This is a genomic window from Aquimarina penaris (assembly GCF_040786285.1).
Lineage (GTDB): Bacteria > Bacteroidota > Bacteroidia > Flavobacteriales > Flavobacteriaceae > Aquimarina.
This window is the reverse complement of sequence record NZ_JBFMKQ010000002.1, coordinates 899,302-956,972: the sequence shown is the minus strand read 5'-3', so window position 1 is coordinate 956,972 and position 57,671 is coordinate 899,302. Positions and strand designations below refer to the sequence as shown.

The window sequence follows — 57,671 nt, the reverse complement described above, 5'->3', positions numbered from 1 at the left end:
TGTATTGGATTCCAATTGGGTTCTGGGTTCGAAAGTTCCTGTTACTACAACACTTTTCAGATTAAGTAAATCATTATCTAGGGTTACAGATAACGAAAATTCTTCATTACTTACATTAATGCTATCCAAATACGTTTTAGACCCCAAATGCGTAATAGTAATATTATATTTTCCAGGAAGAACATCTTTTATTTCAAAAAAACCATTGGTATCTGTTATACCAAAATAGCCTTTTGGTTGAAGACTGATATGTGCACCTATCAATGATTCGTCATTACTTCCCTTAACTGTACCACCCACCTTAACCTGAGTGTAAGCCAGATGACAGGTGATTATTAAAAGTGTGATATGAACTATGGTATTTTTCCTCATAATAATAATGCTCTTCTAATACTACTTTCTACATAATTAGAGTAAGAATGGATAGGATTACACCTTAATATGGTTATCCGCTTATAGAATATTTGATAATTAGCCAATAGCTCATTTAATTTTACCGAAATGATCTCAGACTCTTCTGATTTTAATTCTATTCTGTTGTATGTCATAATTTTATAGTAAGATTTTCATAAAAGTATAGGGATGAAAAAGTACTTTCTAGTTCGAACCTCGAGCGGCTTCAATGATTATTTTAGCCACTTGTTTAGGTCGAGATAACATTGGGACATGACTTGTTGGTAATTCATATGTTTTAGCCCCAATTCTAGCAGCCATGTTCCGCATTACATCAGGTGCAATCATCTTATCATTTGCTGATATAATGAACCATGCTGGTTTATTTTTCCAAGCCGCTTGGGTAATTTTTTGATCTAGTGCATCTTTTTGAAGTTTACCTTGATGTGCGGCAATTAATTTTGCATCAGACTTGGGTATATCGGGAGCGAAATATTTGACAACAGTCTCTTCACTTAAACGTATAAAACCGTAATTATCAATTATAGGGTCTACAAATCCAGGAACGGTAGGTATTTTTTTTACTTTATGAGCAGTGTTAAGAATATCATGAAGATGCTCATTATCGTCTGGCGCAAATGCCGAAACATACACAAGAGATTCTACTTTTTCATGATTACCTGCTTCGGTAATAACCATTCCTCCCCAAGAATGACCAACTAAAATAACTTTCCCACTCGCTTCTTCTATTGCTCGAGTGGTAAAATCAACATCATCCCGAAGTGAGGACAATGGATTTTGAACGGCAATTGTTTTGAGTCCTTGCTTCTGAAGAATAGGCACTACTTTATTCCAAGATGATCCATCTGCAAACGCTCCATGTACCAGTACTATAGTTTTTTCTAATTCCAGTTTCTTAGTTTTACCAGCGGCAGTTTCTGACACTATGTGAAACGCCCATGCTGATAATGCAAAAACAAATAAAAATGAGATGACGATGATTTTTTTCATTATATGCTAATTTTGAGTGATATTGTTTTACTAAACATTCTTTACTTTTTTTAAAGTGAACTTATATAGTATTTGAGTATTCTTGATGAATACACAATAATGAATGCACCTTACTTAATTTTGAAAGTTTTTAAGGGCAACCACTATACTAGTGAAATAGTATTTTTTTTGTTTTTTAACGGTAGGTAGAGAGCATTACATTACTTTGAAGACAATTAAAAAGTGTTCTCATACATAATATCTAAATGATATTATTATGGTTGATATACATTAGAAATGTTTGCAATACAAATACACTACAAAGACAAAAGCTTATACCCTATTTTTTTAAGTTTTTTTTAACTTTTGTTAAAGGAATTCTGTTCGCTGATTGATCGAGTTTTATCGAAAAGAAGCAAATATACTTTAGATTTAATATCCCTTTTTGTAGATATAGTTATAGATTAAATCTCACAAAAAAATTAGTAGTAATTTCCAAAGAGAAATCATCTAAAGCGATAAATGTAGGGTTCTCAGAATTTTCCACCTGATACAATCTGTTCAATACATTTTTTCGATTATAAATATTTTGTATCCCCACACCCAATGTGCAATCTATCGGATTTTTACCTTTAGACATTTCAAAATTATATCCAGTAGAGAAATCAAGTCTGTGATAATCTGGTAAATTATCTGAATTTATAGAACCATATTCAGTTTCTAGAGCTCCTGAATCCCCTACCGGAATAACTCTAACAGGAGGAGTAAATGGAGTTCCGGTGCGATAATTCCAGGCCAGGGAAAATTGAATTTTGTTGAGTTGATAAAAATGTGACCACGTAAACGAATGTTTAATAGCATTATTTGCGGGAAAAGAGGCTCCTTGATTTAAATCTTTAAAGTTAAAATCAACATCGGTATAGTTATATCCTATCAAGGTAGTATAATTGGATATTTTCTTTTCTACTAAAAGTTCTAGGCCATTATGAGTACTATTTCCTTCAAAAAAATTAAATCTTTCTAATCCTATTACCAGTGCTTCGAACCCTTGAATTAAAGAAGTTATCCCTTTAATTTTTTTGTGGTACACATCACAATCAATATTCCATCCTTTCTTAGTATACAAAAAACCTATAGAGGCTTGACGGCTTCTGTAAAGAAAGTTATTATTTTCATCAGGAGACACCCACACAACATCATTAAGTCCTAAATTAGGAGTTGTTAGTTCAGTTATTTGACTTACGGATTGACTTCTGTATTCACCAGAGGTCTTGAGAGTGAAATCACCTAATTTTTTCTCGATATATATTCGGGGTTCTATAAGAATTCTATCTAACTTTGAATATTGATTGATTCTGAATCCTAGGTTAATATTCCATTTTTTTATATCGACCAAATTCGCCTGACCGTATATGGCATGAACAGGGTTATTTCTATCTTCTCTTCTGCTTTCGAAAGTGTCTTCAAGGAAAAAGTTAATCTTCGTACCTTGAAATTGATAACCTCCCGAAATTACAATCCTCTTATCAACATCCCATTCCCCATGTAATCTAACTCCTGTTTCTCTAACAGTGTTTTTTTTATTGGTAAGTAAATCCAAGGTTGGAAACACATATTCACCTTCATAATCAAAATCATATGAAGAGTAATATATTTCTGTTTTTGATAAAAAGTTGTCACTCCAATTTCTTCTCCAGGAGGCTACAAGACCTTCATTTTTTATTCTAAGCCGATCTTTTAAACTTACATTAATATTCGGATCAGTAACTTCAAAATCATTAGACAAACGATTTTGAGCAAAGAGATTTGATACTATCACCTTATCCTTATTCGAAATTTCTGCAATTAATTTTAAGGTTATATCTGAAAAACGAAATCTTGTATCACTAATAGAGGGAAACGAACTCAAATTTTCTTCTCTGTCTGAAATCGTAGTGGGCTGAATAATTCTTTTGGTAAAATTGTCAAAAGCTTTCGTTGACAACACATCAGATAAAGATCTTCTGAACCCTATTATCATTCCCATTTTTCTTCCAACGGGTATCTTGAGATAAGCATCTCCGAATATTGAGTTTAAACCTAATCCTCCCACTACCCTTTTACTAATTGTGGTGTCTGTTTTCATATGAATAACTCCAGCGACACTATTCCCATACTCAGGTTTAACACCGTTTTTATATATCGTAATGTCTTTTGTAATATAAGGATTGAATATAGAAGTGGATCCAAAAAAATGATCTGCATTATACATTTTGATACCATCCCATAAAATCAGGTTTTGATCAGGAGTACTACCACGAAAATATAAGCCCGAAGCAGTTTCTAAAGGACTATTTATTCCTGGCAAGGATTGAATATTTTGTAGTATGTCTGGCTCGGGAGATCCAGATAAAGAGCCCATAGAACTTGATTCTAAGGAAATGGCCCCATCGTCTTGCCATTTGGTTCTTAAAAAACCACCTTTGGTTATTACTTCATTCAATATAATTTTAGTGGGTTCAATGGCATAATTACTACAAGTTCCTGCAGTTGAATTCTTTGCCGCAACCCGTATTGTTTTATAGCCTAAAAAAGAAATGGTTAAACTATCTAATACATTCACTCTTCTAATGCTAAAAAAGCCATTTTTATTTGATGAAGTTCCTTTACGCTTAGTTTTATTTATAATATTGGCACCTTCAATTGGATTACCACTATCAATATCAATTACATAACCACAAACTTCTATTACATAGTTATTTCTTACAATGTAATAACGTTCGTCAATCTTATCAAAGAACAATTTAGTCCTCTCTTCAATTTCATAAATTATCTCGTCAATTGATGCATTTAACATATTGAGACTTATCTCTTTATTCTCAACTATATCTATTAAATAAGAAAACTTAACATCGAACAGCGTTTCCAGCTCATTCAAAACTTTAGTCAACTCGGTTTTGGTATAACTGATATCTCTTCTGTTTTCCTGTCCAAACATTTTCGAAATGGATAGTAAAAAGACAATTATAAACAGATATTTCATTTAGATGATTTTAAAGAAAATTATGAAGTATATCTCAATTATCATATTCTAAATCTATCATGTTTTTATTCTTAAGTGTATACTTTATTTTTGCAGATTTAAATACTGTTTGCAGTGCAATTTCCATGTTTTTGTGTGTAAAACTCCCACTAAACCTTACTTGGTCATCAATGTTTTGGTTATTAACTTTAATGTTATATTGATTCTCTAAAGCTTTTATTACCTGGTAAAGAGGTGCATTATTAAAATTACTTTCTCCGTTTATCCACAAAGGTTTTTGAGAAGAAAGGGTCCAATTTTCGAAAACAGAATTAATAACTCGTGTTGCCTCACCACTATTAAGAATTTTGGATTTTTTGTTTGATTCAATCTTAACCTTTCCTTTAAAACAAATCACCTCTAAAATTTTAGTGTTCGAATTTACAGTAAATTCAGTTCCAATAACAGTTACCACTCCTTCATCTAGTATAATTTTGAATGTTGATCCTGGATTCACTTTGAAATAGGCTTCTCCATCTAGATTTAACATTCGATTTTCATCCCAATTTCTTTTTCGATAACTAACTTGGGCTTTCGAGTTTAGAATTACTTCAGAACCATCGGGTAATCCTAATTCAAGTTGTTCTCCATAGTTAGATTCAAAACTTTCCTTCTGAAACGAAAAATAAAAATAACCTAAAAGAAGAACAATAGAGGCAGCTGCTATATACATCCATTTAGAGACTATTGAAGTATCTTTTATATCTTTATTTACATTTCTTTGTATAGATTCAAAGGCGGTTTCTTTATTATAAGGCTCAATTTCTATTTGCTCTGTTGCTCCAAAAATCACATTATAAATCTCAAATTCTTTAGAGTTCTCGAAGGCTTCTCTTTCATCCATAGAGAGCTCATTAGATATCCATCTAGCTAGAAGCTCTTCCTTCTTTCCTCCCAAATTTTCCATGACCTGATGTTTCGTTAGATAATGTCTTTAAATTTTTCTCTTAGAGATGTTAATGCTAGATACATTCTTCGTTCTACTGCTTTTTGAGTTATCCCAACAATTTCTGCTATTTCGGCATATGTTTTTTTGTCCTTTCTACTTAAAAGGAAGACCTCTCTTTGTCTGTAAGGAAGCTCTTCAATACTTCTTATTAAGATTTCCATAAACTCTTTCTCTTCCATTAAGAATTCAGGGCTTTTTGAAACTAGCTGTTGAAATGTTATTTGTTGACGATATTTTAATACTATTTTCTCACGGGCCTTAACATTGTAAAATTTATTTTGTGCAATCTTCATAACAAAAGATTTAGCGGTATCAAAAACAACTTTTTTACAATTCTCCCATAACTTCATAAATGCATCCTGAGTGATATCCTCGGCAAAATCCATATCCCCACATCTATAATAAATGAAGTTACGTATGGATTCGGAATAGCTCTCGAACAAAAATTGAAAATTTTCCTCCTCGCAAACTGATTTTTTATTTTTTAACATAGCAATGTCAACAATTAACCCTTTACCTTCATTAAAAATACGATTTATATTTTTTATGATTTCATTCAATTAAGAACCATTAAACAAATTATAATTTGCCACTTTTTGAGGTATTCTACACTCTTTTTTCAATCTAAAAATAGAAAATAATGAGTCCACTCAATCCTTATTTTATAAACTATTGGCAATTATGCTGTACAAGATAAATAAGAGTAATGAGCATATCCTAGCGCCTTGTATTTTTAAAAAACATTACTTCACGAAAAAGTTAGCTTTTCTAGTGTGATTTCATCGATTTATGTTAGAGTTAATCGATTATAGCTTTAAAAACAACCTCTTAAATGCTGTCATTCTAAATCATTTTGTAACTTTAAGATAAAATTACCCCAGAACTATTATAGAAATGACCGTTTTTTATGCCTTTTACTCTGGAACAATTTGAAATCTTAGCCGAGAAAACTTTACACTTTCTTTTTATTTTAAAAAAAAATGGTGAAGTCATCGCCTATAATAATAGATGCGAGACTCTGTTTACACCCTCCTATATAGGCGAAGTAAAATATATCACTGATTATATTATTGATGAAGATGTAACAATTTTTAAAGATGCTATTGCAAACTTATCCAAAGAAAATTCTATTATAAGTAAGCCTTTCAGTTTTGTTACTAAAAATAATACGGTGCTTGCATTGAAATTTAATCTAACTTATTATGATGATTTAATTTATGCCACAGGAATCGATACTACTGAAGAATATAAAGAACACAGAGCTTTAATTACACTTTCTAAACTTACCAAAACTGGAGCTTGGTATTTTAATCCCAAAAATAAAGAAATGTATTGGTCAAAGGGGTGTTACTATATAAAAGATTTAGATCCAGATGTTCCTATGACCAGGGAATTAGGAGCCTCATTCTACCCTATAGAATCCAGGGCACGATTAGAAGGTTACCTTGATAACCTTATAAAAAATAAAGAGCCCTATGAATATACCGAAAAAATAATCACTCATAAAGGGGTAGAAAAATGGGTTAAGGTAGTTGCCCAACCCGTTATTTATAAAAATGAAGTAGTTTATGTAAATGGTACTATTGCAGATGTTACAGAACGTCATAAGTATATTGAAAAACTAAAATATAATGAAGAAACCAAACATTTAGCACTTAAAGGTATACAATCCGGGTTGTTTGATCATATTATAGAAACCAATATGGTCTTCTACAGTAAAGCCTTTAAAGAAATGCTTGGATTACCATTGAGTCAAGATTTTGTACCTGAAGAAGAATTTCGAAAAATGATACACCCCGAAGATGTCGAAAATGCACTACAAAGACATCTGGATAATCTTAACAAAACGGGAAACCACTATTTTAATTATTATCGTTTAAAGCATTACAAAGGATCATATCATCATTATGAAGTTCACGGCTTTAGAAGAAAAAATAAAAAAGGTGAGACTATACGTATGATTGGTAATTTGATAGATGTACATCAAAAAAAACTAAATGAACGAACTATCATCGAAGGCAAAAGCAGACTACAAGCTATAGTGAATAATGGATTTGCATACACAGTATTGTTAGACACAAAAGGAAAAATTTTAATAGCTGATAAAAAGTCATTAAAAATAATTAAACGAGATTTTAATATAGATCCTACTCAAACCGATAGTTTTTTTGTTGATGTTATGCCCCTTAATTTTAAAAATTCGTTTTCGCATACTTTTAACGAAGCTCTAAAAGGTAATACAATAAAAAAGGAAGTTGAACGCATTACTAACGAAGGGCGTACCCAGTGGCTTGAATCAAAGTACACTCCCATTTTTGACAATGATTATAAAATAAACTCAATACTAGTAAGCTTTCATGACATTTCTGAAAGAAAACTTGCAGAACAAGCCATAACAGAGGCGCATCTAAGAGAACAAGAGCTTAGTAATCTAAAATCTAATATACTATCAAATTTTAGTCATGAAATAAGAACACCACTAAATGGTATAATGACAATAAGTAATTTGATACTTAAGGATAAATACCCCGAAGAACAAAATGAATTACTTAAATACTTAGAAGAAAGCAAAGATCGATTATTAGATACGATGAATAAGCTGTCTACATTTAGTGAAATAAACGCAATCCATGATAACCTTAATTTTGAAGAAGTAGATATCAATTATATTGTAGAAACCTCTTTTAGAGAGTACAAATATATGGCAGACAGTAAAGAATTAGATTATACTCTAGAACTCGATGCAGAGAGCCCACAAGCAAAAATAGATATGAATCTATTTCGACCAGCTCTTAATAATGTAATACATAATGCCATTAAATACACAAAAAAAGGAGCCGTCCGCATTTACATTAATTCTAAAATTTCAAAAAAAAATATTTATATTTATATTAAAGATACTGGTATAGGCATAGACAAAAAAGATTTTGATAAAATCTTTGAGCCACTAATGCAAGGAAGCGTTGGTATAAGTCGCGAATATGAAGGAACCGGTATTGGGCTAAGTCTTTCAAAAAGATATATTGAGATTTTAGGTGGGAAAATTAAATTAAAAAGTAAATTAGGGAAGGGTACAGAACTTATAATTATAATTCCAAAACACCTATGAATATTCTTTACGTAGAAGATAATAAAATAAATGCTCTGGTCATGGATAAAATGTTATCCAAACATGATTCTAATGTTATCATTGCAGAAAATGGCTCGCAAGCTCTTAAAGTAGTCAAAGAAAAAAATCTTGATCTTATCCTAGTTGATATTAATCTGGGATTAAATCAAATGGATGGTTGTGAGTTGCTTCAAAGATTTCGTAAGTTAGATATAATCAAAAACACACCGGTTTTTGCAGTTACTGCTTATGCCATGCCAGGAGACAAACAACGTTTCATTAATATTGGTTTTGATAATTACTTCTCAAAACCTGTAAATTTCGATAAACTATTATCTGTTATTTCTACAATAAGTGTAAGCTAATCAACTCTTTTATTACCTTATCTGGTTAAATCTAATGCCAAGCTGTTTTTCTAATTCTCTAAGGACTTTAATTTCTGATTTTGTTACTAAAGCCAAAGATAATCCTGTTTTACCCGCTCTAGCAGTTCTTCCACTTCTATGCGTATAATACTCTATTTGATCAGGTAATTGATAATGTATCACAAAAGCCAGGTTAGCCACATCTATACCTCTTGCAGCCACATCTGTCGATACTAACAATCGTAAAGTCTTATTTCTAAAAGCTCTCATTACTTTATCCCGTTCCTTTTGGGTCATTTCGCCCTCAAGCAAACCTACTTCATAATTCTTAGAGTTTAGTTGTTTAGAAAGAGTTCTTGCCGCTGCTTTAGTTTTCGTAAAAATAATCCCCCTACTATTCTTTTGCGTTTTCAAAAAATAGATAAGAGTATCTAATTTATTTATCTCTTCACCAATCACAAATTGATGATCAATACCTTTATTTACAGCATCATTCTTATCGATACTAATCTGTACTGCATTTTTATCTACATAGGTAGTAATAATCTCATTTAACGATGAAGGCATTGTAGCCGAAAAAAGCCACACATTTCTATGACCTTTGGTTTTACCCAAAATAGTAGTAAGGTCTTTTTTGAAACCCATACTTAACATCTCATCTGCCTCATCTAGTATTAGGGTCTTTATTTTAGAAATATCAACCACTTTTCTCTGCATTAGATCTATGAGTCTTCCAGGAGTAGCCACGATAATATGTGTGGGTCTACTTAATCTAGAAATTTGTCTTTCAATTTTTTCTCCACCGTAAACAGACTCTATAAAAATCTTATCTGTGTACTTTGTAAATTTAAAAAGTTGTTTTGCTATTTGTTGACCAAGCTCTCGTGTTGGAGCCAAAATCAAGGCTTGTACATGATTTTTTTCTGGATGTATATCAGACAATACTGGGATTCCAAAGGCTGCCGTTTTTCCTGTTCCTGTTTGAGCCTTGCCTATAAAATCAATTTGATGATTCATTAAAGCTGGTATGGCTTGTTCTTGAATCTTTGTAGGAATTGTAATACCTATTTCTTTGAGGCCTTTGCAAAGTTCTTTGGAGACTCCAAGTTCTAAAAATGTCATAGCTACCAGATTTAAGTTGCAAAAATAGCTGAATATATTTACAACCCAAGGTAATCCGTAAATAACTAATTCAATAAAATTTAAACTAGCAAGAGATTCTCATAAAATAAACGAAGAGTTGTTTTTTTATAGTTAATCCTTTTTTATGAAAATGTAATTTATTCATACAAAATCCACCAGAACAATTAAAATCAGAACTTTCATCAGAAGAAATTACATCTAACAACGAAAGGTCATCATTATGATCATGATCTAAATGAGCATCTTCGGTTTTAAAAATGTAGGAAAAAACCTTCTTGTTAGAAGTTGTATGACTATCTTCTAAATTAGATTCAACATCGGTAGAGTAAAAGATATCTGTTTTATGAGAAAAATGATTATCCGCAAATGAAGATTGCGAGCTTATAAAGTTAAAAATCAACAAGAAGACCAATAAAGTTAGAGAGTGTAAAGATTTGCTCATATGATTACATTTTAAGATTGGGGGTTAATTTTATCACATTTTTAAATTATGTATGAATTAAATATTAATGTAATAATTATAACATAATTCTCAAATACATCGGCAAAATACACATTTTTATCGATAACATGCAAGTAAAATCCGTTTTTTAACATTTTTTAATGCAAAAACCCCTTATTTATTTACTTAAAAACCATACTACACCAAGAAATACACTCAAAACAACTTTAAATCATCAGTCGAATGATCAGGTAAATTAAGTTTAGTATTTAATTGTTCATTCAGTGTATTGATAAAATACTTTGATAAAAGCGGTGATTCTTTTTCAATATTTTGATGTACAAAAAAGTGCACCTTATTAATTCCTAGTTTTTTCCAGGACTTAAATCGTATAATCCAATCATCTAGTCTACTATAATCTGTGGTGTGGTTTGCACCAACATATCTAATAAAGGCCTCGTCATTAGTTAATCGCATATGTAGTAAGTCTCTCCTACCTGCGGTATCGGTAATTATATTAGCTATATTATAATTTTCTAGAAGTGAGTACAATTCTTCGGCTACCACTTGATCATTAAACCAATCGGTATGCCTAAATTCTACCGCTAAACGTACTTCTCTAGGCCATTTTTCAATAAAACGAATTACTCTATCAAAATTTTTAGGAGCAAAATTGCCATGCATCTGCAAGAAAATAGTACCCAATTTTTCTTTAAGATGAATAACATTAGATAAATATTCATCAACATAGGGCTGAACATCTTCGTTTAACCGTTTAAGATGAGAAATATTTTGCACAAGTTTTGGAAAAAACTTAAACCCTTCTGGGGTTTTATCATACCACTTTTTAAACTGGTCTTCCGAAAATATTCTGTAAAATGTAGCATTTAACTCAATACTATTAAATTGTCTTGAGTAATATTCTAGTTCATCCTTGGTGCCTCTCGGATAAAACCCCTTTAGATCTTGTTTATTCCATTTGGCACATCCTACATACACAGATAAACCTTCGGTCGATGTTTTTTTTAAAACCCCAGCCGTGTCCTTGTGATCTTGGGGTAATTCGAAATTAATTTTCTCCGGATATTCTACTTTACCAAACTGCATATTATAAAAAGAATTAGTGAAAAAGTGTAACAAAAGTATAACTCGATTGACTAATTTTACAATAACAACATAAAAAACTACAACAATGAGTGTTTTAAAATCTATAGTAATAGCTTTAATATTAGCTGTAACCACATCATTTCATGCACAAACTGCAGATGAAATACTTGGTAATTATTTCGAGAATACTGGTGGTAAAGAAAATTGGGAAAAGTTAAAAGGTATCGAAATGGTGGGTGTAATGAAAATGCAAGGCATGGAAATTCCTTTTGAACAAGTATCAACAAAAGATGGTAAACAAGTAGTTACTATAGAACTTCAAGGTAATCGTATGGTTTGGTCTGCTTTTGATGGTGAAACCTCTTGGCAAAGAAATCAAATGACTATGGAAGCTGAGAAAAGTGATAGTGAAGCTACCGAGAACATGAAAAAACAATCTAAAGATTTTCCTGATCCATTTTTAAACTATAAAGACAAAGGGTATTCTGTAGAGCTTATTGGAAAAGAGACAGTAGATGGTACAGAGACTTTCAAAATAAAATTAACTAAAGATCCTATTACTATTAATGGTGAATCTAAGCCAAACATATCTCATTACTATTTTGATACCGAAAATTTTGTTCCAATCATCGTTGAATCTGAAATTAACGATGGCCCTATGAAAGGTCAGATAGCAAAATCTTCTATCAGTGATTATCAAGAAGTAAATGGAGTTTATTTTCCTTTTACGATAACAAATCAATTTCAGACCATGAGTTTTAAAGATATTAAACTCGATCCTGAAGTAGACACTGCAATCTTTGCTTTTCCTGAAAAAGTAGTTGAAGAAAAAAAGGAATAGTCATACTATAGTACTAATCCCCAATAAGTATATTGGGGATTTTTTATTCACATCAAATCAATCAGAATAATTATGAACAAAAAAATTATTTTTGGGGCTTTGAGCATACTCCTATCTATAAGTATGCAATCACAAGATATTGTCCTTAAAGGGAAAGAACTTTTTGGTAATTTAGAAGCTCGACAAATTGGTCCTGCCCTAATGAGTGGTAGAATAATTGACCTAGAAAATCATCCAACAAACAATAGAATATTGTATGCCGGTACTGCCGGTGGAGGCGTATGGAAATCATCTAATGGAGGGGCAAGCTTTGCTCCTGTTTTTGACAAACACGCACAATCTATTGGTGTAGTTGCTGTAGATCCTAATGATCCAGATAATACTGTTTGGGTGGGTACAGGCGAGATCTGGACTCGAAATAGTGTTTCTATAGGAGATGGGTTATACAAATCAACAGATGGGGGTGCTAACTGGAAAAAGATGGGGTTCGAAAACTCTGAACGAATAAGTAGTATAGAAATCAACCCAAAGAACTCTAATGAAATTTATGTTGCAGTCCTGGGAGCATTATGGGCAGATAGTGAAGAAAGAGGAATTTATAAAACAGTTGATGGTGGTAAAACCTGGGAAAAGATCCTCTATACCAATGAAAAAACAGGAGCCAGTGATCTCATAATGGATCCTACTAATCCCAATATCCTATATGCCTCTATGTGGGAGCATAGAAGAACTGCATGGGGTTTTAATTCGGGAGGTCCAAATAGTGCATTGTATAAATCCATTGATGCAGGAAAAACATGGAATAAAATTCATAATGGTTTTCCAAGTGGTGACTTGGGTAGGTTTGCAATTGCTGTAGCGCCTTCTAATCCAAAAATTGTGTACACTGTAGTAGAAAGTAAAAAAGACAAAGGACTCTATCGTTCTGATGATGCCGGTGCCTCATGGAAATTATTAAACTCTGATTTTGAATTAGTAGTTAGACCTTTTTACTTCTCTAGAGTTGTGGTAGACCCTAAAAATCCTGATATTTTAATTAAAGGCGGATTCTTAGGCTCTATTTCTCGTGATGGCGGAAAAACTTTCAAAGCTTTAACTCCATTAACAGGAGCCCCAAAACTTCACCCAGACATACACGATGTGGTGTTTGACATTAATAATTCTGATAGAATATATGTAGGTACAGATGGTGGTGTATATAGAAGTTGGGATGGTGCAGGAACTTTTGATATGGTAGACAACCTACCTGTTTCGCAATTCTATCATATTAGTGTTGATAATGACGAACCCTATAACATCTATGGCGGGTTACAAGATAATGGATCCTGGTGGGGTCCTTCATCTTCTCCGGGAGGTATAGAGGCTCGTGACTGGAATAGAGTTGGTGTTGGCGATGGTTTTAGAGTATTAAGACATCCAACAAAACGTATTATCTATTCTGAAATGCAAGGTGCACAAAATGTTTGGAGATATGATATGGATAAAAATTATACGAAAAACATACAGCCACTACCTATAAAAGGAGAAGCCGATTTACGTTTTAACTGGAATGCACCTATGGCGGTTAGTAATCACCAACCTGATCGATTTTATATGGGAAGTCAATTCGTACATGTAAGTGAGGATATGGGTAATAATTGGAAAAAAATATCCCCAGACCTTACTACCAACGATCCCGCTAAACAAGATAAAGAGTCTGGTGGTATTTCTACAGATAAATCAGGAGCAGAAACACATACTACTATATTTACTATTGCCGAATCTCCTCTCGATGAAAAGTTAATCTGGGTAGGAACCGATGATGGTAATGTGCAAATAACGCAAGACGGTGGTAAAACCTGGACCAATACAGTAGAGAATATACAGGGTCTTCCGAAAAACACATGGGTATACCATATAGAGGCAAGTACTCATAAAAAAGGTACAGCATATGCAGTTTTCGATGGACATGCCTCTGGAGATATGAATACATATGTATATAAAACTTCAGATTTTGGTAAAACGTGGACATCGCTTGCAACAGATGATATCGTAGGATTTGCGAGAAATATCCAAGAAGATTACATTAATGAAGATTTATTATTTTTAGGTACCGAATTTGGATTATTCATTACTATAGATGGTGGTAAAAACTGGTCACGTTTTACGAATAACATGCCAGCAGCAGCCGTGCATTTTATCGATTTACAGAAAAAAACCAATGATTTAGTAATGGGTACTCATGGTCGTGGCGTAATTATTATAGATGATATTTCTCCATTACGACAAATAACCCAGGAAGCTCTTGCTAAAGAGGTTCATTTTTTTGAAACTAAGCCTGCTATTATTAAGGAAGAAAGCGGTTTTGGTGGAGGAAGTACAGAACTTCAGTTTGTTGGAGATAATCCAAGTACCTCATCAAAGATCATTTACTACCTGAAGAAACGACATACTTTCGGAAAAATGACACTTTCAATTCAGGATCAAGACGGTAATGAAGTAGTAAATCTTACTCCTGGTAAAGCAAAAGGGATCAATATTGTAGATTGGAGCTTTAGAAAAAAAGCACCTAAGGTTGCTGCCGGAAAAACATTTACTTTTGGTGGATTTACATCTCCCAGGGCACCAGCTGGATCTTACAAAGTGGTGCTTACAAAAGGAAAAAAACAGTTTGAGAGTTCTATTATTCTTCAAAATGACCCAACCTCTTTAATTACAGATGCTGAGCGAATTGCACAACAAAAAGCGACAAAGCAATTATTTGATGAGATGGAAGATCTTGCTTATTTAGTCTATAAAATTGATCAAAACATAAAAAAAGCAGAAAACTTATCTAAAAGTGATCCTGCATCTAGTAAAGTGGCGGCTGCAGTCGTTAAAGAGTTGACTACATTAAAAGAAACCCTGGTAGTGACTACCGGAGATAACTATGTAGATGAAGCCGAACCTCAACTAAGAGAGAAGCTTTCAAAAATATATGCTGAAGTAGCAAATCAATTCGAGAAACCCTCTTTTTCTCAGTTAGAAAATATGGGAGTATTAGAAAAAAGATTGAATGACGCTAAAACAGCATATGAAAAAATAAACAGCAAGCAAATTGCTAAATTCAATAAATACATAGAAAAAGTAAGTGGAACACCTGCTGAAATTTTAGATAAAGACAAATTTTTAAGTAAATAAAAAACCTTTTAGTGATTATATAAAGCTCCCTAACGGGGGCTTTTTTTATTAAATAAATACCTTATGATTAGGGTAATACTCAAGAAAAAAAGAATACATAAATTGTAGCATAACGAGTATAATAACACTTCAATTCCGTAACAATAGTATTGTTTATAAGTAGTTAAAAACTATACTATACATCATGAATTTTGAGTCCAACAATTAACTAATTTTAGTAAACCTTCATTATTATGGAAAACAGGGAATCAAATTTATTGGCGATACGTCCGCAATTATTAAATGCCAGAGTTTCTGAAAACATGTCTAATGACGAGCAATTTCAGAACAAAACAATTCGGCCTATTATAAAATTGCAGGGGGATTTATTAATTCAGGTATTCAAAAACTATATTAAAAAAAGGAAGAATACTTTTTATGAATTATCACTTGAGAAAAGACTGGCCTTTATTGAAAATGCAATCCAAAAAGACATGAAATTTAGAAACAGTCTTAAGGGAATGATTATCGGTCAATTTACGGTAGAAGAGTATAGTATTTATACTCTAAATTCATCATCTCTAAACAAACGAATGATGAGTATTGTAAAAGAACGCTTACAAGACAATGTACAATTGTTGGAATACAAAGTTGCTTAATTAGCAATAAAAAAGAAGCGGTCGCTACATAGTAACAACCGCTTCTTTTTATTTATGTTTAACTCTTATTTCAAATACTCAAGAGTATTTTTTTCTATCCGTTTTTCTACTTCAGAAACATCAGCTTTAACAAATGCTACCCCGGTAATATTTTCATAAAGTTCAATATAACGTTCAGAAACAGAATGTATATATTCGTCTGTCATTTCTGGTATTTGTTGCCCTTCTTTGCCTTGAAAACCATTACTAATTAACCATTGCCTTACAAACTCTTTAGACAATTGCTTTTGTGGTTCATCGTTCTGTTGTCTCTCTTCATATCCTTCGGCATAAAAATAACGAGAAGAATCAGGAGTATGTATTTCATCAATTAAAACGATCTTACCTTCCTTCGTTTTTCCAAATTCATATTTAGTATCCACTAAAATCAAACCTTGTTCTGCAGCAATCTCGGTTCCTCTTTGAAAAAGCTTACGGGTATAATCTTCGAGAACCAAATAATCTTCTTCGCTAACAATTCCTTTTGCAAGAATCTCTTCGCGAGAAATATCTTCATCATGTTCGCCATTATCAGCTTTGGTAGACGGTGTGATGATAGGTTCGGGAAATTTATCATTTTCTTTCATTCCGTCGGGCATTGCCACACCACATAATATTCGTTTTCCTGCTTTGTATTCTCGAGAGGCATGACCAGAAAGATACCCTCTGATTACCATTTCTACTTTAAAAGGATCACAAAGGTGCCCCACAGCTACATTAGGATCAGGGGTGGCTATTAACCAATTAGGCACTAAATCTTCTGTTGCTTTCATCATTTTGGTAGCAATTTGATTTAGGATTTGCCCTTTAAAAGGAATCCCTCTTGGCATCACTACATCAAATGCAGATAATCGATCTGTAGCAATCATGACCAAAAGATCATCATTGATATTATATACTTCTCTTACCTTTCCTTTATACACCGATTTTTGATTAGGAAAGTTATAGTTTGTATCTACTATTGTATTCATTCTATAGGTTTCAGGTTTCAGGTTTCAGGTTTCTAATTACAACTTGGAACTAAAAACTTAAAATATGAAACTACATTATCCATTTCTATGTTCAATCTCCTTATATGCTGAAATTACTTTTCTCACCAATTTATGTCTGATAACATCTTTATCATCAAGATAGATCATACCAATTCCCTGAACGCTTTTAAGTACAAGTAGTGCTTCTTTAAGACCAGAGGTTACTCTTCTTGGTAAATCTATTTGTCCAGGATCCCCTGTAATAATAAACTTTGCATTTTTACCCATTCGGGTTAGAAACATTTTCATTTGTGCATGAGTAGTGTTCTGAGCTTCATCAAGTATCACAAATGCATTATCTAAGGTTCTTCCTCGCATAAATGCCATCGGAGCAATCTGAATGATTCCTTTTTCAATAAAACTGTCTAACTTTTCGGCTGGAATCATATCACGCAAAGCATCATATAGCGGTTGCATATATGGATCCAACTTCTCTTTAAGATCTCCTGGTAAAAACCCAAGGTTTTCTCCAGCCTCTACGGCAGGACGAGTAAGAATAATGCGTCTAACTTGTTTTTCTTTCAGCGCTTTTACCGCTAAAGCAACTCCCGTATAAGTTTTTCCTGTTCCGGCAGGGCCAACAGCAAAAACCATATCATTCTTATTAGAAGATTCAACTAATTTTCGCTGATTAGCAGTCTGCGCTTTAATAAGCTTGCCTCCTACTCCATGCAACAACGTTTCTCCACTAATTGCAGATGTTGCATAATCAGCTTCACTCTCACTGGTGAGTACCCGCTCGATTATATTTTCATCTAATTTATTGTATTTCCCGAAGTGTTCAAGAAGCATATTTAGACGCATGTCAAACTCTTCGAGCATGTCTTCGTCTCCATACACTTTCATTTTACTACCTCTTGCTACAATTTTTAACTTAGGAAAGTATTTTTTTAATAATTGAATATTACTATTCTGAAGTCCGAAAAATTCTCTCGGATTGATCTCTGTTAGTTCAATGATAAGTTCGTTCAAAAGCTATACGAATTTTAGTATGATTTTTTTCAAGGATTGACTAAGTTTGCTAAAGTTGTTTTAAGTCTTTTGCCGGGAAAACAAAATGATATTTTAAAACGGATTTGATCTCATATAAGATCTCAATGCGGTTTTATGGTATATACAACCATAAAAAAGATGGTTTTATTATCATTTTGCAACTCAAAGAAAGACTTCAAAGAACTTCAAAACAAATTTACATATTTTTAAGCGCTTACAGTTAAAAGATATTAACAATTATTGTACATGCCAATTATCACCTTAACTACAGATTTCGGAATCAAAGATCACTTTGTATCTGCGGTTAAAGGAGCTATTTATACCGAATTACCCGAGGCCAAGGTTGTTGATATTTCGCATGAGATTTCACCATTTCATATTACAGAAGCGGCCTATATCATACAAAATGCCTATAAAAGTTTCCCAAAAGGAAGTATTCATATTATAGGTATTGATAGCGAACTTAATCCCGAAAACAAACATATTGCCGTACAATTAGATGGACATTATTTTATCTGTGCTAATAATGGATTAATCTGTTTAATCACTTCAGAATTTAATCCCGAGAAGATTGTAGAGATTAATATCCATGATGCTATTGTATCTAATTTTCCTGTATTAGATGTATTTGTAACGGTAGCCTGCCATATCGCCCGAGGAGGTACTCTTGATGTTATTGGCAAAACCATTACCGAAATTAAGACCATTACAGGGGTTACTCCTATTGTAAATGTGGGGAACAAACAGATTGTAGGAAGCATTATCTATATAGATAATTACGGAAATTTAGTGACTAATATCACCCGAAAGCTTTTTGAAGAAATTGGAAAAGGCAGAAAATTTAAGATTACCGCCCGTACTGCAGTATTCGAAAATGTATACCAACGATATAGCGACGCCATTAATTTTGAAATTGAAAAAAGCAAGCGCGAAGAAGATGGTAAAAAACTAGCTATTTTTAACTCTTCGGGCTATTTAGAATTGGCTATTTATAAAAGTAACCCTAAAACGGTGGGCGGTGCCTCTAGTCTTTTTGGATTGCATTATAGGGATACGGTGAGTATTAGTTTTGAGTAAGTATTTTTTTTGTTAGTTAGTATTTGTGAGTTGAGCGTTCGGGCAGGCTATTCGCTGTATCTTTTTTTATCATATCCTTCGAGAGCCTCAGGATACAATAAAAAAAGGATGCCGCTGCTATCCTTAACGCAATCATAATAAACATTAAAACTTTGTAACTTTGCCGCTTTGATACTCTGAAAAAAATGATTGAACGAATAGTAAAAATGGGGTTTGTTCCCGATCAAATAGACGCCTTTATAGCGATTTTTGAACAAAATAAAGATAAAATTCAAAATTTTGAAGGATGTAGCCATGTCAAATTATTACAAGACATCAATCAGCCTAATCAGTTTTTTACCTATAGTCATTGGGAATCTGAAGAACATCTCAATAACTACAGAAACTCTGCGTTATTCAAAGGTGTTTGGGCCAATACCAAAAACAAGTTTAATCAAAAACCCGAAGCCTGGAGTGTACATAAAGTTTAAAGTTTCAAGAAAAACCCGAAACCAGAAACCAGAAACCAGAAACCAACTGTCACCCTGAGCTTGTCGAAGGGAAAACCTGAAACCTGAAAAAAATATATGTTCGCATTAATACGAAAAGAAATAAATACCTTTTTTTCCTCTGTAGTAGGATATCTTGTTATTGCCATTTTTTTAATCCTTAACGGACTTTTTCTATGGGTATTTAAAGGGCAATTTAATATTCCAGATAGTGGATTTGCCGATCTTTCTCCTTTCTTTCAAATTGCACCGTGGATATTATTACTCCTTATACCTGCGGTAACAATGCGAAGTATTGCCGAAGAAAAAAAACAAGGAACCTTAGAATTACTGCTTACAAAACCAATTAAAAGTTGGCAGGTGGTCTTAGGCAAATATTTGGGTAGCTTATCCCTTATTATCATTGCTTTAGTCCCCAGCTTGCTGTACGTAATTACGATCTACCAATTAGGAAACCCCGTTGGTAATCTAGATATCGGGAGTACCATAGGATCCTATATTGTGCTTTTACTACTCGGTGCTTCATATACCGCAATTGGTATCTTTTCTTCTTCTATTACCAATAATCAGATTGTAGCTTTTTTGGTGGCACTATTTATCTGTTTTATCTTTTATTTTGGATTTAGCGGTATGGCTACTTATGATTTTTTAGGTACAACAGGCAATTTTTTCGAACAATTGGGAATGCAGTTGCATTACGAACGCATGAGTCAGGGTATCGTTGATACAAGAGATGTATTCTACTTTTTAAGTATTATCCTGCTTTTTGTGGTTTTAACCAGTCTTGTTCTTCATAGAGGTTCTAAAAAACAAAAAATCAAGCCCTTCGTCTTAGTATTGGTTTTGATTATACTTATTAATCTATTCGGAAACGCTAGCTATACTCGTTTAGATCTCACCCAAGACAAAAGATTCACTTTATCTGAAGCTACCGAAAACTTAGTCTTAGAAGCCGCAGCTCCGGTAGTAATTGATGTGCTGCTAGAAGGAGATTTTCCTTCAGAATTTAAACGTTTACAAACCGAAACCAAACAGATACTAGAAGAGTTTAATGCGTTAAACTCTAATATAAAACACATTTTCACCAACCCTTTAGCCGAAGAAGAACTACGTTCGCAAACCATTGCAGAATTACAACGTTTTGGTCTTACTCCTATGGAAGTGAGAGTACAAGAAAGTGGAAAAACAGAAATTGAAACGGTGGTACCCTGGGCAATTTTGAGTTACCAAAACAGAAGCGTAAAGATCTCTTTAATTAAAAATACAATCGGGGCAACTTCAGAAGAACGCGTCAATAATTCTATTCAACAATTAGAATATGCTTTTGCAGACGGGTTAACTAAACTTCTTCACCCTAAAAAACAAAAAATCGCCGTATTAAAAGGTAATGGACAATTGCCAGACATTAAAATTGCTGATTTTATCAAAACCCTTCAGGATTACTATTTTGTTGGAGCTTTTACACTAGATTCGGTAGCTGGTAATCCTCAAAAAACACTACAGGAGCTTCAGAAATTTGATATGGTTATTAATGCCAAACCCACAACACCTTTTTCTGAAAAAGAGAAATATGTGCTGGATCAGTTTATTATGAACGGAGGAAAATCGTTATGGTTGTTAGAATCAACAGCTATGGAAATTGATAGCCTAATGAATCCCGAAGGTGCTTCGGTAGCCATTATGCAAGACCTGCGATTAGGAGATGCATTATTTTCTTATGGCGTTAGAGTTAACCCTGTTATTGTTAATGATTTGTATTCTGCTCCTTTAGTATTAGCCTCGGGAGAAGGTAATCAAACACAATTTACCCCATATCCTTGGTTTTATGGTTCCCTAACAAAAAGCACGAGTGATCACCCCATTGTAAAAAATATAGAATCTGTAAAATTTGAGTTTTCTAACCAGATCGACACCCTAAAAAACAATATAAAAAAGACGGTTTTATTAACCAGTTCAAGTAAATCAAAGTTAGACGGGGTTCCCAAAGAAATGAGACTGGATATCATTAGAAAAAAACCAGATTTAGAGAGTTATAATGAAGGCCCGCAGAACCTTGCCGTATTATTAGAAGGAAATTTTAAATCTACCTACAAAAACAGGGTAAAACCTGTTAAAATTGATGCAAATAAAGATACGGGCAAGACTACAAAAATGATTGTTATAGCCGATGGCGATGTGATTAAAAATAGCATTAGAAAAGGACAACCTATAGCATTAGGTTTTGACCCGTATATGAACATGAATTATGGCAATAAGGAGTTTTTACTAAATGCCGTAAATTACTTATTAGATGATTCTGGACTTATCGAAGTACGAAGTAAAGAAATCAACATTCCGTTCTTAAATATAGAAAAAGTAGTGGCTAATAAAGCTTTTTGGCAGACGATGAATATCCTGGTTCCATTATTAATTTTAGGACTATTTGGATTCTTGTTTTCCTTTTTACGCAAAAGAAAATATAGAACAGCTACAAAGAACGCATAAACCTGTTTCTATATCCTATTAAATTTGTTACTTAGATTTCTAAACACGACGTTACATCAAGTGATTCTACCAAAAGAAGAATTGTATCGCGATGTATTGTGATCTTAATGGTTTTTGATATCTACAATCAAGCCGAAGACAAGTATTTTGTGTTGTGTCACCTCCAGCGTAGTTGAGAGGTTATTTCAACAAAATACCAGGACTGAAGTTTTTAAACACCCGCGTTACTCTATACTAGAACGAGTTAAATTCTATTGTCTATATTTGATAAACAAAAACCCGAACATTAAAAACAAACGCCTATCGAATTCGAAAATCCAAATATCGTACTAAAAACCGAAGATCTTTCTATTGGTTACCGCACCAAAAAAGAACTGTATGTGGTTGCTGCCGATATTAATTTAAAATTACACGAAGGAGAACTCATAGGCTTGGTAGGTGCTAACGGAATCGGAAAATCAACCTTACTTCGTACCTTATCCCGTGTGCAACCTGCATTACATGGTAGTATCTATTTATCTGACAAAAAACTCTCCTCATACAAATCTATCGAACTGGCTGCTCAATTGAGTATCGTGTTAACCGAACAAATAGCTTCAAAAAACTTAACTGTATATGAGTTGGTGGCTTTAGGAAGACAACCCTATACCAATTGGGTGGGTAAAATGGCAGAAGAAGATCTGGAAAAAGTACGTAAGGCTATAGAATTAACTCACATATCGGATTTGATAAACAAAAGGTGTTTTGAACTAAGTGACGGGCAGTTACAAAAGGTTCTTATTGCTCGTGCCATATCCCAGGACACTCCTTTTATTATGCTAGATGAACCCACAACACATCTAGATATATACCATAAAGCTTATATTTTAAAGCTCTTAAAACGTTTGGCTTTCGAAACTAAAAAAACCATATTATTCTCTACACACGAAATTGATTTTGCGATACAATTATGCGATAAAATGATCGTAATGAATCAAGACGGCTTTGAGTTCGGAAGACCCAAAGAATTGGTACAAGCAAGGGCATTTTCGGGCTTATTTCCTGAAGATCTGATCCTGTTTGACGAAAAATCAGGTCGGTATAAAGTGAGGAACTAGACATAGTAAGTATAATAACCTTATATTTAATAGTAATTTATATCCCTTATACAGATACTCGCAAACTCACTTCCTGCTAACCCATAAATCTTTATCTTTGAATAAAGAATAAGAGTACATGCAAGAATACACACCGATCATTATTGCCGTAGGAGCAATTATTACCTCTATAATCGTAGGTTTTTTTATTGGCAAATATGTTGCTTCACTTAAAAATAAAAGTGAACAAAGTGCCCTAAATGAGCGATATCATCAGCTTCAGTTACAGGTTGATGAACAAAAATTGAGTTCAGAAAAACAGCTTTCAGAAATTACTCATGAACGCGAAGAAATTCGTAGAGAAAAAGACTTTCTAAATACCGAACTTACCCGTCGTAATGCCGAGCATGAAAACCTTCAACTCAAAAACAAAGAGCAAAAAGAAGATATAGAAAAGCTACAAGAAAAGTTTACTAAAGAGTTTGAAAACCTGGCTCATAAAATCCTGGATTCAACATCCAATAAATTCACAGAACAGAATAAAGAAAACATCAAAAATATCCTGACACCGCTACAGGAAAAGATCACTACTTTTGAAAAAAAGGTAGATCAAACCCATAAAGAAAGTATCGATTATCATGCAGCTTTGCGACAGCAAATATTAGGACTTAAGGACCTCAACGAACAAATGAGCAAAGAAGCAACTAACCTTACCAAAGCATTAAAGGGAGATAGCAAAATGCAAGGAAACTGGGGAGAGCTGGTACTTGAACGGGTGTTAGAAAAATCGGGTTTAGAAAGAGATCGTGAATATTTTATACAACAAAGCTTTACCACAACAGAGGGTGAACGTGTATTGCCAGATGTTGTGATCTATTTACCAGACAATAAAAAAATGGTGATTGATTCTAAGGTAACCCTAACGGCCTACGAGCGTTTTGTAAATGAAGATGACGAGGATCTAAAAGCCAATTATCTAAAAGAACATATTGCCTCTTTAAAACGCCATGTAGATCAACTTTCAGAAAAAAATTACCAGGATCTATATGATATAGAGTCTCCCGATTTTGTACTACTCTTTGTACCTATAGAGCCTGCTTTTGCCATAGCCATCAACCAGGACAATAAGCTATACAACAAGGCTTTTGAGAAAAACATAGTAATCGTTACCCCTTCTACGCTACTAGCCACATTGCGCACCATTGATACCATGTGGAATAACGAAAAACAACAACGTAATGCTATAGAAATCGCTCGACAAGCAGGAGCTTTATATGATAAGTTCGAAGGACTGGTAAAAGACCTTACCGGTGTAGGTAAAAAAATCGATGATGCTAAGAAGGATTATTCTGCTGCGATGAATAAATTGGTAGATGGTCGCGGAAATTTGATCACCAGCGTCGAAAAGCTTAAGAAAATGGGTGCTAAAGCCAAGAAATCGTTACCAGAAGCTATCATTAAAAGAGCTACCGAGGAAGAGGATAACTAACTAAAATAATTATGGAACCAAGCCTTACAGAAACACTATACTATATCTTTTTAGGCCTTTTAACTTCTATGGGGCAAGTATTAATTATAGCAATCTGTATATACTATTTGTTTAAAATAGGCGCCAAAGCCGATAGCATCTTATTACTAATCGGTAGTATTATTTCGTTAGTGTGCACTCTTGCAACTACTGTAGGAGCCTTATATGCTAAGATTTGGGGTACCGAGGCCTACTTACAATTTACGTATATACTGCAAGGGTTTTCTTTTGTAGGCTCTTTGCTGTTTTTAATTGGTTTTTTTATCCTGGTTAGAAGAGTAATAAAAAACATTGGGTTAAACAAAACATGAAAAAATAAATACTTATGGAATCTAACTTCACCGATATATTACTTAGGGTAACAGGAATTTTGTTTTATATAGTCCCTATATTATTTTTTATTATTCTGGCGATCTACTATTTATCTAAAGCCGATGCCAAGACCCCCGGCATTTTAATACTAATAGGCAACATCCTGATCTTACTGGTAGCCATTGCAAACCAATTTTTATATTTATTTATACAGGAATGGGGGATGGACCTATTTTCATTGGTTAGTGTGGTTGTAAATGCCATCTCTTTTGTGGGATATGTATTATTTTTAATAGGCTTTTTTATGATCATTCAAAAAACCTTAAAAAAACAAAATAGTAGTATTTAATAACCGGCTATGTATATAAGAGATATTTTTATTTTTTTTCTGATTGGGATAGTCACTCAAGTTACAATAGCCCAACAAACCTATTTCCCAGAGCGAGGAAATTGGCAGGAAAAATCACCTTCACAATTTAAAATAGATGTTCAAAAGCTGGATAATGCCGTACAGTTTGCTAAAAACAACGAGTATTCTGGCCCTAAAGATTTGCGGCAAGCCATCCTAAAAGGTTTTGAGAGAGAACCGTACCATACTATCCTGGGGCCTACTAAAAAAAGAGGTGGCCCAGCCGGACTAATTATCAAAGACGGGTATATCATTGCTAAATGGGGAGATATAAATCGTGTAGACATGACCTTTAGTGTCACTAAAAGTTATTTATCTACGATGGCCGGATTGGTGATCGATAAAAAACTAATCGCTTCTGTAGATGACTTTACCCATAACTACATTTGGGACCATACTTTTGATGGAGATCATAATCACAAAATCTCCTGGAGACATTTACTTACGCAATCATCAGATTGGTCAGGGCAATTATGGGGAGGGTATGATTGGGCCGATCGCCCCCCAAAAGAAGGTGGTATTGATGATTGGAGATCAAGAAAATTAAATGAGCCAGGAACTTTTTTTGAATACAATGACGTTCGTGTTAATGTATTGGCTTACTCACTGTTGCATGTCTGGAGAAAACCATTACCACAGGTACTAAAAGAAAAAGTCATGGATCCCATAGGTGCTTCTACTACCTGGAGATGGTACGGATATAACAACTCATGGGTTAATATTGATGGCATTAAGATGCAATCGGTAAGCGGTGGTGGTCACTCTGGTGGTGGATTGTTTATTAATACCCTAGATCACGCACGATTTGGCCTTTTATTTATGAATAATGGTAACTGGAACGGACAACAATTGCTATCTGAAGCTTGGATTACCGAAGCTACAACACCTTCTCAAGCCAATTCTAACTACGGATTCATGTGGTGGTTAAACCAAAAAGGAACACGACATTGGGATGGATTGCCAGAGCATCTCTTTTATGCCGCAGGTTTTGGCGGTAATTTTATTGTAATAGATCAAAAACAAAACCTACTTGTGGTTACAAGATGGTTAGCACCTAATCAGATCGATGAATTTATGACTAAAGTGTATAACGCATTATAACTATGAAAAAAGTACTCGCAATTATTATTATCGCTATTCTGGTTCTCTTTGCTGGTTGGTACGCTTTTGTGTATTATGCCTCGTATAGTGAAGGAACTCGTAGTGGTGAACTGATAAAATTTAGTAACAAAGGAGTTGTTGTAAAAACCTGGGAAGGCGAGATCAGCCAAGGAATATCAGGGGCGCAGATCTTTAGTTTTTCTGTAGAAGATAAAGAAAAGGATATCATTAAGAAGCTTAAAAAATTTCAAGGACGATATGTAAAGCTGAAATACAAAGAACGTTTTGCCAAAATTTCGTGGTTGGGAGACACCAAATACTTTATTATTGATGTTACAGAAGAAGAATCACCACATTTTAGGAATAAATGAAGTAGTGAGTGAATGTAAAAGACTATTAACCAAAACCAAAAACCGATAGAATGAAAAAACACAAAACTAATACAGAATCCAGGGTAGTGATCTCAGAATTGATGCTTCCCTCCCATTCTAATTTTAGTGGAAAAATTCATGGTGGTTATATCTTATCCCTGATGGATCAAATCGCTTTTGCATGTGCCTCTAAACATTCTGAAACCTACTGTGTAACTGCCAGTGTAGATAAGGTAGATTTCTTAAAACCAATAGAAGTAGGTGAACTGGTGACCATGAAAGCATCGGTAAATCATGTAGGGACTACTTCGATGGTAGTTGGTGTACGTGTAGAATCCGAAAACATACAAACCGGCAAAATAAAACACTGCAACTCTAGCTATTTTACAATGGTTGCCAAAAACAATAAAGGTCAAAGTGTAGCTATCCCTGGTTTGGTTCTATCCAATAAAACTGCCATACGTCGCTTTGTGCGAAGTATTATTAGAAAAGACGATGCCAAAGCCAGACGGGATCGTTTTAAAGCCTCTGAGTTCGAATTAGAATCTCATCTCGAAATTCTTAAAGAATATAATGTGAAGGTTAGCTTATAAAAGCTGTAGACTTTTTTAGGACGAGACACTCATGCCCTGTATTAGTTACAAACCAACACTAGTGCATACCATGATCTAATGAGAGAGAAGCTTTAACCCTTAGGTTTTCTACTGGTATGTAAAATAGCATGAACATAAACTGTTTTAGCTTCTACTGTATAATGAACTCCATAACGAAAGCGATCTGTAAATACAATTCTAATCTCTTTATATCGTTTCTGAAAGTTATCAGGATCAGTTTCTATTCTGGTAAGAACTTCATCTATTTCACTAAACAAGTCTGGGGATAACTCTGTATTTTCAATGTACCAATCAAGAGCATCTGCAATATCCAGTTCTGCTCCTGGTTTAATAATTAATTTATAGCCCATGCTTTGTCTTTAGATCAGATTTTACTTCTTTCCAGCTTCTTCCACTTTTAGGATTTGCTTTGTGATCTGCTAATCGTTGATCTAAGATTTTTTTATGGTCACTTAATATTTCTGACGATTCACTTACCTTTCGTCTGTATTGCAACATGTTTTTAAAGGCTTCAATAAGTATTGGATCTTTTACATCTTTCAACTCATTTAATATCCACTCGATATCCGTCTGTAAATCCATTACATTCATTTTTACATTCATAACAAAGATAGTATTAAATATGTTTAACATATTAAATATGCTTAACATTTGGGTGATTAGTATTACAATAGAGGAGTTTTCTAGTAAAGGGTTTTAAAACATATTAAAATTAACAGATCGCGCGGATTTGTAATCCGTACCAACAAAAAATTTAAAATACATTCAAAACTATAACTTGTAGTTCATTAGTCAAATCTGCATAATTTCTTGCAGAACTAAAAACATAATCCGTAGAATATGACTGTCATTAATAGTCTGAACATAACTGTTAACTCTTACTCATATTTGGCACGGATTGTAAATCCGCGCTATCATATCTGAGCGATTGGGTATATACTATGGACCTTGCTATCGAGTTAATTTTTTAATAAATTTAATTAAAGAATATAGAAAAAAAAGAATTCCTATAGTTCCTAAAGCTACCAAAAAGAAAAAAAGAAATGTATCAACTAAATCTGGTGTTCGGCCTACTGAAACCTTTGTGCCATCGTCTAATTCCATCTCTTTATAAAGATAGCCATTGAGTAATTTATAAAGTCCGGATAAGGCAATCAATGTAATCAAAAATCCAATTATAATATATTTGACTTCTTTCATTTCATCATCATTAATTTACTTTCTATTTGGTTTTACCATGTAAATCAGAGGGGTATAAAATATATTATAATTACTCATAAGAAATTATAAAATTTATTGGTAAAGAATAATATACACTTACAGGTTCTCCTTCGGCGTTCATTCCTGGTTTTAGTATTGGTGGTAGCGAGTTCAAAACTCTTTTGGTTTCAAAAATTGCAAACGGATCATTAAAAAGGACTTTGATATCAGTAATCTTTCCTTCTTTAGAAATCTTAAAAGCAGCATGTATTGTATGTTTTCCATTCTTCAGACTAGAATTATTCATAACCATATCGCCATCAAAGTTTTGGTTTACATGTTTTTTACCAACTCACTCATACATTTTTTGATTTCATTTTGATCAGTTAATTCTTCACACCCCTGCATTACCGGAACAGAATTTCCTTCGGGTATTGATTTTTTTTCTTTAGATATTGAAGCACTTTTTATAGCTATAAGCTGGTTTAATGTTTTAAGCGACTCAAAAGCTTCTTTATCTTTTACTTTTCGTTTGGTAATCTCTAATGCCTTAGCGGCATCATAACGATTTCCTTTTTTGGTTAGTTCTTTATACCAGCCTATTGCTACACCAAATTCTTCGTTTAGCTCACAAGCCCAACCCAAACTATAGATCGCTTTCTCATTGCCAGGGTCTATATTAAGGCATTTATAAAAATCTTGTTTTGCTTTTTCATATTCACCTATAGCCAAATATGTCATCCCTCTTTCGTAAAAAAGCTTTGGGTCTTTTTCAGGTTTTTTCAATTTCCTTGAGAGCATTGCCTTTTCAAATCTATAAGTTCCTGCTCTTATGGTTAGTTCTTGAATACGTGATGCAGAAGAATATAAGTAGTAAATATCACAGTCTTGGATAAAATACTCTAAATGTCCGGCAATAAATAAACCTAAATTTTTTAAGTTAATATCATAGTTTTGACCCTTATGCTCACTTATTTCAATAAAACGTTCTTCTTTAAGGATCGTTTGAAATTCTTCAGAGTAGTCTTTAATTTTAGTTAATAGACATAATTTAAATACATAAGCGTTATTAGAGCTCAAAGATCGTTTAGTTTTTTCTCCAAAACACTCACAAATGTCTTGTTTGAGTACTTCTTGAATGTCTTCTTGACCATAAACCATAGTCGACAGTAAAAGAAATAAGAGTATGCAATTCTTTCTCACTTTTTTATTTTTCTTAATAATAACCACAACACCTTTTACAATGTTAGGGCTAGTTCTTTCTTACGCATGCCCAATGCTCTGTACAAACGAACACTAGCACATACTATGAGCCATTTAGGGGGTTAAGATTTCTTAATTTTCTCCCTCCAACGACTTTTTACTTTCTCATAAGTATAACCCTCCAGTTCATATAGTTCTTTATCTATTTTTAATAACCAGTTATTGCTTGGTATAGGCATAGATCCATTAAAAGTTTCGCGGTCATATGTATTTTGATATGTTTTACAATCTTTCCAGTATGTATTGTATACTTCTTGATATGTATCAAAATTCTTAATTCTTTTATTTTTAAGTTCCTCAAAGGCTTTACGCATTTTTCTAGCAAACAATTCTGCAATATCAAAATGTAGTTGCTCATGAGCTAAATGCTTAGGATCTTTCTTATTACCTAACCATGACTTATCTTTATAAAAGTAAGTAGCTAGGTTCATTTTTAAATAATTTACAATATGATTTTTTTCATCCACTACTACTTCTTTGGGTAAGATTTCTATTCTATACGTGGTTAATGCATTTTTAACTTTAAACTCATTAATTTCTTTAACCACTTTAAAATCATTTGGTGTTAAAAATACTCCTTCTTCCCATTGAATAATATTAGCATTAACGATTAGGTCTTTCTGACCAAATACTATAGATGTATATAAAAAAGTAATACATATTAATCTCATCATAACTTTAATTTTATAAAAACCAACTACACCACTGTAACTGGTTATTGCTTTTTATTTACTTACTCATTACCGCTACTAGTTGCAAACTAGCAATAGCAAATACTATGACTCATCGGAGGTGTCTTTTGTGAAGTCTTCGATTAACTCTAGAACCAATTTACTCGCTTTTTCCTCATCTCCATCACATAATTCTTTTAGAATATAGTTAGACCAATGTAAACTAAAATGTTTCCCTTCTTTTACTTGAAGCCAATTATGAAAATCATCAAAAACATTTTTGTTTTGTTCTTTAGCCCCAAGACCAAAACCTATCAAAAAAGATGTTAAAGATAAAAATGAGTCACTATTGGGCAAGTACATTCCTCTTCTAATTTTCAAATGATGAACGATATTTTTTAATTTAGATTTCATATCAGTATTAGTTAAAATTTATATAATCGTCATATTCCCCCGCTGCCGCTAGTTTGTAACTAGTGTGCCACGCAACCCTACCACACACCTCAAAAATACAACAAACCAGTTTCAAAAAATGAAACTGGTTTGTTACTTTTCTTGCTTACTCAGATACGCCACTAGTCACAGACTAGCGGTAGCGGGGATTACTCATGCTCGGTACCAGTTACAAACTGGCACTAGCGCATACTATGACCCAGCGGGGGCACCCGTCACAGACGAGCGCTAGCTGGGGGAAGTGTCTTTGGATTTCTTAATTGGTAAAGTAGTTGTAGAAGTAGATCATCAACTTCTAAAACGTGTCATCGAAGTACAGCAAATGAACGAACAGGACAAAGAACATATCCTATATACTCTTGATGCCCTAATCAAAAATGTAAAACTTAAATCTATTGCGTAAAAAAACCAGCTACACACAAAATGTAACTGGCTATTTCTTTTATTTTCTTACCCGTATCGCTTACTCATCATCGCCACTAGTCCTGAGACTAGCGGTAGCACTCTAGCGGCAGCAAAGGGGGGATTCAAATTAATATTTATGAGCAAAATATTTCTTTTTCTTCTTTGCTCGATATCTTCGATATAGCCCAAAACAAACTAAAACAAAAGTAAATACTGGTATTGGATACCCAAGTAACCAAAAATTATTCCATGCTACAAGAATTAAGTCTAAAATTACACCTAATAAGATAAATCTATGTAGTGCATACATGGAAATAAATTTATAATTATAAATCATATATTCCCCAGAGGGAAATATATATTTTGTATAATTTTCTAAACTTTCAAACTTGTCAAATTGTAAGTTTTTATTAAAGATTAACTGATAATAATCATAAATCTGCTTACGTAGCTCTTCTGGTCGTTTTTTATTTTGCTTATCCGTTAACATATCGGTAATATTAAGCAATGAATAAAAATGAATTCTCTTTTTTATTGATTTAGTATTATTAAATTCTTTTATAAGCTTTATAAGCTTATTTTTTTGGGCTATTAAAATTTCTTCATTCATGTCTAACTAATTTATTCAAATGTCCCAGCTCCACCTCGAATTAATTTGTTAAATACCTTAGGTCCTTTAAAAAACAAATGCTTTGACAAATCAATATCCTTAAACCTTTGTGGATTCATTAATGTTCTATAGACATGTTTGTTAAAAAGTAATCTTCTAACAGATTTTGGTGTATTACTAAAATAAAAAGAACCTGCAGAAGCCATAAACGATCTGATAAAAGGATTACCATAAGCATTAACATAAGTATACGCATAAGTACTATAAGCTTGATAAGAAGCATAACCATTAGATACTGCACTTCCAACACCTCCATATGTAACGTAACTTCCAATAATAGAACCTCCAGCAACACCTCCTAATGTACCTCCAATAGAATACGAGGTAAATTGCATTACATCATAACCTAAATCACCAGGTTGCCAACTTTCCCAACCTGCATTATAGTTAAGTGCAAATCCTTTAAAGTGATTATTCCATTTATCTCGATATGCTACTGCTAAAGCGTAATCTAAACGAGGATTTCCATTCCATTCGAAAGCCGAAGGAAATTTTTTCTTATTTACTGCTTTGACGATAATTTCATCCAAAACTGCTGTTTCTCCACCAAAATCTGGAAAATCATAAGGATTCTTGTCGCAACAAGCACTAACGGTATAACCATCTCCTAAAGTATTTAAAGCATTCTGAAGCATTGCTACACCAGATAATCCTCTATCTTTATTAGTATCAATTGAGATTCCTCTTGAAGCTAAAGCATCACCAAAAGACACTGCTCTACCTAATCGATCTTCGTACTGCCCTGTATAACTATTGTAACGAGCTCCACCGGTACTCCCTACAACACTACTGAACCCAAAACTACCACGTCCACCACTATCTAGGGTGTTTTCTCTATTATCACGATTCCAGGGACTTTCTGCTTCACTATTCCCCCCGCTAGGATCAGCATAATAAATAGGATTGTTATCAAAGGCATTATAGGTTGATAATCCATGATGTACTACGGGATCTTGTCTGTTCCAACGAGCAATGGTAGGATCAAAAGATCTAAGTGGCATTTCATACCAGTGTAAACCTAATCCTTCTTCTAACTCGGTATTGTTATAGCGATATGCATGCGATCTCCCATTCACTGGGATGTTGGGTCTTTTTTGTTGCAGCCCAAAGGGGTAGTAATTATTCTCTTCTATGATCTCCTCTTGGGTGATATTACCATCATTGTTTTTATCAGAATATGATAATCTAATGTTACCTAAATGGTCGGCATATTGGTAGACATAGTTAAATGATGAGATTGCCGTGCTACCGCTCGCAATGACAGGTTCTATATATCCTTCGGGTTGCCCCATAAACTCTAGTTCCCCGTTTTTATATTGTGCTGCTGCGTATTCGGTGGTCGTAATCGTACCGCCATCATTAAGGATCTTTTTTAGTTTGCTTCCTCCGGCATCGTAGATATATTCGATGGTTTTGTTGGTAAACTATACTTTATTCTATTTCAATGAACTTATTTAAACCACAACATCTTTTACAATGTTGTGGTTCTATTTGCTTACTCATAACTGGTACTCGTTACAAACGAGCACTAGCATATACTATGACCCAGCGGGGTTAAAAACTGTCGCAGAGCAAACTTCGTAGAGCAGGTTAAATTTTTACTTCATAAATATTTAATAATCTCTCATTATTTTTCGCGATAAAAATTACTTTTATGGTAATGCCTTTATCAGCATTATTGTATTCGTATGTAAAGAAATCACCACATCTTTGCCAACATGAGCTACTTTTATTTTTTTCTTCATTAGCATCGCATAAGTTTTTTACTATTTCTTCTAGTAAAGCATTTTTTTGATTAAACGAAAGCGTATAAATAGAATGAATGCTATAGTCTTGAAAATCACTTTTGGCTTTATAATGCACCAAATTTATATCCCTTGGAAAATTTATCTGTAATAACTCTGAATACTCATTTATATCAATTTTTCTTGAGCAACTTGTGTTTAAAATAAATAGGAGTGATATTAAAATATAAAATCTACTATTTCTCATAAATTTAAAATTTTGAAGCATCTTTTCTTTCTTGTGTGTTTCCTGGTTTTTTATAAAATAAAGGTGATACCCTGTATCCATTAACTTTTGTTTTAATGATCTGTCCTTGAATTTGATGAACTGATAGTCTTCCATATATATCAAATGGCCTTCCAGGTAAAAAATTTCTTGCCAGAGTTACTTGTAATTCTGCATCCCACGGTCTATCTGCAGGGTTAAAATCATATATATCATTAAAAATAAAACTTCCATTAAATTCTCTTTTTCCAGTTTCCGCATTTAGTGTAATTGTACCAGTTCTTGTAATGCTAAAATTCCCTAAGGTACCTGGAGAACCTGCATATACTTCAACAGAATCCGTAAAATTCTTGCTCTCTCCCGGAGATAAATCACCAACACTTAACATATCCAATGTATTAAGGCTCAAATCAACTGTGTTCGGGTAAATTTCCAACATTTGTTTTTGATTTAATGTGTATTCTTCTCCTTTTCCTTTTATATAATGATCAATTAAATTATTTGCTGCTCCATCATCTGGAAAAAAAGACTTAAAAAAAGCTATTCTTAAACCAAAAAGAGGGGTTGGGAAAATTCCACAACAACCTGTATTACCCCATTCTTCTGCAAATTTCTGATTTGTATCTTCAAAAGTAAGCACCCAGTTCTCTTTTTTATAATTTAACCCAAAAGATCTTACTGCCGCCGCTAGGTCGGTGCCATAACTCGTTACTGTAATATTGGTGTCAGCAGTACCTCTAATACCAGAATTACGTGCTGTATAACTACTAAAACCATAGCTACTACTCGCATGACTATCTAGACGATATTCATTATTATCAACCATTCTTCCTTCTCTAATGGTATGATGACTTCCACCACTTGGATCATTATAGTATACAGGATTATTCCCGAATGTATTATAGGTAGATAGCGTATGATGAGTGATTGGATCAACTCTGTTCCAACGAGCAATAGTTGGATCAAAGGATCTAAGCGGCATTTCATACCAGTTAAGGCCTAATCCTTCTTCAAGTTCGGTGTTGTTGTATTTATATTGATGGGATCTCCCATTTATAGGGATGTTCGGTCTTTTTTGTTGCAGCCCAAAGGGGTAATAGTTGTTTTCTTCAACGATCTCCTCTTGGGTAATGTTGCCATCGTTGTTTTTATCAGAATATGATAATCTAATGTTTCCTAAATGGTCTGCATATTGGTATACATAGGTTGGAGTACCCCCTCCGCCTACGGCACCTCCCCCTGAAGAAGGGGAGGAACTATTGTTGAATTCAATATAGCCTTCTGCGTGAGGCATAAACTCTAGATCCCCATTTTTATATTGGGCTGCTGCGTATTCGGTGGTCGTAATCGTACCGCCATCATTAAGGATCTTTTTTAGTTTGCTTCCTCCGGCATCGTAGACATATTCGATGGTTTTTTCAGCATCATTTTCAAAAGTGATCTTCACCGGTAAATCCAGATGGTTATACTCAATACTGGTGATGCCTTTGTTTTTATCTACAGTAATGCTTCCATTGGCATCATACTCATAATCATTACCTACGGTATTGCCATCTTTAAATCCAAAAGTGGTATTGCCAGTATCGGTTACACTTAGTAATTTATGCCCTGTAGCCTCATAGGTATAGGACAGCTTATCCATCTCTCCAAAAGTTGTGGCATTAGCGTCTGTATGTCCTTTTCTGTGTAGCGATTGTATGTTACCCATGTTATCGTAGGTAATATTTGTAAGATCATATTTACCACTACCACTTTCAGCTTTTGTAATTCTATCTAAGGCATCATAGGTGTATGTATAGGCTTTTATAGTATTATCCAGATTGGCTGTTCGCCAGTAGATTTGACTAATGTTTCCATTATACAATGCTTTATCATTATATGCAGAAGCTATATCATTATAATGGATTTTATAAGAGAATAAATCATTCCCCATAGTATTGACATCATTGATCCCTTTTAACCAACCTCTTACATTAAATGTATAATCTACATGCTGCAGGCCACCTCCAACATTTTTGGCCACCAATTGCCCAAGATTGTCATACTCGTTACTGGCAATTACTTCTACAGGCTGATCATTGATTTGTTGCGTTTGCGTAAGCACTCTACCCACATGATCATAGGTAAACCTATCGATGGTTACAATCGGTGCATTGCTGCCTTTGGTATGGGTGGTGGTACTTTGGATCACTTTGCCTGCAAAGTCTAATTGAGTTTTTGCAATATCTAGAGTACTAAGATACTCATTTTTGCTGGCTGCGTAAACAGGCCGTGCTTTTTTATCATAATAGGATACCGTAGTGGTCCAATCGCTGGTGCCTAACACTCGTATTTTACCCCCCGTAGGTAAGGTTTTAGTACGGTTGGTTATCGGCTCGCCATATACGGTGCCCGGATTCGCAAGCTCAGCAGGGATATCAAAGGTATAATCATCATAATAACTAATACTATGCAGCTCGATATTAGCCGTTGGGAATGCTGTATTCGTATAGTACACTATAGTTCCCGCTATATTGGTGGGGGCGCCTCGCCCCTCCCAGAGGGTGGTAAGCGTATTAACCTCTTGTTGTAGTGCCGGTCGATCCCGAGTATCGGTATACATCCCGGTATAGACACCTCTACCCAAGCCATCATATTTAGTAAAGAGCCATTGGCCCTTTGCATTCATGATCTCATCTTGGGTCAATACGGGTTGGTCGAGTTCGTTATATACGATATACTCCCGCCCTTTGCCTGGATCTTTCTTTTCGATCAAACGGTTGCGCTCATCGTATCGGTATTGGTAAATGAGTTCGCTAAGCTCTTCGGCAGAGATCCCATCGGTAGTAGTTACCTTCGTTGGAATCACAAAAGTAAGATTACCGTAATCGTCGTAGACATTGTAGGTGTCTATACCCCCTCCGCCTGCGGCACCTCCCCCTGAAGAGGGTGAGGAACTATTGTAACTTCTGGTTAGAATAACGCGACCATTTTTATCGGTAAAGCTCTCAGCGGTTTTGTTCTTGCCATCGGCAGCGGTCCAGTTTTCGTTTTTAACGATGCTTTTGCTTAGCTGTCCTGCCGCATAGCTCCCATTGGGTACTAGTGTAGGAACACCCCCCGTTATCACTACATCAAAACGCAGTACTTCAGCGGCTTTGTTAAAACCGTATTCAGACTTTACGGTATGCTCGTTCGTTACATATTCGTTATACTCTTTGATATATTGGATATGACTAAGATCACGAGTACTTTGTAATTTTATTCCATTAGTCAAAGGTCTTGGGGTATCGCCTAGTGGAGTAATGACCAAATAGTTATCTTTAATACTCGCGGTATAATCTATGGGAGTATCGTTTACATCGGTTAAACGTCCTAAATCCAGGTCTTCGATTTCGGGATAGACATCGATTTTTCGAAGTTCTCCTGTAGACAATACCTCGATGCCCAATTCTGGCTTTGCCCATATACGCAGTTTAAGTTCTGCATTGTTAATCGTTATGGCAACGGCATTATCCAAATCAATAGACGTATATGCGGGTGCATAGGGATCTAAAACGTCGGATGCCGTCCAGTTCTTCACATAGCTCATGTCGGTTGGAAAACTGGCATATATAGGATCTTTATGACGCGTATACTTCCAGGTTGCTCCCGGGGCCGCTTGTTCTTCTACCCGATTCAAAGGCGAGGCTTCTAAAACAGTCTCGCTATAAGCGTTCACCTCTTCTACCGGCACTCCTGCAAAATCATCGGGATACTTGTTTTTGTAATAGGCGTTGATATCCTGGTGGATATTGACTTCTCTGTAACTCCCAGGTACGCCTGTGGCTTCAAAAGGCAGATATTGCTTGGTTTGTCTACCCAAGCCGTCATACTCGATATGAGAAATGATATCTTTATTGCCTGTCGAGGCATTGATGACATTTTGCTGTATGGGTCTACCCAATCCATCATAATAGGTGATGGTTTGGACTTTTTGATCTTCGGGTGCCGTCTCTAAGGCATTGGCCGTAGTAAAAGGCGCTTGCGCCTGTACCGCCATGACATAGTTTTGATCTTCAGACGGGGCTAACCCCTGGGCATAGGTCGTGCTTATGGTAAGCAGTAGTCCTATGATATATAGTGTGTTTTTGATTATGGTATTCATCAAACTGTATTTTATATGTCTTTGTTTCATCTCTTTGTAGGCTTAGGTTATTGGTTGTTATCAGGTTGTGAAATCCCGATTCCGCCACCGTCGCCACCACCACCGCCAGAGCTGGTACATTCTGAGTCTCCTATACTAAAGGTTCGGGTCGTAGATGGTGTCTTACCTGTTATATTATCGGTGATAATACATTGTACGGTTTCTGATCTTGGACCGCTACATCTTAGGGTAATATCTAAACTAGATGAGCTTCCTTTATAGCTTCCGTTGACATACCATTTGTAGCTATAGCTACCAGAGCCTGCTGCTGCTTTGGCCAATAGTTCTAATTTTTTAGTCCCTGTAGGCGAACTATGGCGTATCGTGGCTATAGAAGCTGACCATAGGCCATCGTATACGTTCATGGTTGTTGTTAGTGTTTTAGCGTCTCCGGTCTTGGTATCGCGTACCACACATTGTACATTGACATTGCCATAATAATTGTAGTTCATATAAAGCCCGAACGATTTTTGGCTGCTGGTATAGCTACCGGCACGCCCGCTAATAGTCCAGCTATAGGTATAGCTCCCTGATCCCCCGTTTGGAGTTACATTAAACGAAGCCGTAGTGTTTATAGCATGATTTGCAGGTCTTATGATTTGACCAGCCGATCCCGAAAGCGGGGGATAAATACTAATCGACTTGTTCACCTTCTTGGTTTTACCCGTAATGGTATCGGTGATCGTAAGCTTTATCGTAGCCATACCCTCAACACCTCCTGCTTGCAGGCTAATGTCTTTGGTCGTAAAATACTGGGTGGCACTACCAGGTTTAGTGACCTCCCATTGATACGAATAGCGCTCTGATCCTCCACTAACAGTAGATCGAATCTGTAAGGAGGTATGGGTATCCATCCAGTTCTTCTCTGAAGCAATACTGGCCACTATAGGATCGTATTGTATCCCACTATCGTTATAGTAGTATTTATTAATGATATTATGTTCGGCATCTCGGGTATGTAGTAAACGATACAACCCATCATACTCATAATAGATAGTATATCCTCGTGGATCGGTCGTACTGGTAAGCCCAATAAGCGGATCATAGGTATAGGTGGTTACAATGGCATTAGGCAAGGCATCCCGCAAGGCATCCAAGGCTTGTCGCAAGGCACCTTCGGTACCGGTATACTCTAAAGTACGATCGGTATCAGCATTTGATTTGGCTTTAAGATCGTCAACAAAACCAGCTACTTGATTATAAGTTGCATTACCGATCTTAGCGATCGGGTATAGATCGTTATATCCCCAGATATAGACTGTATGAGGGCCTTTACCTTGGGAGACTTCCAGAGCATTTCCTTTGGCATCGTACTTGTGATAGATCGTTTGATCTTGCATCGGAGCGCCTTCTTTGGCCCCTTGTATCACAGAAGGTAAGTAATAGCCATTAGTAGTCGTATTAAAATTCACTACGGCTGTGGCTTGTTTTTTAGGCCCGATAAAAGTTTCGGTCTTTACCGGCGAGGCCATACGATGTGCCCCTACCAACTGAGTATCATTAATATCTGGGTGATACGGGTAGTAATAGTTCGATTTCTGTATCTCCCCTTTAGAGTTGGTTTGCGTCTGCCCGATCATTTGGTGATAGGCATCATAGAGATATTCTGTGATGTTTTCGGTATACTGCGTAGGGTCTGTATCCGAATAGGTTCTGCTTACCACTCGTTTTTGAAGCGGTTGGATATTCGTTTCTTTATAGGTCTCTATTTCATATTTCTTCATCCAAGCAGCAGCATCCTGATCACCCACGGCCAGGATATATTTTGCAAATGAAAACCCTTGTACCAGATCGACTTTATTCATCGCTTGGGTTGCCCAATGCTCATAGGCCACCTGCGTACCTTCCTGATACACCTCACGAAATCCAGGAATCAACTGGTGTAAGTACGGAAGAAGTGCGCTTCCGTTCCTTTCTAATTCTCTACGAATGAATTCCCTCAAATTCAATTCTTGTTTTACTCCTTTATTAGAACGCACTTTAAGCCCATAGGGATAATTAGGATCTAAGGAATTTCCGAATTCGTCTCTATTCATCTGTACCGGGATATACTCATAGCGTTGCTCGGTCAGTAATTGTTCGGTGGGTTGTGGATTGCCATCGATATGTTTATAGGTACGTATCGATTTAATTCGAATATCGCCCTCAACTTCTCCTCGAGGAGCAAGATTATGAACCAATGAATCATTAAAATTTCCAATATTCTCAAACACCTCCGGATCTTCAAAGGTATACACTGTTCGTCCGTTATGAATCTCTTCGTTGGGATCTGAAGATACCACTCGTTCACTCACCTGTGCATAATAAATAGGTTCGGCAGGGCCTACATAATTCGCACTGTATGTGTTATGAACTACAGAGTTAATTTGGGCACTAGAGCCTAACTCTTCTTTACTATAGTCATATTGCTTTTGGGTACATGCTGTGGTAGCTCCCCCGCAACTCTCAATGCTTTTTACTCGAATCCCTCCATATGCTTTAGCGTATGAATTCAATTCATATTCAATCTTAGTTTGTCCGCCGCTTTTACCGGTTATGGTTTTTAAGGCTCCTTGTACGGTTCCTTTAAAATAAGGATACTCTCTTATAACAGGATCTGTTTCACTCGACGATAATTGTCTGCCTGCATAATACCCCCATCTATCCATACCCAGGGTGGCTTCTTCGGTATCAAATTCAAAATCAGGAATGTCATGGGGATCATTCTGATCGTAATAGTCAAACCGAACCTCTAACTGATCGTTCTTTTTGATCTCGGTGAGCAAACGTCGAGATCGCTGGGTAAAGAAATCATATTGGTTAATCGTATTGTTATGAAAATCGGTAAGTGTAATACGATTATATTGTTGATATGCCCCTGAAGTACCGGGTTTAATGGCAAAATTTAAGGATCCTTCGGCAAAGTTGATTTTGGTGAGTACTGGGGTGGTCACATCCACATCCATACGCACATGGGGATAGATATACGGATCTGTCTTAGGATCATCTCCTTCAAAATCCTGATCAAATAAAAACTCTGAAGCTCTTGATTTTAGGGAATACGCTTTAGAGACAAAAGCCTTTCTTCTGTCGGTTTGATTTTGGTACTCAAAGGTAATTTGCTGTGTCGTATTAGGCGGTTGTATACTGCTAAGATACCAACTACGAGCATAAGTATAATAGTCTCCTTCTGCCATAGGGATAACACCCAAATCAGGCTCATAGGGATCAAATATCTCTTTGGCAGCAAAGATGTAGTTCACTCCTTCGGCATCGATCACTTCAATCTGGTCCCAACCAAAGTTCACCTGTACATTATGATGGGATAAAAATACGGGTTGACCATTGTTTCCAATCTTAAAGGAAAAATTTAAGGCGCCTGCATTGACTGTAAATAAATCTGGCTCGCCATCTACCATACCATTGGCTAATAAATAGGCGTGATGTTCTTTCATCACTTGCTTACCCCCAGTACCCGGGCTGTTATTAGGATCAAAGTGATAATAGGGATCCAGTATGCTATCTTTTAATCGTTCTGCTCCATGATATCCCTTGGGGTGATCATCGGGCAAGCCTCTAACTTCTCTAGAGATCATACCGGTAGCCACAAGACCCCAACCCAATCCAATGGGGGAAGGTTCTTCCATCACCTGTAGCCCGGTATAGCGGTATTGCAAACCTACCGGCCAGCTTACTCCGTTTTGTTTGATGGTGTAGATCGGTACGGATTGTTGTACGGTCCCAGTGGTAAGATCCACACTGGCACCGCTGGCTTTAGTGGCTTTGGCAGCCGTAGGTGCAGCCTTTATAGCAGTGCCGTAGCCCCCGTAAAAACCTGATTGGGCGATTGTGTTTTGAATGAATAGAAAGCTAAGCAATAGATATACATAGCGTAATACTGAATGGTTCATATATGTGATTTATTTTGAGGTTTCTTTAAACAAAGCGGCGAAAATAATGCTAATTTTTAAATCGAAAGGGGGGAAAATCCCCCTGTGTTTTCAACATTTCGTTAAGGGGTTAGATATCGTAGACTAATAACACAAAAAAGTGATGTTTTTTCTCAAATGTTACGGTTTTCCTCATAGTTTTCTTGTTGTTTTTCTGTTTCCTGATGCAATACTAACACATCCCAGTTTCATTTTTCGGAACTGGGAGAAATGTAAATGTTAAAATTTGTGAATGATGAATGATGATTTTTGATTGACGAGTTACGATTGACGATTGATATACATGATGAGTTGTTTGCGATATCGGTGTAGCAATACTCTAATAATCCAAAGGTCTAACAATCCGAAGGTGGAGTACTTCGGCAAGCTCGGCATAAACTAGTCGAAGCCTGAATGCCTCAAGAAACATCAAAATTATTGCTACTATTATGGAAACCCGTAACCCTATTTTTTTGTAAACTAAAATTAAAATAGTAGTTTCGGCATCGTTTTTATAACACCTTACACCCTACCCTAAAGTTGTAAAGACATTTTCGTAAACATTCTCATTAAAAATAATTGGTAACCCATATCATGCTATTGCATACTGCACAGTAGTATCCATAGTCGTGGTAGAAATATATTCTCAATCGGAAGGAACCCTTACTCGATTGGAAGGAACCCTTACTCGATTGGAAGGAACCCTTACTCGGTCGGAAGGAACCCTTACTCGATTGGAAGGAACCCTTACTCGGTCGGAAGGAACACCTACTCGGTCGGAAGGAACCCTTACTCGATCGGAAGGAACCCTTACTCGGTTGGAAGGAACCCTTACTCGGCCGGAAGGAACGTATAGCAGGCTTTAAAGAATAAGAATACTAATTAATTATATTTTTTAACCATTAAATTTATTATATGACAAATTCAAAAAAAACTCAAGCAGAAGTATTAGAACAATACAGGGTAGCATTAAAAAATGTTACAGAACAACCCGCTATTGCCATAGAGATGGCAGAATTGAGCTATGACAAAAACAAAATTAGTGAAGGGGAGCAACTGCTCTACAAAACAAGAAATGCTTTTGATTTTAATAAGCAAGAAGATGATGAGACTACAGAAGCTTCTGCTATATTTAAAAAAGAAAAAGAAACTTTAGATGATTTGTATAAAAGGCATAGAAAAAAAGCAAGGGCCATACTACGCAAAACTCCTGAAGTATTAACAAAGTTAGGGATCAATGGTCCGATGCCTTTTGCCTATACGAGTAGAATAGAAGTTATCCGAAAATTTTATACCGATATGGATGCTGATACCTTACAAAAATTGGCTTTAGTTAAAATCTCTTCTGAAGACATTATTATTGGCAAAGCGCAAATCCTAAAAGTTGAAGAGTCCAGAGCAGAATACCTACGCGAAGTAGGAGAATCACAAGATGCTACCAAACAAAAAGATACAGCATTTGCTAAAATGGATGATTGGATGCGCGATTTTTATGCCGTAGCTGATATCGCTCTCGAAGACCGACCACAACTTATGGAGGCCTTAGGAAGAAAAAGGAAGAGCTAAACTACTTTTAACAGAGGCTGTCTGAAAAGTTAACTTTTTAAGACAGCCTTTTTCTATTGCATACAATCATCTCTATCTATATGCGTTAGCATACTGCATACAAATTTGTATATTAGACATAAAAAACCCCATATTATGAAAAATATCAGTATCCTACTATTGATGGTTCTTGTTGCCACAATAAGTTATAATTGTAGTAGTGATGATAGTACAGACCCTATTACAAACCCTGATCCTGATCCCGTAGCTAATCCTAATCCCAATAAAATAACTACTTATACTGCAGATGTAAAAACAATTATCGATACTAATTGTTTAGAGTGCCATGGTAGTTCACCTTCTCAAGGAGCACCCATGTCTTTGGCAAACTATGCTGATATAATAGATGCTTTAACCAATCAAGGTAGAGATGACTTAGCCGATAGAATGGATACCACAGGAAGAAATGTAATGCCACCCTCGGGTAGGTTACCTCAAGAGACTATAGATATCATTTTGGATTGGAAAGCTGATGGATATAAAGAATAATAAATTTCTATTTATTATTAACCCCATCCTGGCCTTTATAAAATCGTTTGATCGCTGTGTTATTACCAGAATACAACTTTATTACATAATACCCTTCTCTAAGGCCTGATACATCAATTTCTCTATCAAGATGCAATTGTTTTTGTATTCTTATTAAACCCGCTTGATCGATTATTTTTACTTCAATTAATTGATTAGGTACATGGGTTACAATAGTTATAAAATGTGACGTAATCGAAGGTTTAATTTCAAAAGAGAATAATTCATCATTAAACTCATGGTTAGGGTTTTTATCATTCGAATACACTAAGAACGATCCAATAAAAAACAGGAGATATAGTAGTACTTTTTTCATAACTTTTTTATTTCAATTTACTATTAATTAACCAGTTACCTCGTTAACAAAAGCACAAAAGAGCATCAGATTGATGCTCTTTTATAAAAAAATTATGAGTTGTTCACCCTTATTTACTCAAATACATTTTACGTCTCGAGTACAGGTCATAAAACTGATCGTCTTTAAGATCATCAATAAATAAAATACTTTCTCCGGTACTTTTCATCTCTGGTCCTAGTTTCTTGTTCACATTCGGAAACTTATTAAATGAGAACACCGGTTGTTTGATCGCATATCCATCTAAATGAGGTTTGAAATCAAAATCAGTAACCTTTTTCTCACCTAACATTACCTTCGTTGCAAAATTCACGTAAGGTTCTCCGTAGGCTTTTGCAATAAAAGGTACAGTTCTCGACGCTCTAGGGTTTGCTTCGATGATATACACCATATCATCTTTAATTGCAAACTGAATATTAATCAGTCCGACCGTGTTTAAGGCTAAAGCAATCTTATGAGTATGATCTTTAATTTGCTGCATTACAAATTCACCAAGATTAAATGGCGGTAAGGTGGCATTAGAATCTCCCGAGTGAATTCCGCAAGGCTCTATATGCTCCATAATACCAATGATATACACATTTTTACCATCACAAATTGCATCTGCCTCGGCTTCTATAGCTCCGTCCAGATAATGATCCAGCAATAATTTATTATTAGGTATCTTACGCAATAAACCAACAACATGCTCTTCTAGCTCTTGTTTATTGATTACAATCTTCATCCCTTGTCCGCCCAATACATACGATGGTCTTACCAGGATTGGAAAATCTAATTTATCTGCGACCGCTAGTGCTTCATCGGCAGTTTCGGCCGTATCAAATTCTGGATACGGAATATTATTCTCCTGTAATAACTTAGAAAAGTGGCCTCTGTCTTCGGCCAAATCAAGTGATTGGAAACTAGTACCAATAATTTTGATACCATATCGATCTAATTTTTCTGCAAGTTTTAATGCCGTCTGTCCACCAAGCTGAACAATAACTCCTTCAGGCTTTTCATGGCGAATAATATCATAAATATGTTCCCAGAATACCGGTTCAAAATATAATTTATCGGCTACATCAAAATCTGTAGATACGGTCTCGGGATTACAGTTGATCATTATGGTTTCGTACCCACATTCGGCAGATGCCAATACTCCATGAACGCAACAATAATCAAACTCTATACCTTGTCCTATTCGGTTAGGTCCTGATCCGAGAACAACAATTTTCTTTTTATCGGTGACTTCACTTTCATTAGAGATATACGTCTCCCCGGCGGTCGTTTCGATTTCGGCTTCAAACGTAGAATAAAAATAAGGAGTCTCTGCTTTAAATTCTGCAGCACAAGTATCTACTAATTTATACACTCTATTAATCCCTAGATCACTTCTCTTATTATAGACTTCACTTTCATAACATCCAACCATATGTGCAATTTGTCTATCGGCAAAACCTTTTTGTTTTGCTTCTAAAATCAAATCTTTGGTTAGGGATTGTATGGTATATGTAGAAATTTCTTTTTCAAGATTATGCAGTTCTTCATACTGCTTTAAAAACCACATATCAATTTTTGTGATCTCATGTATTCTACTTAACGGAATACCCATCTGGATAGCATCATAAATTACAAAGACACGATCCCAGCTGGCATGTGTAAGTTTATCTATGATTTGGTCATAGTTTTTGTACCCTTTACCATCGGCACCTAATCCGTTTCTTTTTATTTCTAAAGATTGGGTAGCTTTATGTAATGCTTCCTGAAAAGATCTACCAATAGCCATGACTTCTCCAACAGATTTCATCTGAAGTCCAAGAGTACGATCTGAGCCTTCGAATTTATCAAAATTCCATCTCGGAATTTTTACAATAACATAATCCAATGTAGGTTCAAATAATGCCGAGGTCGATTTAGTAATCTGGTTATCTAATTCGTCAAGATTATACCCTATAGCCAGCTTTGCAGCTATTTTAGCAATAGGATATCCCGTTGCTTTTGATGCTAGCGCCGAAGAACGAGAAACCCTTGGGTTGATCTCAATTGCAATGATATCTTCATTTTTATCTGGGCTTACCGCAAACTGCACATTACATCCCCCTGCAAAATCTCCGATACTTCGCATCATATGGATAGCCATATCACGCATACGTTGGAAAGTTTTATCACTAAGCGTCATTGCAGGAGCTACTGTAATCGAATCTCCTGTATGAATCCCCATAGGATCCATATTTTCTATAGTACAAATAATAACAACATTATTGTTATTATCTCTCAACAACTCTAGTTCATATTCTTTCCAACCGATCAGGGCTTTATCAATCATTACTTCGTGAATTGGAGAGATCTCTAATCCGCGAGTAAGTAATTCATCAAAATCTTCTTCTTTATACACAATAGACGCACCAGCGCCTCCCAATGTGTATGAAGCTCGAATAACCAACGGAAACCCAAATTCTTGAGCAATTTCTTTCCCTTTTAGATAAGATCCTGCTGTTGCCTGCGGCGCCATAGGTATCCCTATCTTAAGCATTAGTTCTCTAAACTGTTCCCGATCTTCGGTAATATTGATTGCATCAATATCCACCCCAATAATTTCTACATCAAAGTCACCCCATATTCCTTTTTCATCGGCTTCTATACAAAGATTAAGCGCGGTCTGCCCTCCCATAGTAGGTAATACCGCATCAATCTGTGGATGTTCTTTAAGTATTTCAATTATAGATTTTGTGTTTAAGGGTTTAAGGTATACATGATCCGCCATCGATGGATCCGTCATAATAGTGGCGGGATTCGAATTGATTAATATCGTTTCTATACCGTCTTCTCTAAGTGATCGTAAGGCTTGTGTACCCGAGTAGTCAAACTCACATGCTTGACCTATAATAATTGGTCCTGATCCGATTATTAATATACTCTTAAGTTTTTCGTTTTTAGGCATGTAATAAAAGTATTGGCAATTTACTAAATAACTGATTTATGTATTAGATATAAAAAAAGGCGTTACCTATAAAGTAACACCTTTCATATTTTTTAAAGCACAATATCATTAGTGCTTGTGTCTTAATTCTGAAGAAACAGATAACTTCTTTCTACCTTTCGCTCTTCTACGAGCTAACACCTTTCTACCATTTACAGAAGCCATACGCTCTCTGAAACCGTGTTTATTTTTTCTCTTTCTTTTCGAGGGTTGAAATGTTCTTTTCATTGCTATCTATCTTTATAAATCTTCTTCGTATATCTTTAGTTATTCTTTCGAGCGTCTCTTCTCAAAACTGCGGGCAAATATACGAAGAGTTTTTTCTCTGACAAACCTAAATATCAAAATATTTTTAATTGTTTTTATTACCTTTGCCGCGTCTTAATAATTAAACAATTCAATGTACAATAAAAATATAAAACTAGTAATTTCGGCAATACTCGTTGGTGTGGCTGTATGGCAAATAATTGAAGGATATATTGGTAATGGAATAATGATAATTTTGCTGGCGGCAATATTTGTTTTTTTGTATTTTAAAAATGAATTAATTCTTCTTGCTTTCTTACGATTACGTAAACAAGATTTTGATGGCGCCAAAAAATGGTTAGACAAAATCAAAAACCCAGAAAGCTCTCTTACTATTAAGCAACAGGGGTATCATAATTATCTTCTAGGCATAATGTTGTCTCAAACCAACATTACTCAGGCCGAAAAATACCTCAAAAAAGCGATCAAACTAGGCTTATCCATGAATCAGGATCTTGCTGTAGCTAAATTAAATCTTGCCGGTATTGCAATGACTAAACGCCGAAAAAGAGAAGCGCAAATACTGCTTACCGAAGCTAAAAAATTAGATAAACATGGTATGTTAAAAGATCAAATTACCATGATGAAACAGCAAATGAAGAAAATTTAGGCATACTAATTGTATAAGATTTAACGTTAACTAAGAGGTTTTTGTATAAAATCTATTAAAAAAGCTTCTTTGCTAAAATCTAAAGTTTTACTTACAAAGAACATTTTTTTGAGGACTTTATACTACATTAGCTACCGTAATTGATCTGTAATGAAGAAATTATTAATACTAGGAATACTCTTTTTATATTTTAGCAACTCTTTTGGTCAAGAAGAAAGAAGAATACCATTTTCTACCGCTATTTCTGCCCATATTGTGAAATACAACCAAAAAATGGATGCCGCTTATCGAGAAAATGATTTAGAGCATGCCAAGTTTTTGTTTGATTCTTTAGTAACCAACCATCTTAGTGGTACCTACATGGATAACTTTACAGTGAATACTATTAAGGAGGAACCCATTGAATTTGAAGAATATGAAAAGCCATTATTTCTTATAACCTATGCCGCCTGGTGTGTTCCCGGAGTTGGTGAAATCCCAGCACTTAATGACCTAGCAGATAGATTTCATGATCAGATAGATTTTATTGTTTTGTTTTGGGATACAAAAGAAAATCTAAAATCTAAGAGTAATGAGTATAGTCAAAACATTAAGCTTGTCTATGTTGATGAAAAAACTAATCAGGACTCGCATATTGTAAATAAGTTAAAACATGCTCTAGGGTTTCCTATGATGTATTTTATGGATGAAGAAAGAAGACTTCTAAGCATACAAAAAGTAGAAACACATCACTCTAGCGAAACAATTAGCAACTCCTATAATATTCATTTTAATTCTTTATCGAAAGGAGTTTCATTAATTATTGCAGATCTCGATGCAAGAGGGCTATTAAGTGAGGATACCGAATCACCAGAAGAGATAAATACTTCTGAAAAGAATTCTGATGAAAAAGATGCCGACGGCCGTACCGAAGAAGAACGCAGAATTGATGAGGAGTATGAAAAGTATAAGAAAGAAAAAGATTCATTAAAAAAACGAAGAAAACGCGATAATTAAATCCCTAATTCTTCCTCGTTGTTTATTTACCAAAGATCATTTTTATTGCCACTAACAAAATCACCCCACCAAATATTTTTTTGAGAAGTGCTTGATTGATTGATATTGCTAGCTTACTTCCCAAATATCCCCCTATTACAAAAGCAACGGCTATTATAATAGCATATTTCCAGTTTACATAACCTTCTTGATAATAATTATATGCTGCGAGTAAAGTTACCGGAACGGCTAAAACTGCCAAACTAGTTCCTTGTGCCTGATGCTGAGAAAAATTTACCCATAATATCATTAAAGGTATCATAACAACACTTCCACCAATGCCAAGGGTTCCGCTAAAAAAACCAGCCAGCAATCCTATAAGAATTAAAGAAATAAGTACAGATGTATTCATACTACTTAGAAATAAGTAGCTAACTTAAATAAATATCTTTAAAAAACAGATAAAAAACGTACTATTGACCAACTCCGGTCTTATAATACCCTTCTCTTGGTATCTTGATAAGATATTCTTTACCAGCAGTATTGTTTAAATGTGGTTCTCTAAGCCACGGGTTATGAAGCTTAAGAATTTTATAGTTTATATCATACTGCTTTGCAAATTCTGTAAAATCTGCAATAGGTTCATCTACCAAAACATTAAATGTAGGAATATGTTGATATAAATCTTCTGTATTAAAATTAAACCCATACTGTTTTGGGTTACTAATAATTTCTTTTACTGCGACAATTCTAAACACATATCTTCCTGTTTCTTCACCTAATAATAGATCATAATACGTCTTAACATTTTGCTTTTCAAGTCGTCGATTAATCCCCGCTCTACCAGCATTATAAGCTGCAGCAGCCAATGTCCAAGAGCCAAATTTTTCTTTTGCTTTCTTTAAATACTTACAAGCCACTCTAGTAGATTTCTCTATATGATAACGCTCATCAACATTTTGATTTACTTCAAGTCCGTATTCTTTGGCTGTACCTTTTAATATTTGCCAAAATCCAGTTGCTCTTGCTGGTGATACAGCTTGAGTTAAACTACTTTCGATAACTGCCAAATATTTAAAATCATCAGGAACCCCTTCTTCTTTTAAAATAGGTTCGATAATAGGAAAGTATTTATTGGCTCTCTTAAAAAGCAACAATCCATTAGATTGCCAATACGTATTTACCAGCAACTCTCTATCCATTCTCTCTCTAATATCGGGACTTTCTATAGGAACCAATTCTCCTGAGAAATTAAGATTATCAGGCATAGGTATTGCGTAGACATTATAATCATTGATTAACTTTTGCTCAAGTACCTCTTGAGCCAAAGGTTTCTGCACATTATCTTGGGTAGCATTAACTAAAATACCAAAAGTGAATAATACGCCTAAAAAAACTAAAACTTTCCTGATCATTTTCATACTAAGTAGATTTTATTGGGGAATAAAATTTTGTGTTACAATATAACGTAAAAAGTTAGACTATTGCAAGTTATCATTAATTATTTCGGGTAAATGTTTATTAAACCACCTGGCACGATTTACAATCATTACATGAGTTCCCTTATCAACAACAATACAGTTTTTAATATTAGAAATCGGAAAAACTATATCCTTTTCTCCATGAATATGAATTAATCCAGCAGGAGGTTCTTCCTGATCCCAACACACCATTTTTTCGATAGCCCAATCAAGATAAGTTTTATCATTAATAGATAAATATCGTTGATACATGGCCGCCCTTTTTTTTGCAAAATCACCAAAAGCAAGTTTCTCCCAATTCTCTATTCTGGAAACTATCGAGGTTGGCAATAGCTTATATGCCTTTGTTTTTCGGGCAATTTTTATTCTCTTAGGTAATTCACCTCTATTCTTAATACTAGAAATAATAATTAGCTTTTTTACATCCACATATTTACTCATTTCCTGAACCATTATACCTCCAAATGAAACACCGATTAAAACACAATTTTTATGTTTAATTTCTAAACACATTCGTTTGGCATAATCTTCAATTGATTCTTTTTTACCGGGGATTTTCCAGGGTATCATGTGGCACTCAAAGTGAGTTTCAGGAAGTTTTATATATTCGAAAATAGACACATCGGCAGCCATTCCGGGCACGAAGTAAACATAAGTAACTTGCTGCTTCATAGGTATTTTAACAGTGGAATTTAACTTTAAACCTCTAATTTTAGTATCTTTGCATCTCAAAATTATAGTATTCCTTTTTAAAAAATAAAGAAATACCGTATTAATTTTTTGTGAAAAGGGAATTTTAAACTAACAAATCTTAGTTAGCAACATTGTTTTTATTCGTAATTGGATTATCGATATGATGCCTATTTCGAGAATTAATGTTATAACAATTGTTAGATAGAATAGAGGCCTATGCTTCTTATTTATGATTTAAAACCTCATAATTTTAAAAAATATGGAGAACATGAGTGATGTTGAATTAGAAATTATTGATAATGAATTTCTAAGACAATTCGAAACTACAATTGAAGGTCAAAAAGCAAAGATCGAGTACGCCCAACAGGAAAGAAAAATTTTCCTCACTAAACTTATCATGAGTGAAGAGCAATTAGAAAAAGGATATGAACAGGATTTTATTATTGCTGTATTCAATCTAATTCAAGAACGTAATATCAGACTAGTTCCTACAAGCCCTATTATCGCAAAATTTATGCGAAAGAATAGACGAAAATACAAGGATTTATTACCCGTAGGAATTAACCTATAGTATTAAAAAAAAAAGAGACTTGTCGTTCAGCAAGTCTTTTTTTTTGTTTTTATTCGAAAGACTCTTCTATATAAACTCAAACCTTACAATACCATCATCATCAATTTCTGTTAATTTTACAGGGTTCAATGTATTTACATATGATGGGTTCCAAGGCATTTTTACTTTGACATAATTTTCGGTAAAACCATGAATATATCCTTCTTTATTTTCGGATTCGAATAGCACCGTTCTTTCTGTTCCTAATTGGCTTTCATAAAACGCTCTTCTTTTCTTTACCGATAAACCCCGAAGCATTTTACTTCTCTTCTTACGAACATCTAATGATACAACTCCTTCTAAATCTGCAGCTACTGTATTATCTCTTTCAGAATAGGCAAATACATGCAGATAAGAAATATCTAATTCTGATAAAAAATTATAGGTGTCCAGAAAATGATCATCAGTTTCACCAGGAAAACCAACAATGACATCAACACCAATACAAGCGTGAGGCATCACCTCTTTAATTTTTTTAACCCTGTTTACATACAAATCGCTTAGATATCTACGACGCATCGATTTAAGGATTTCATCATTACCCGACTGCAATGGGATATGAAAATGAGGTACAAAAGTCCTAGAATTTGCTACAAAATCAATCGTCTCGTTCTTTAACAAATTTGGTTCTATAGAAGAAATCCGTAATCGCTCAATACCATCCACGGTATCTAATGCCTGTACAAGCTCAAAAAAGGTATGTTCATGCTTCTTATTACCAAACTCTCCTTTACCGTAATCTCCTATATTAACACCTGTAAGTACAATTTCTTTAATTCCTTTTTCTGAAATTTCCTTAGCATTTTTTAAAACATTTACTAACGCATCACTTCTAGATATACCTCTTGCCAGTGGGATTGTACAATACGTACATTTATAATCACACCCATCCTGTACTTTTAAAAATGCACGGGTACGATCGCCAATTGAATAGCTTCCTACATAAAAATCGGCTTCCTCAATTTCACAAGAATGTATTTCGCCAAAATCATTTTTAGAAAGATCATTAATATAATCGGTGATTTTAAATTTTTCGGTGGCGCCCAATACTAAATCCACTCCATCTACATCTGCTAATTCTTCAGGCTTTAATTGTGCATAACAACCCACTGCAGCTACGAAGGCATCTTGGTTTGTTTTTTGGGCCTGCTTAACGATTGTTTTAAATCTCTTATCTGCATTTTCGGTAACAGAGCAGGTATTAATAACATAAATATCTGCGTTTTCAGAAAAATCTACCCGATCAAAACCTTCATCTTTAAAATTTCTAGCAATAGTGGATGTCTCCGAAAAATTCAGTTTACAACCCAACGTATAAAAAGCAACTTTTTTTCTCATAAAACTACATGTCATTTCGCCAAAGGCGGAAATCTCTTTATCTTTACCCTTAACTGAAACTATATTACGCTACCTAAGTATAAATTTCGAGGGTGCAAATATACCAACAATAATCCGTTTACTAAAATTGAAACTTAATCATTACCTATCCATAATTCGCTATTTAGCAATATCTTACATTTGTTTCTTACTTTCATCTTGTAGCAACTCTACTAAAGAAGACAAAGATCACTTAGTATTTAGGTATAACGAATATTCTAATATTAAGTCTCTTGATCCCGCTTTTGCCAGGAATCCCTCTATTATATGGCCTACCAATCAAATGTTTAACGGGCTTGTACAATTTGACGATGTATTGCATGTGCAACCAGATATAGCAAAAAGTTGGAAAATTTCAGAAGACGGACAAGCGTATACTTTTACACTTAGAGATGATGTTTATTTTCATAAACATTCGCAATTTAAAACCAAAGACAGTACCAGAACAGTAGTTGCATCAGATTTTACATATAGTTTCGATCGTTTAGTAGATCCAAAAGTAGCTTCACCAGGAAATTGGGTGCTTAAAAACGTAAAATCATACACCGCTATTAATGATAGTATTTTTGAAATAAAGTTAAAAAAACCTTTTCCTGCTTTTTTAGGGTTAATGAGTATGAGATACTGCTCTGTGGTTCCTAAAGAAGTGGTTGAATTCTACGGAAATCAATTTAGATCCAACCCGATAGGTACTGGCCCATTTAAGTTTAAACTCTGGGAAGAAAATGTTAAACTGGTTTTGCGTAAAAACGAATTGTATTTTGAAAACGATGAAAAAGGGAAGCAACTCCCCTATCTCGAAGCTGTTGCCATTACTTTTTTACCAGAAAAACAAAGTGAATTTTTACAATTTGCTAAAGGGAATATAGATCTTCTAAATAGTTTAGATGCATCCTATAAAGATGAACTTCTTACCCCTAGCGGTAAATTAAGAAAGAAATATCAAGATCGCATTACCATCTCTAAAGGCCCTTATTTAAATTCTGAATACCTTGGTTTTTATCTAGATAGCGATAAAAAAGAGATTCAATCCAGGTTACTTAGACAAGCTGTCAATTATGGTTTCGATAGGGTAAAAATGATTACCTATCTTAAGAATGGCATCGGCACACCGGCAATTAATGGTTTTATTCCGAAAGGACTTCCTGGGTTTAACGATATACCAGGGTATGAATACAAACCTGAAAAGGCACGTAAGCTTGTAAAAAAATATATAGAACAAACCGGGCATAAAAATCCAACCATTACAATTACCACCGATAGTAACTACCTTAGTCTTTGCGAATTTATACAACGCGAATTAGAAAAAATAGGGCTAAATATAATAGTCGATGTATTACCTCCATCTACCATTAGAGAACAAAAATGGAGTGGTAAATTAGATACTTTTAGAGCTAGTTGGATTGCAGATTATCCAGATGCCGAAAATTTCTTATCGCCATACTACAGTAAAAATCATACTCCAGACGGTCCCAATTACACGCATTTTAAGAATGAACTTTTCGATCAATTATATGAGGAAAGTTTTTTGATTACCGATACAAAATTAAGAGAACAACTGTACTCAAAAATGGATTCTATTATAGTAGCCCATGCCCCTATTGTACCCTTATATTATGATGAAGTCGTTCGATTTACTCAGAAAAATGTGAAGGGGCTCACCAATAATCCTCAAAATTTCTTAGTTCTTAAAAGAGTTTGGAAGGAGAGAAAAAAGTAATTTTCATAGTTAATGACATTTTTAAGTATTTTACCGATTTAAAATGCATTATATCGATAAAAATTATATTTTAGCAGACATTAATAATTTTTAAACAAAGTAAGAAAATGAAAAAAACAATTTTTAACATTGAAGGAGTACAAGTATTAAACAAAAAACAACAAGCCAAAATAAAAGCATCTGCGATTGATGATTGTTGCGCTGCAAATGCTGGCGCCAGCTCAGGTGCTGTTGGTGCAGGTCTCTTTTTAGGAGCAATAATTGACTGGGTTTGCCTATGTAATGAACAGCAGCAATAGAACTTATTAGATAAAATGCTACGTGAAATATTATAATCACGTAGCATTTTTACTCAGAATTATTTTTACTTCAGCGCTTACTCCAACCAGAAATTGCCCATAAAAACCTACTAACTCTTAAATTTTTATTTGAAATACATAAAAATTCTACTAAAGAACCCACAAAACTTCTTAGTTCTAAAAAGAGTTTGGAAGGAAAAGAAATAACCTTTTTATAAACAAATTCGTATTTACATCGCATTAAAAGTCATCTCACTGAGATAGCCTGCGATTTATTCATACCCCTTTCTCCAGGATTTGGTTTCTTCAAAAACATGCTCTAAAATTTTTCCATCTTGTTCGGTAAACTCTATAGCCCTTCTTGACATTACTACTTTAGCAACTTCAAAAGCTTTTTTAGTTAAATAGGTAGTAAAACCTCCACTTCCACCCCAGCTATAACTTGGTATAAAATTTCGTGGAAAACCACTGCCAAAAATATTCGCATTTACACCGACCACGGTTCCGGTATTAAACATCGTATTAATACCACATTTAGAGTGGTCCCCCATCATTAATCCACAAAACTGCAATCCAGTTTTCGCAAAACCTTCGGTTTCATAACTCCATAATCGAACCGGTGCATAATTATTCTTTAAATTGGATGTATTTGTATCTGCTCCCAGATTACACCATTCTCCTAATACCGAATTACCAATAAACCCATCATGCCCCTTATTAGAATATCCGAAAATTACAGAATTGGTTACCTCTCCTCCTACTTTAGAATGAGGTCCAATGGTTGTGCCACCATAAATTTTGGCGCCCATTTTTATAGTAGCATGGTCACAAAGCGCAAATGGTCCTCTTATAATACTCCCTTCCATAATCTCTGCATCTTTTCCTATATAAATGGGTCCATTAGATGCATTTAAGGTTGTAAATTCAAGCTTTGCTCCTTCTTCAAGAAAAATGTTTTCGGGAGCAATTACATGATTACTCTTGGGGATGGGTACACTTTTTCTATCTTCAGTTAATACTTTAAAATCATTTTTAATCGCTTCTTCATTTTTTGAAAATATATCCCAGGTATTCTTTACCGTAAACATATCAGATTCAAATTGAATGACTTCATAAGAATCAAAATCTACTTCCTGATCTTCTTTAACATAAAAAGCAATAGGCTCCTCATTATTAAAAATAGCCTGGTCGGTTTTCAGGTTTTTAATCGTGTCTACAAGATCATTCGATGGAAGATAAGAAGCATTAATCATAATATTCTCCTCTAATTCTACCATTGGGAATTTTTCGCTAAGGTATTCTTCGGTTACTGTAGATGTAGTATACCCCAGGTATTTTTCCCACTTTTCGCGTATGGTTAAAATTCCTATTCTAATGTCGGCAACGGGTCTGGTATAGGTAAACGGTAGCAATGCATCGCGTGAAGCACCATCAAAAAGAATGTAATTCATGTTTTGATTCTAAATTATTAATAGTTTAAGCCGCAGTGCATCTTTAAATTTTTTTAATCTAAAATCCGTCAATTCGAGTACTTCGACTTTAGGAGAAGTGTATCGAGAATAGGGTTTTGGATTAAAAAAGCTTTTCTCGATACGTTTTGTCTCCATTTTATTATGACAAAACACTCGAAATGACGTTTTTTTTTTAATCTGTAATCTCTATATGCACCACGGTTTATTTCAAAA

At 34.7% G+C, this 57,671-nt stretch carries 55 protein-coding genes (1 of these 55 running past the window's edge); 24 read left to right on the top strand and 31 right to left on the bottom strand.

The window, feature by feature from the left end; genetic code table 11:
- The 6 genes from ABW637_RS13685 to ABW637_RS13660 form a co-directional block, all read right to left on the bottom strand.
- Window positions 1-372: the 5' portion of a TonB-dependent receptor gene (locus ABW637_RS13685; RefSeq protein WP_367585263.1), read on the bottom strand. It extends 2,451 nt beyond the left edge of the window; 372 of the gene's 2,823 nt are visible here — the first part of the coding sequence; the start codon lies at window positions 370-372; its stop codon lies beyond the left edge, outside the window.
- Window positions 369-548: a hypothetical protein gene (locus ABW637_RS13680; RefSeq protein ID WP_367585262.1), complete on the bottom strand. Its 180-nt coding sequence runs from the start codon at window positions 546-548 to the stop codon at window positions 369-371. Before ABW637_RS13680 ends, ABW637_RS13685 begins: the two co-directional genes overlap by 4 nt.
- Window positions 549-597: 49 nt before the next feature.
- Complete coding sequence (locus tag ABW637_RS13675; protein WP_367585261.1) at window positions 598-1,404, bottom strand: alpha/beta fold hydrolase; 807 nt, start codon at window positions 1,402-1,404, stop codon at window positions 598-600.
- 436 nt (window positions 1,405-1,840) lie between these two features.
- A complete protein-coding gene (locus tag ABW637_RS13670) occupies window positions 1,841-4,405 on the bottom strand; it encodes a TonB-dependent receptor (protein WP_367585260.1) in 2,565 nt (854 codons plus the stop codon).
- Between the two features lie 34 nt (window positions 4,406-4,439).
- Window positions 4,440-5,351 carry a FecR family protein gene (locus tag ABW637_RS13665; RefSeq protein ID WP_367585259.1) on the bottom strand — a complete coding sequence of 304 codons (912 nt, stop codon included), beginning with the start codon at window positions 5,349-5,351 and terminating at the stop codon, window positions 4,440-4,442.
- A gap of 14 nt (window positions 5,352-5,365) precedes the next feature.
- Complete coding sequence (locus ABW637_RS13660; RefSeq protein WP_367585258.1) at window positions 5,366-5,953, bottom strand: RNA polymerase sigma factor; 588 nt, start codon at window positions 5,951-5,953, stop codon at window positions 5,366-5,368.
- Window positions 5,954-6,300: 347 nt separating this feature from the next.
- Between ABW637_RS13660 and ABW637_RS13655 the strand changes: the two genes are divergently transcribed.
- Together ABW637_RS13655 and ABW637_RS13650 are read left to right on the top strand one after the other, a co-directional pair.
- On the top strand, window positions 6,301-8,502 hold the full coding sequence (locus tag ABW637_RS13655) for a PAS domain-containing protein (protein WP_367585257.1): 2,202 nt from the start codon (window positions 6,301-6,303) through the stop codon (window positions 8,500-8,502).
- Complete coding sequence (locus tag ABW637_RS13650) at window positions 8,499-8,867, top strand: response regulator (protein ID WP_367585256.1); 369 nt, start codon at window positions 8,499-8,501, stop codon at window positions 8,865-8,867. The genes ABW637_RS13655 and ABW637_RS13650 overlap by 4 nt, the downstream gene beginning before the upstream one ends.
- Window positions 8,868-8,879: 12 nt before the next feature.
- Here ABW637_RS13650 and ABW637_RS13645 read toward each other — a convergent pair whose 3' ends face one another.
- From ABW637_RS13645 to ABW637_RS13635, 3 genes are all read right to left on the bottom strand, one after another.
- Window positions 8,880-9,989 carry a DEAD/DEAH box helicase gene (locus ABW637_RS13645; RefSeq protein WP_367585255.1) on the bottom strand — a complete coding sequence of 370 codons (1,110 nt, stop codon included), beginning with the start codon at window positions 9,987-9,989 and terminating at the stop codon, window positions 8,880-8,882.
- A gap of 85 nt (window positions 9,990-10,074) precedes the next feature.
- Window positions 10,075-10,452 carry a hypothetical protein gene (locus tag ABW637_RS13640; protein ID WP_367585254.1) on the bottom strand — a complete coding sequence of 126 codons (378 nt, stop codon included), beginning with the start codon at window positions 10,450-10,452 and terminating at the stop codon, window positions 10,075-10,077.
- A gap of 216 nt (window positions 10,453-10,668) precedes the next feature.
- Window positions 10,669-11,559: a DUF72 domain-containing protein gene (locus tag ABW637_RS13635; RefSeq protein ID WP_367585253.1), complete on the bottom strand. Its 891-nt coding sequence runs from the start codon at window positions 11,557-11,559 to the stop codon at window positions 10,669-10,671.
- 85 nt (window positions 11,560-11,644) lie between these two features.
- Between ABW637_RS13635 and ABW637_RS13630 the strand changes: the two genes are divergently transcribed.
- The 3 genes from ABW637_RS13630 to ABW637_RS13620 all read left to right on the top strand — a co-directional run bounded on the left by ABW637_RS13630 (window position 11,645) and on the right by ABW637_RS13620 (window position 16,197).
- On the top strand, window positions 11,645-12,400 hold the full coding sequence (locus ABW637_RS13630; RefSeq protein WP_367585252.1) for a LolA-like protein: 756 nt from the start codon (window positions 11,645-11,647) through the stop codon (window positions 12,398-12,400).
- Window positions 12,401-12,472: 72 nt separating this feature from the next.
- Entirely contained in the window at window positions 12,473-15,559 is a 3,087-nt protein-coding gene (locus ABW637_RS13625) for a WD40/YVTN/BNR-like repeat-containing protein (protein ID WP_367585251.1), read from the top strand.
- Window positions 15,560-15,792: 233 nt separating this feature from the next.
- The gene (locus tag ABW637_RS13620; RefSeq protein WP_367585250.1) at window positions 15,793-16,197 is read left to right on the top strand and encodes a glyoxalase; all 405 of its coding nucleotides are present in this window, start codon (window positions 15,793-15,795) and stop codon (window positions 16,195-16,197) included.
- 65 nt (window positions 16,198-16,262) lie between these two features.
- Here ABW637_RS13620 and ABW637_RS13615 read toward each other — a convergent pair whose 3' ends face one another.
- The gene (locus tag ABW637_RS13615) at window positions 16,263-17,207 is read right to left on the bottom strand and encodes a phosphoribosylaminoimidazolesuccinocarboxamide synthase (RefSeq protein ID WP_367585249.1); all 945 of its coding nucleotides are present in this window, start codon (window positions 17,205-17,207) and stop codon (window positions 16,263-16,265) included.
- Window positions 17,208-17,282: 75 nt separating this feature from the next.
- Complete coding sequence (locus ABW637_RS13610; RefSeq protein ID WP_367585248.1) at window positions 17,283-18,239, bottom strand: PhoH family protein; 957 nt, start codon at window positions 18,237-18,239, stop codon at window positions 17,283-17,285.
- Between the two features lie 267 nt (window positions 18,240-18,506).
- Between ABW637_RS13610 and ABW637_RS13605 the strand changes: the two genes are divergently transcribed.
- From ABW637_RS13605 to ABW637_RS13560, 10 genes are all read left to right on the top strand, one after another.
- A complete protein-coding gene (locus ABW637_RS13605) occupies window positions 18,507-19,337 on the top strand; it encodes an SAM hydrolase/SAM-dependent halogenase family protein (RefSeq protein ID WP_367585247.1) in 831 nt (276 codons plus the stop codon).
- Window positions 19,338-19,522: 185 nt separating this feature from the next.
- On the top strand, window positions 19,523-19,807 hold the full coding sequence (locus tag ABW637_RS13600; RefSeq protein WP_367585246.1) for a putative quinol monooxygenase: 285 nt from the start codon (window positions 19,523-19,525) through the stop codon (window positions 19,805-19,807).
- 96 nt (window positions 19,808-19,903) lie between these two features.
- Window positions 19,904-22,309, top strand: coding sequence for a gliding motility-associated ABC transporter substrate-binding protein GldG (gene gldG, locus ABW637_RS13595; RefSeq protein WP_367585245.1), 2,406 nt, complete (start codon window positions 19,904-19,906; stop codon window positions 22,307-22,309).
- A 380-nt stretch (window positions 22,310-22,689) separates the two neighbouring features.
- Window positions 22,690-23,406 (top strand): ABC transporter ATP-binding protein, encoded by a 717-nt coding sequence (locus ABW637_RS13590; protein ID WP_367585244.1) that lies wholly within the window; start codon window positions 22,690-22,692, stop codon window positions 23,404-23,406.
- A gap of 118 nt (window positions 23,407-23,524) precedes the next feature.
- Window positions 23,525-24,874, top strand: a complete 1,350-nt coding sequence (locus ABW637_RS13585) for a DNA recombination protein RmuC (RefSeq protein ID WP_367585243.1) — start codon at window positions 23,525-23,527, stop codon at window positions 24,872-24,874.
- Between the two features lie 11 nt (window positions 24,875-24,885).
- The gene (locus tag ABW637_RS13580; protein ID WP_367585242.1) at window positions 24,886-25,224 is read left to right on the top strand and encodes a hypothetical protein; all 339 of its coding nucleotides are present in this window, start codon (window positions 24,886-24,888) and stop codon (window positions 25,222-25,224) included.
- Window positions 25,225-25,238: 14 nt separating this feature from the next.
- On the top strand, window positions 25,239-25,574 hold the full coding sequence (locus ABW637_RS13575) for a hypothetical protein (protein WP_367585241.1): 336 nt from the start codon (window positions 25,239-25,241) through the stop codon (window positions 25,572-25,574).
- A 9-nt stretch (window positions 25,575-25,583) separates the two neighbouring features.
- Window positions 25,584-26,735 (top strand): serine hydrolase domain-containing protein, encoded by a 1,152-nt coding sequence (locus ABW637_RS13570; RefSeq protein ID WP_367585240.1) that lies wholly within the window; start codon window positions 25,584-25,586, stop codon window positions 26,733-26,735.
- 2 nt (window positions 26,736-26,737) lie between these two features.
- Window positions 26,738-27,106 (top strand): DUF8785 domain-containing protein, encoded by a 369-nt coding sequence (locus ABW637_RS13565; protein WP_367585239.1) that lies wholly within the window; start codon window positions 26,738-26,740, stop codon window positions 27,104-27,106.
- A 50-nt stretch (window positions 27,107-27,156) separates the two neighbouring features.
- Complete coding sequence (locus tag ABW637_RS13560; protein WP_367585238.1) at window positions 27,157-27,699, top strand: acyl-CoA thioesterase; 543 nt, start codon at window positions 27,157-27,159, stop codon at window positions 27,697-27,699.
- A gap of 92 nt (window positions 27,700-27,791) precedes the next feature.
- Here the strand turns inward: ABW637_RS13560 and ABW637_RS13555 are convergent, their stop codons facing one another.
- The 7 genes from ABW637_RS13555 to ABW637_RS13525 all read right to left on the bottom strand — a co-directional run bounded on the left by ABW637_RS13555 (window position 27,792) and on the right by ABW637_RS13525 (window position 31,268).
- Window positions 27,792-28,070, bottom strand: coding sequence for a type II toxin-antitoxin system RelE/ParE family toxin (locus tag ABW637_RS13555; protein ID WP_367585237.1), 279 nt, complete (start codon window positions 28,068-28,070; stop codon window positions 27,792-27,794).
- Window positions 28,060-28,302, bottom strand: a complete 243-nt coding sequence (locus ABW637_RS13550) for an addiction module protein (RefSeq protein WP_367585236.1) — start codon at window positions 28,300-28,302, stop codon at window positions 28,060-28,062. Before ABW637_RS13550 ends, ABW637_RS13555 begins: the two co-directional genes overlap by 11 nt.
- A gap of 369 nt (window positions 28,303-28,671) precedes the next feature.
- Entirely contained in the window at window positions 28,672-28,920 is a 249-nt protein-coding gene (locus tag ABW637_RS13545; RefSeq protein ID WP_367585235.1) for a hypothetical protein, read from the bottom strand.
- A gap of 70 nt (window positions 28,921-28,990) precedes the next feature.
- The gene (locus ABW637_RS13540; RefSeq protein WP_367585234.1) at window positions 28,991-29,233 is read right to left on the bottom strand and encodes an energy transducer TonB; all 243 of its coding nucleotides are present in this window, start codon (window positions 29,231-29,233) and stop codon (window positions 28,991-28,993) included.
- 20 nt (window positions 29,234-29,253) lie between these two features.
- Window positions 29,254-30,123, bottom strand: coding sequence for a tetratricopeptide repeat protein (locus tag ABW637_RS13535; protein ID WP_367585233.1), 870 nt, complete (start codon window positions 30,121-30,123; stop codon window positions 29,254-29,256).
- 122 nt (window positions 30,124-30,245) lie between these two features.
- On the bottom strand, window positions 30,246-30,857 hold the full coding sequence (locus ABW637_RS13530; RefSeq protein ID WP_367585232.1) for a DUF922 domain-containing protein: 612 nt from the start codon (window positions 30,855-30,857) through the stop codon (window positions 30,246-30,248).
- 102 nt (window positions 30,858-30,959) lie between these two features.
- Window positions 30,960-31,268 carry a hypothetical protein gene (locus ABW637_RS13525; RefSeq protein ID WP_367585231.1) on the bottom strand — a complete coding sequence of 103 codons (309 nt, stop codon included), beginning with the start codon at window positions 31,266-31,268 and terminating at the stop codon, window positions 30,960-30,962.
- A gap of 280 nt (window positions 31,269-31,548) precedes the next feature.
- On the opposite strand from ABW637_RS13525, the gene ABW637_RS13520 reads away from it, so the two are divergent.
- Window positions 31,549-31,710 carry a hypothetical protein gene (locus ABW637_RS13520; RefSeq protein ID WP_367585230.1) on the top strand — a complete coding sequence of 54 codons (162 nt, stop codon included), beginning with the start codon at window positions 31,549-31,551 and terminating at the stop codon, window positions 31,708-31,710.
- Between the two features lie 129 nt (window positions 31,711-31,839).
- Here the strand turns inward: ABW637_RS13520 and ABW637_RS13515 are convergent, their stop codons facing one another.
- The 5 genes from ABW637_RS13515 to ABW637_RS13495 form a co-directional block, all read right to left on the bottom strand.
- Window positions 31,840-32,322: a hypothetical protein gene (locus tag ABW637_RS13515; RefSeq protein ID WP_367585229.1), complete on the bottom strand. Its 483-nt coding sequence runs from the start codon at window positions 32,320-32,322 to the stop codon at window positions 31,840-31,842.
- Between the two features lie 11 nt (window positions 32,323-32,333).
- Window positions 32,334-33,674 (bottom strand): RHS repeat-associated core domain-containing protein, encoded by a 1,341-nt coding sequence (locus tag ABW637_RS13510; protein WP_367585228.1) that lies wholly within the window; start codon window positions 33,672-33,674, stop codon window positions 32,334-32,336.
- Window positions 33,675-33,972: 298 nt separating this feature from the next.
- Window positions 33,973-34,374 (bottom strand): hypothetical protein, encoded by a 402-nt coding sequence (locus ABW637_RS13505; RefSeq protein ID WP_367585227.1) that lies wholly within the window; start codon window positions 34,372-34,374, stop codon window positions 33,973-33,975.
- Between the two features lie 4 nt (window positions 34,375-34,378).
- Complete coding sequence (locus ABW637_RS13500; RefSeq protein ID WP_367585226.1) at window positions 34,379-38,518, bottom strand: DUF6443 domain-containing protein; 4,140 nt, start codon at window positions 38,516-38,518, stop codon at window positions 34,379-34,381.
- Window positions 38,519-38,565: 47 nt separating this feature from the next.
- Window positions 38,566-42,447 (bottom strand): hypothetical protein, encoded by a 3,882-nt coding sequence (locus ABW637_RS13495; RefSeq protein ID WP_367585225.1) that lies wholly within the window; start codon window positions 42,445-42,447, stop codon window positions 38,566-38,568.
- Between the two features lie 647 nt (window positions 42,448-43,094).
- On the opposite strand from ABW637_RS13495, the gene ABW637_RS13490 reads away from it, so the two are divergent.
- From ABW637_RS13490 to ABW637_RS13480, 3 genes are all read left to right on the top strand, one after another.
- Window positions 43,095-43,331, top strand: a complete 237-nt coding sequence (locus ABW637_RS13490; RefSeq protein WP_367585224.1) for a hypothetical protein — start codon at window positions 43,095-43,097, stop codon at window positions 43,329-43,331.
- Window positions 43,332-43,380: 49 nt separating this feature from the next.
- Entirely contained in the window at window positions 43,381-44,031 is a 651-nt protein-coding gene (locus tag ABW637_RS13485; protein ID WP_367585223.1) for a PQLLE family protein, read from the top strand.
- Window positions 44,032-44,166: 135 nt separating this feature from the next.
- A complete protein-coding gene (locus tag ABW637_RS13480) occupies window positions 44,167-44,559 on the top strand; it encodes a c-type cytochrome (protein WP_367585222.1) in 393 nt (130 codons plus the stop codon).
- 7 nt (window positions 44,560-44,566) lie between these two features.
- Here the strand turns inward: ABW637_RS13480 and ABW637_RS13475 are convergent, their stop codons facing one another.
- The 3 genes from ABW637_RS13475 to rpmH form a co-directional block, all read right to left on the bottom strand.
- A complete protein-coding gene (locus ABW637_RS13475; RefSeq protein ID WP_367585221.1) occupies window positions 44,567-44,914 on the bottom strand; it encodes a T9SS type A sorting domain-containing protein in 348 nt (115 codons plus the stop codon).
- A gap of 109 nt (window positions 44,915-45,023) precedes the next feature.
- Window positions 45,024-47,876 carry a carbamoyl-phosphate synthase large subunit gene (carB, locus tag ABW637_RS13470; RefSeq protein ID WP_367585220.1) on the bottom strand — a complete coding sequence of 951 codons (2,853 nt, stop codon included), beginning with the start codon at window positions 47,874-47,876 and terminating at the stop codon, window positions 45,024-45,026.
- 108 nt (window positions 47,877-47,984) lie between these two features.
- A complete protein-coding gene (rpmH, locus tag ABW637_RS13465) occupies window positions 47,985-48,143 on the bottom strand; it encodes a 50S ribosomal protein L34 (protein WP_073314535.1) in 159 nt (52 codons plus the stop codon).
- A gap of 172 nt (window positions 48,144-48,315) precedes the next feature.
- On the opposite strand from rpmH, the gene ABW637_RS13460 reads away from it, so the two are divergent.
- Together ABW637_RS13460 and ABW637_RS13455 are read left to right on the top strand one after the other, a co-directional pair.
- The gene (locus ABW637_RS13460; RefSeq protein WP_367585219.1) at window positions 48,316-48,831 is read left to right on the top strand and encodes a DUF2892 domain-containing protein; all 516 of its coding nucleotides are present in this window, start codon (window positions 48,316-48,318) and stop codon (window positions 48,829-48,831) included.
- A gap of 150 nt (window positions 48,832-48,981) precedes the next feature.
- On the top strand, window positions 48,982-49,827 hold the full coding sequence (locus ABW637_RS13455) for a peroxiredoxin family protein (protein WP_367585218.1): 846 nt from the start codon (window positions 48,982-48,984) through the stop codon (window positions 49,825-49,827).
- Between the two features lie 22 nt (window positions 49,828-49,849).
- Here ABW637_RS13455 and ABW637_RS13450 read toward each other — a convergent pair whose 3' ends face one another.
- The 3 genes from ABW637_RS13450 to ABW637_RS13440 all read right to left on the bottom strand — a co-directional run bounded on the left by ABW637_RS13450 (window position 49,850) and on the right by ABW637_RS13440 (window position 51,959).
- On the bottom strand, window positions 49,850-50,218 hold the full coding sequence (locus tag ABW637_RS13450; RefSeq protein WP_367585217.1) for a sulfite exporter TauE/SafE family protein: 369 nt from the start codon (window positions 50,216-50,218) through the stop codon (window positions 49,850-49,852).
- Window positions 50,219-50,279: 61 nt separating this feature from the next.
- Window positions 50,280-51,227, bottom strand: a complete 948-nt coding sequence (locus ABW637_RS13445) for a lytic transglycosylase domain-containing protein (protein WP_367585216.1) — start codon at window positions 51,225-51,227, stop codon at window positions 50,280-50,282.
- Between the two features lie 60 nt (window positions 51,228-51,287).
- Window positions 51,288-51,959, bottom strand: coding sequence for an alpha/beta hydrolase family protein (locus ABW637_RS13440; protein WP_367585215.1), 672 nt, complete (start codon window positions 51,957-51,959; stop codon window positions 51,288-51,290).
- Window positions 51,960-52,248: 289 nt separating this feature from the next.
- On the opposite strand from ABW637_RS13440, the gene ABW637_RS13435 reads away from it, so the two are divergent.
- Window positions 52,249-52,551, top strand: a complete 303-nt coding sequence (locus tag ABW637_RS13435; protein ID WP_367585214.1) for an N-acetyltransferase — start codon at window positions 52,249-52,251, stop codon at window positions 52,549-52,551.
- A gap of 66 nt (window positions 52,552-52,617) precedes the next feature.
- On the opposite strand, the gene mtaB is transcribed toward ABW637_RS13435, so the two are convergent.
- Window positions 52,618-53,928: a tRNA (N(6)-L-threonylcarbamoyladenosine(37)-C(2))-methylthiotransferase MtaB gene (gene mtaB, locus ABW637_RS13430; protein ID WP_367585213.1), complete on the bottom strand. Its 1,311-nt coding sequence runs from the start codon at window positions 53,926-53,928 to the stop codon at window positions 52,618-52,620.
- 127 nt (window positions 53,929-54,055) lie between these two features.
- On the opposite strand from mtaB, the gene ABW637_RS13425 reads away from it, so the two are divergent.
- Together ABW637_RS13425 and ABW637_RS13420 are read left to right on the top strand one after the other, a co-directional pair.
- A complete protein-coding gene (locus ABW637_RS13425) occupies window positions 54,056-55,687 on the top strand; it encodes an ABC transporter substrate-binding protein (RefSeq protein ID WP_445012724.1) in 1,632 nt (543 codons plus the stop codon).
- Window positions 55,688-55,794: 107 nt separating this feature from the next.
- Window positions 55,795-55,986 carry a hypothetical protein gene (locus ABW637_RS13420; RefSeq protein WP_367585212.1) on the top strand — a complete coding sequence of 64 codons (192 nt, stop codon included), beginning with the start codon at window positions 55,795-55,797 and terminating at the stop codon, window positions 55,984-55,986.
- Between the two features lie 272 nt (window positions 55,987-56,258).
- Here ABW637_RS13420 and ABW637_RS13415 read toward each other — a convergent pair whose 3' ends face one another.
- The gene (locus ABW637_RS13415; RefSeq protein WP_367585211.1) at window positions 56,259-57,437 is read right to left on the bottom strand and encodes a GlmU family protein; all 1,179 of its coding nucleotides are present in this window, start codon (window positions 57,435-57,437) and stop codon (window positions 56,259-56,261) included.
- Between the last annotated feature and the right edge of the window lie 234 nt (window positions 57,438-57,671).

Coding starts and splice junctions, on each gene's coding strand:
- ABW637_RS13680 (WP_367585262.1), bottom strand. CDS start 548: ATGACATACAACAGAATAGAATTAAAATCAGAAGAGTCTGAGATCATT.
- ABW637_RS13675 (WP_367585261.1), bottom strand. CDS start 1,404: ATGAAAAAAATCATCGTCATCTCATTTTTATTTGTTTTTGCATTATCA.
- ABW637_RS13670 (WP_367585260.1), bottom strand. CDS start 4,405: ATGAAATATCTGTTTATAATTGTCTTTTTACTATCCATTTCGAAAATG.
- ABW637_RS13665 (WP_367585259.1), bottom strand. CDS start 5,351: ATGGAAAATTTGGGAGGAAAGAAGGAAGAGCTTCTAGCTAGATGGATA.
- ABW637_RS13655 (WP_367585257.1), top strand. CDS start 6,301: ATGCCTTTTACTCTGGAACAATTTGAAATCTTAGCCGAGAAAACTTTA.
- ABW637_RS13650 (WP_367585256.1), top strand. CDS start 8,499: ATGAATATTCTTTACGTAGAAGATAATAAAATAAATGCTCTGGTCATG.
- ABW637_RS13645 (WP_367585255.1), bottom strand. CDS start 9,989: ATGACATTTTTAGAACTTGGAGTCTCCAAAGAACTTTGCAAAGGCCTC.
- ABW637_RS13640 (WP_367585254.1), bottom strand. CDS start 10,452: ATGAGCAAATCTTTACACTCTCTAACTTTATTGGTCTTCTTGTTGATT.
- ABW637_RS13635 (WP_367585253.1), bottom strand. CDS start 11,559: ATGCAGTTTGGTAAAGTAGAATATCCGGAGAAAATTAATTTCGAATTA.
- ABW637_RS13630 (WP_367585252.1), top strand. CDS start 11,645: ATGAGTGTTTTAAAATCTATAGTAATAGCTTTAATATTAGCTGTAACC.
- ABW637_RS13625 (WP_367585251.1), top strand. CDS start 12,473: ATGAACAAAAAAATTATTTTTGGGGCTTTGAGCATACTCCTATCTATA.
- ABW637_RS13620 (WP_367585250.1), top strand. CDS start 15,793: ATGGAAAACAGGGAATCAAATTTATTGGCGATACGTCCGCAATTATTA.
- ABW637_RS13615 (WP_367585249.1), bottom strand. CDS start 17,207: ATGAATACAATAGTAGATACAAACTATAACTTTCCTAATCAAAAATCG.
- ABW637_RS13605 (WP_367585247.1), top strand. CDS start 18,507: ATGCCAATTATCACCTTAACTACAGATTTCGGAATCAAAGATCACTTT.
- ABW637_RS13600 (WP_367585246.1), top strand. CDS start 19,523: ATGATTGAACGAATAGTAAAAATGGGGTTTGTTCCCGATCAAATAGAC.
- gldG (WP_367585245.1), top strand. CDS start 19,904: ATGTTCGCATTAATACGAAAAGAAATAAATACCTTTTTTTCCTCTGTA.
- ABW637_RS13585 (WP_367585243.1), top strand. CDS start 23,525: ATGCAAGAATACACACCGATCATTATTGCCGTAGGAGCAATTATTACC.
- ABW637_RS13580 (WP_367585242.1), top strand. CDS start 24,886: ATGGAACCAAGCCTTACAGAAACACTATACTATATCTTTTTAGGCCTT.
- ABW637_RS13575 (WP_367585241.1), top strand. CDS start 25,239: ATGGAATCTAACTTCACCGATATATTACTTAGGGTAACAGGAATTTTG.
- ABW637_RS13570 (WP_367585240.1), top strand. CDS start 25,584: ATGTATATAAGAGATATTTTTATTTTTTTTCTGATTGGGATAGTCACT.
- ABW637_RS13565 (WP_367585239.1), top strand. CDS start 26,738: ATGAAAAAAGTACTCGCAATTATTATTATCGCTATTCTGGTTCTCTTT.
- ABW637_RS13560 (WP_367585238.1), top strand. CDS start 27,157: ATGAAAAAACACAAAACTAATACAGAATCCAGGGTAGTGATCTCAGAA.
- ABW637_RS13555 (WP_367585237.1), bottom strand. CDS start 28,070: ATGGGCTATAAATTAATTATTAAACCAGGAGCAGAACTGGATATTGCA.
- ABW637_RS13550 (WP_367585236.1), bottom strand. CDS start 28,302: ATGGATTTACAGACGGATATCGAGTGGATATTAAATGAGTTGAAAGAT.
- ABW637_RS13545 (WP_367585235.1), bottom strand. CDS start 28,920: ATGAAAGAAGTCAAATATATTATAATTGGATTTTTGATTACATTGATT.
- ABW637_RS13540 (WP_367585234.1), bottom strand. CDS start 29,233: ATGGTTATGAATAATTCTAGTCTGAAGAATGGAAAACATACAATACAT.
- ABW637_RS13530 (WP_367585232.1), bottom strand. CDS start 30,857: ATGATGAGATTAATATGTATTACTTTTTTATATACATCTATAGTATTT.
- ABW637_RS13525 (WP_367585231.1), bottom strand. CDS start 31,268: ATGAAATCTAAATTAAAAAATATCGTTCATCATTTGAAAATTAGAAGA.
- ABW637_RS13515 (WP_367585229.1), bottom strand. CDS start 32,322: ATGAATGAAGAAATTTTAATAGCCCAAAAAAATAAGCTTATAAAGCTT.
- ABW637_RS13510 (WP_367585228.1), bottom strand. CDS start 33,674: ATGGGGCAACCCGAAGGATATATAGAACCTGTCATTGCGAGCGGTAGC.
- ABW637_RS13505 (WP_367585227.1), bottom strand. CDS start 34,374: ATGAGAAATAGTAGATTTTATATTTTAATATCACTCCTATTTATTTTA.
- ABW637_RS13500 (WP_367585226.1), bottom strand. CDS start 38,518: ATGAATACCATAATCAAAAACACACTATATATCATAGGACTACTGCTT.
- ABW637_RS13495 (WP_367585225.1), bottom strand. CDS start 42,447: ATGAACCATTCAGTATTACGCTATGTATATCTATTGCTTAGCTTTCTA.
- ABW637_RS13485 (WP_367585223.1), top strand. CDS start 43,381: ATGACAAATTCAAAAAAAACTCAAGCAGAAGTATTAGAACAATACAGG.
- ABW637_RS13480 (WP_367585222.1), top strand. CDS start 44,167: ATGAAAAATATCAGTATCCTACTATTGATGGTTCTTGTTGCCACAATA.
- ABW637_RS13475 (WP_367585221.1), bottom strand. CDS start 44,914: ATGAAAAAAGTACTACTATATCTCCTGTTTTTTATTGGATCGTTCTTA.
- carB (WP_367585220.1), bottom strand. CDS start 47,876: ATGCCTAAAAACGAAAAACTTAAGAGTATATTAATAATCGGATCAGGA.
- rpmH (WP_073314535.1), bottom strand. CDS start 48,143: ATGAAAAGAACATTTCAACCCTCGAAAAGAAAGAGAAAAAATAAACAC.
- ABW637_RS13460 (WP_367585219.1), top strand. CDS start 48,316: ATGTACAATAAAAATATAAAACTAGTAATTTCGGCAATACTCGTTGGT.
- ABW637_RS13455 (WP_367585218.1), top strand. CDS start 48,982: ATGAAGAAATTATTAATACTAGGAATACTCTTTTTATATTTTAGCAAC.
- ABW637_RS13450 (WP_367585217.1), bottom strand. CDS start 50,218: ATGAATACATCTGTACTTATTTCTTTAATTCTTATAGGATTGCTGGCT.
- ABW637_RS13445 (WP_367585216.1), bottom strand. CDS start 51,227: ATGAAAATGATCAGGAAAGTTTTAGTTTTTTTAGGCGTATTATTCACT.
- ABW637_RS13440 (WP_367585215.1), bottom strand. CDS start 51,959: ATGAAGCAGCAAGTTACTTATGTTTACTTCGTGCCCGGAATGGCTGCC.
- ABW637_RS13435 (WP_367585214.1), top strand. CDS start 52,249: ATGAGTGATGTTGAATTAGAAATTATTGATAATGAATTTCTAAGACAA.
- mtaB (WP_367585213.1), bottom strand. CDS start 53,928: ATGAGAAAAAAAGTTGCTTTTTATACGTTGGGTTGTAAACTGAATTTT.
- ABW637_RS13420 (WP_367585212.1), top strand. CDS start 55,795: ATGAAAAAAACAATTTTTAACATTGAAGGAGTACAAGTATTAAACAAA.
- ABW637_RS13415 (WP_367585211.1), bottom strand. CDS start 57,437: ATGAATTACATTCTTTTTGATGGTGCTTCACGCGATGCATTGCTACCG.